Below are 54756 nucleotides of genomic sequence, written 5' to 3'. Positions count from 1 at the left end.
AGATGGACACCCCATGACCTTCCATTCCGCAATCAGCTATGCCCGACCCGAGGCACCGACCCGTTCGCTGCGGTCGGTCGAATACGACCTGCTCGCGCAGACCACACAGCGGCTGCGCACCGCCTGGACCAATCGCGCGACCGACTATCCCGCACTGGTGCGCGCCGTGACCGACAACGTCGCGCTCTGGTCGACGCTTGCCTCGGACGTGGCGCTGCCCGGCAACGGCCTGCCCGCCGCCTTGCGCGCCCGGCTTTTCTATCTTTACGAGTTCACCGCCCAGCACAGCCGGTCCGTCCTGGACGACAAGGCCAGCGTCGAGGTTCTGGCCGACATCAACATGGCGGTCATGCGCGGGCTTCGCGGCGACGGAGGTGGCAAATGAGCGGCCTTGTCCTGAAACTTGGGCCCCACGAGCGGGTGCTGATCAACGGCGCGGTGATCGAGAATGGCGACAAGCGCTCGCGCCTTGCGATCATGACGCCCAACGCCAATATCCTGCGCCTGCGCGATGCCATCCACCCCGAAGAGGTGAACACCCCCGTCCGCAGGGTCTGCTACATCGCGCAGCTGGTGCTGACTGGCGACGCCGACCCCGAGGACGCCAGGATGCAGCTCCTGCGCGGTATCGAGCAGCTTTCCCAGGTGCTGACCGACTATGACAGCCGCACGCAGCTGACCCTTGCCAGCCGCGCGGTGATGGAGGCGCAGCCCTACCAGGCGCTCAAGGCGCTACGGGCGCTACTTCCGCGAGAGGAGCGGCTCTTTGCAGCTGGCCGCGCATGAGTTTCCAGCCGGTCCTGCCGCTTTCCGGCTTCACCGGCTGGGGGTTTCTCAAGCGGACAATGGTGCGGCAGCAGGCCGTGCAGCAGGCGCTTCCGGTCCAGCAGCGCGACGAGGCCTATTTCCGCGACAAGATCGGCAAGGCCGACACCGCCGAGAAGCTGGTGAACGACAAGCGTCTTCTGCGCATCGCCCTTACCGCCTTCGGGCTTGAGGGCGATGTGAACAGCAAGGCCTTCATCCAGAAGGTTCTGGAAGGGGGCACGCTGAAGGAAGGGAGCCTTGCCAACAAGCTGGCCGACAAGCAGTACCAGAAATTCGCCGCGGCCTTCGGCTACGGCGATTTTTCGGTTCCGCGCACGAAGATATCGACCTTCCCGGACGAAATCCTGACCCAGTTCCGCGCCAGGACTTTCGAGTCAGCGGTGGGTCAGCAGAACAACACCTACCGCCTGGCGATGAACGCCGAACGCGAGATCCCGGCGCTGGCTTCCCGGACGATCAGCGAGACCGCCAAGTGGTACACGGTCCTTGGCAACGCGCCCCTGCGCGAGGTGATGCAGACTGCGCTGGGTTTGCCGAAAAGCTTTTCGTCCATTGACATCGACCAGCAGGTCTCGGTCCTGAAAAAGCGGACCGAGGCGGCGTTCGGCTCGGCTGACATCGGCCAGTTCAAGGACCCCAGGAAGCTGGAGGCGCTGACCCGCCGGTTCATCCTCCAATCCGAGATGCAGGGCCAGACGGCCGCGATCTCGCCGGCTGCCACAGCGCTGACGCTCCTGCGCCGCTAAGCCCCGGCGCTGTTTCAAGACAGGTTAAAACTTCCTTGATAAAAATCTACAGGTCTTTGATTCAAATAGACTTCCAGGCTTTGTCCACCGTGGACAGCCCACCCGAGCAAAGTCTTTTGCGGCCCCCGTCACCCCTTCAGGCTGGCCCTTAGTCGCTCGAAGCTCCCCATGATCCCGTTGGCCGGGGCGGTCTCGGCCAGGAATCCGTCAAGCTGCGGCCAGATCTTGATCGCCCGGTCGATCACCGGGTCCGACCCCGAGGCATAGAGCCCCGCCTGGATCATCATCTCGGCCCGATCATAGGCCCCCAGAAGCCGCCGGGCCTCGCCGATCATCTGGTTCTCTTCCTCCGATGCCGCCTCGGGGAGCGAGCGGGAGACCGAGCGGAGAAGGTCGATGGCCGGAAACCGCCCTCTCTCGGCGATCCGGCGGTCCATCACCACGTGCCCGTCCAGGACCCCGCGCAGGATATCGGCCACCGGCTCCTCCATGTCCGACCCGGCGACCAGGACCGAGAAGACGGCGGTAATGTCGCCCTTCCCCTCGGGTCCCGGCCCCGCTCGCTCTGCCAGACCCATGATCGCCTGGGTCAGCGAGGGCGGGAAGCCGCGCAATGACGCGTCCTCCCCCCCCGCCAGCGCCACCTCGCGGTGGGCCTCGGCAAAGCGGGTGACGCTGTCGACCAGAAGCAGCACATGTTTTCCCTGGTCTCGGAAATGCTCAGCCACCGCCATCGCCGTCAGCGCGCACATCCGCCGCATCAGGGGCGACTGGTCCGATGTTGCCGTCACCACCACGCTGCGGGCCATCCCGGTCGGACCCAGAACGCGTTCGGTGAACTCTCGCAGTTCTCGGCCCCGTTCCCCCACCAGGGCGATGACGACGACATCCGCCTCCACCCCGCGCGCGAACTTGGCCAGGAGCGAGGACTTGCCCACGCCCGAGCCCGCAAAAAGGCCGATCCGCTGCCCGCGCACCAGGGGAAGGAGCGTGTCGAAGACGGCCACCCCTGTCTCCAGCCGCCCGCCGAGACGACGGCGCGAGGCCGCCGGCGGCGCGGGGGCCCGCAGGGCGCGAGACACGCGGCCGCGCAACAAGGGTCGACCGTCCAGCGGCTGACCGCTCGCATCGATGATCCGCCCGATCCAGCTGTCATCCGGTGCGATCTCGGCCTTTCCCAGCAGCTCGACCCGGTTGCCGATTGCCATCCCGTCGCCCGAGGCATCCGGCAGGACAGAACAGCGCCCCGGCATCAGTCGCAGAACCTCGCCCCCCGCCACGCCATCTCGGCTGTGGATCAGCACCCGGTCGCCGATCGTGGCGGTGTCCAGCCCGGTCACCTCGGCCAGACCGCGTCGCGTCTCGACCACCCGCCCGACCCGCCGCAGCGGAGCGCTGACCGCTATTTCTGCCAGCAGCCCATCGAAAATTCCAGCCACGGGATTCTCCCTTTGTTCGCTCTCAACCGTTTCTAAAGGAATCACCCTTAAGCCTTGGTGAAGTTGGTCGTGGGAGAAGCCCCGATGTTTGAGAAACTCGAAATTACCCGAATGGCGCAGGCTTTGGCCGCGCAGTCCGGGTCACGCATGGCGGTCATCGCCGAGAACATCGCGAATGGCGACACTCCTGGCTACAAGGCCAAGGACGTCCCTGCCTTCGCCGATGTCTATGCAGCCGAAGGTCTGGAGATGCGTGCCACGCGCAGCGGGCACCTCAGCGCGCCAGCCACGGCGGCGGGGCCGATCCCCGACATTGTCCGCGGTCACGAATCGCCCAACGGCAACTCGGTTTCGCTTGAGGCCGAAATGGTGAAATCGGTCGAAGCGCGCCAAAGCCACGAGATGGCACTGGCGATCTATCGGGCGACGTCGGACGTGGTCCGCGCCAGCCTTGGCCGGCCAAGGTAAGGGGGTAGCACATGGGCAACGATCTCATTTCTTCCCTCTCCTTTTCGGCCTCCGGCATGGAGACGCAGGCAATGCGGCTGCGCCATGTTTCCGAGAACATCGCCAACGCCGACACACCCGGTTACCACCGCAAGGTGATGACCTTCGAACAGGCCATGGACAGTGGCCTGGTCAAGGCCGGTCCCGTGAAACTGGACCGGTCCGACCTGACGAAGATCTACGATCCCGGGCACCCGCTCGCGGATGAAACCGGTCACTATGACGGCTCGAATGTCGATCTGGTGATCGAAATCGCTGACGCGCGCGAAGCGCAGCGCAGCTACGAGGCGAACCTCAGGATGTTCGATCAGACGCGTCAGATGACGCAAAGCCTGTTCGACCTTCTGCGCCGATAGGGGAGATCCAGAATGGACGTGAAGACCTCTTTCGTTTCCCAGGCCTATGCGAATGCCCGGACCGCCGCCGCCCCCCAGCCAAAGGAGGGGGCGGCGGAACAGGGTTTCGCGAAACTGGCCGGAAACTTCATGGGCGCCTTGCAAGAGCACGAGGCGACGGCCCGGTCTGCCATGACGGGCGGTGCCGATCCGCATGCGCTGGTGCAGGCGCTGGCCTCCTCGCAAATGGCGGTCGAGACGGTAGCCACGGTCCGCGACCGCGTCGTCGAGGCCTACCAGGAAATCCTGAGGATGCCGGTATGACCGAGCCGATGATCTATGACCTGACCCGCCAGGCCTTGTGGATCTGCGTGGTCATCTCGGCACCCTTGCTGACGATTGCCCTTGTGGTTGGGGTTGTCATCGGCCTGTTCCAGGCGCTGACCTCGGTCCAGGAGATGACGCTGACGTTCGTTCCGAAGGCAGCCGTGATGCTGGGGGTGTTCTGGCTGTCGATGAGCTTCATGACCTCGACCCTGGTTTCGTTCTTCACCGAAACCATCATTCCGCAGATTGCGGGGGGCTAAGACATGGACGCCGCCGGATATGCGACGCTGAACCGCCAGTCGGGCCTGATGCGCGAAATGGGCGTGGTGGCCAACAACATCGCCAACGCCTCCACCATCGGGTTTCGGCGCGAAGGCGTGGTCTTTTCCGAATATGTCGCGGCTTTGGACCACGACCCGTCCTTGTCGATGGCCCATGCCAGCGGCCGCCATGTCGACCTGTCGCAGTCGACGCTTAGCCAGACCGGCGGGCAGTTCGACTTTGCAATCCAGGGCGAGGGGTTCTTCCTGATCGAGACGCCACAGGGCCAGCGCCTGACCCGGGCCGGCACCTTCACGCCGTCGGCCGAAGGGGAGCTGGTGACGCCCGACGGCTACCGACTGCTGGACTCGGGCGGCGCGCCGATCTTCGTGCCGCCGGACGCGAAGGGCGTGGCGATGGCCTCGGATGGCACCCTGTCGGCAGGCGGTCAGCCCATCGCCCAGGTCGGGCTCTGGCAGCCTGCGGACCCACTGTCGCTGCGCCATCAGGCGGGTACGATGTTCTCTGCCGATGCGGTGGAGCCAGCCGAGGCTGCGACGGTGCTGCAGGGGATGCTGGAGGACAGCAACGTCGAGCCGGTCTCCGAGATCGCCCGCATGATCACGGTGCAGCGTGCCTACGAGCTTGGTCAGAAATTCCTGGATTCCGAGGACGAACGTGTCCGCGGCGTGATCCAGGCGCTTGGTCGATAGGAGGCCGCAATGAAGGCTTTGCAGATCGCTGCAACGGGGATGTCGGCGCAGCAGATGAAGGTCGATGTTGTCTCGAACAACCTCGCGAACATGTCGACGACGGGCTACAACCCCCGCCGCGCCGACTTTGCCGACCTGACCTATCAGCAGATGGCCCGGCCCGGAAGCGTCACCGCGGCGGATGGGTCGATGTTGCCGACGGGGGTGCAGATCGGGTTGGGCGTGCGGCCTGCGGCGGTGTCGGTGGTGATCGGCCAGGGGACGCTGGAAGCGACGGGCGGGGATCTGGACGTCGCCATCGACGGCAACGGTTATATCGAGGTGCAGATGCCCTCGGGCCAGGTCGGCTATACCCGCGACGGGGCGCTGAAACGGTCGGCCGAGGGACTGATCGTGACCTCAGACGGCTACCCTGTCGTGCCGGGGATCACCGTTCCGGCGGATGCGCGAGGTCTGACGATCTCGCCCACGGGTGAAGTCTGGGCTGATTTCGCCGACCGGGTCGATCCCGAGCTGATCGGCCAGATGACGATTTCGTCCTTCCCGAACGAAAAGGGTCTGGAAGCGATCGGGTCCAACCTTTTCCTGGAAAGCCCGGCCTCGGGCGCGGCCTTCTCGGGCACGCCCGGGCAGGAGGGTCTGGGGACGCTGCGGCATGGCTACCTGGAGAGCAGCTCGGTCGACGCGGTGCGCGAAGTGACCGAGCTGATCAAGGCGCAGCGCGGATATGAGCTGAACGCCAAGGTGATCACGGCAGCCGACCAGATGCTGGCCGCCACGACGCAGGTGCGCTGATGCTGCGGGTTCTGCTTCTGGTTGCCCTTTCGGGTCCCGCTTCGGCGGAGAGTCTGGTCGCGACGCGGACCATCCGGGCGAAGACCCTGATCGCGCCCGAGGATCTGACCCTGGTCAGTGCCGAGCTTCCCGGCGCGCTCAGCGATCCGGCGCTGGCCGTTGGGCTGGAAGCGCGCGTCTCGATCTATGCCGGAAAACCCGTCCGGCCCGGAGACCTGGGTCCACCGACCCTGGTCGAGCGCAACCAGCTGGTCACACTGGTTTATCTGTCCGGCGGGCTGGCGATCTCGACCGAAGGCCGCGCCCTGGCCCGGGGGGCGGACGGCGATCAGATCCGGGTGATGAACCTGGGCTCACGGAACACGGTCATGGGTCGGATCGGCCCGGACGGAGCAGTCTATGTCGGATGGAATGGATAAGATGATGATACGATCCTGCATGATTTTGACGCTGGCTCTGGTCGGCTGCGGCAAACTGGAACAGGTCGGGCGTGCACCCGAGTTCTCGGGGCTGGAGGGAACGGACCAGCACTATGCGATGTATGCCTCGTCGCTGCCCGAGGATCAGCGGCCCGCCACGGTGTCGGACGGATCTTCACTCTGGAGCGGGGGCACGCAGTCGCTGTTCGGCGACCGTCGTGCGGCGCAACGGGGGGACATCCTGACCGTGGTGATCGAGATCAACGATAGCGCATCGATCTCGAATTCGACCGGCCGCAGTCGCAGCGGCCAACAAAGCGGCGGCATCCCCGACCTTCTCGGCATACCGCAGCGGCTGAACGAAAGCCTGCCTGAGGGCGCCAGCATGGGCGACGCCTTCGACATGGACTCGTCTTCGACCTTCAAGGGCCAAGGGTCGGTCGCGCGAAAGGAGAAGGTAACCCTGCGCATCGCGGTGACGGTGGTCGAAGAGCTGCCGAACGGCGTGCTGAAGATCGAGGGCCAGCAGGAAGTCCGGGTCAACTTCGAGATGCGCGAGCTGATCGTGACTGGCTACGTCCGTCCCGCCGACATCTCTCGGCAGAACGAGATCACCTACGACAAGATCGCGGGCGCCCGGATCGCCTATGGCGGCCGCGGTCAGATCACCGATATGCAGCAGCCGACCTATGGCCAGCAGGTCGCCGACATCGTGATGCCGTTCTGATCATGGGAAAACTCATTCCCGTCATTCTTGCACTGATCGGCCTGGGTGGGGGCGTGGGCGCCGGCATGTTCCTCCGCCCCGCGCCGCCCCCCGAGGACCAAGCCGCCCAGGCCGCCAGGAAGGCTGCGGAAGGCGCAGAACATGCCGAGGCAAGGGAAGGCGAAGTCGGCGAATCCAAGGAGGGTGCGCCTGAATATGTCAAGCTTAACAACCAGTTCGTAGTTCCTGTCGTCGAAAAGGGGCGAGTGGCGGCCTTGGTGGTCCTGTCTCTGTCCCTGGAAGTCAAACCTGGAAATACGGAGCCCGTCTATCTTCGTGAGCCGAAGCTAAGAGACGCTTTCCTGCAGGTGATGTTCGATCATGCCAACACCGGCGGATTCTCGGGCTCGTTCACCGACGGCTCGAACCTTGTCGTCCTACGCACCAGCCTGAAAGAGGCCGGCGCTAAGGTGCTTGGGCCGGTGATCACCGATGTTCTCATCACCGACATCGCGCGTCAGGACACCTAAGAGCTATCGACCGTGCTTCAGCCGCGTTGCCAGACCCTGCAGGGCCTGCATGCGGCCGAAAGCTGTCTGAGCCTCACTGCGGGACTCCATCCAGTCCACCGTCTGCCGCGCGATCACCAGGTTCAGCTCGGACCGGCGCTGGTCGGCCCAGCGGTTGTAGGTCAGCGCCACCTTTTCGGCTGTGACCGGCTCCAGATCGGTGGGCGCGGCCGACAGGTCCAGCGCGGCAATCTGCTGTCGGCTGCGCTCCAGCTCGGCCGCCGTGCTGCGCAACCGACCAAGGCGTTGGTCAAGCACAAGCTGTGCAAGGTCGACCAAGCGGGCAATGTCCGCGCCCCGGGTCATTTCCGTCGCGCCCTTTTGCGCATCGTCTCGGCAAAACGGATCGCCGCGGCGACCGCCCGATACTGTTCGACCCGGATTTCCTGGCCGACCTCGACGGTGGCATGGATCGCGCGGGCTGTCGGGGGGTCGCTGTGGATCGGCACGCCGTGTTCAGCGGCCCTTTCCCGGATCTTGTGCGCGATCTCGTCCACGCCCTTGGCCACGCAGACCGGAGCGCCGCCCTTGGCGCGGTCCCATCTCAGCGCCACGGCATAGTGGGTCGGGTTCACAACCACCACATTTGCCGTCGCCACGTCCGAGAGCATGTTGTTTGTTGCAACCTCTTGCGCGCGCTGACGGCGGGCGGCTTTCAGGTGGGGGTCGCCTTCGCTTTCCTTGTATTCGTCCATCATCTCCTTGCGCGACATGCGCTGCCGCTGGCGATGCTGGAAGTTCTGCCAGATGAAATCGACCCCACCCACAACCAGCTGAATGACAAAGACGATCGCCAGGAAATGCAGGGTCATCCGCGCCATCAGTGCCCCCGACATGGCCGGCGTGAGGTAGAGGCTGGCGAGGATCTCCTCCAGTCGCGCGGCGAGAAAGTAGTAGAGGATCAAAGACACGAAGCAGAGCTTGACCGCACTTTTTGCGAACTCCACCAGACCGTCGACGCCGAACTTTTGCCCCGCGGTTGCGATGGGCGATATCCGCGACAATTTGGGCGCAAGCTTGCTGGGCGCGACGACGAAGCCCCGTGTCGCGACGAGAAGGGTAAGCACCAGCACAGGTGCCAGCACCAGAAGCGCCAGTGGTGGTCCCGCAACGGCCAGCAGGATGCCTGCGACCGGGCCGCTTCCGCCCGCCATAACCAGCGACGACAAGCGGTCGGCCTGGTCCAGCAGGACCATCCCCGCACTTCCCGACCGCTGGACGGCCCAGGCTCCGAAGGTGAAAAGCGCCAGCAGGAAACCCCCGGTAGCAACGGCGGTCTGCAGGTCCACCGACTTTGGAATATCCCCGTCCTTGCGAGCCCGGTCGAGCTTCTGCTGCGAGGCCTCGTGTTCCTTGTCGGCTTCGTCTTCCTGGCCGCTCATGGCACCACCGCGAAGGGTTGCGCGAGGTGGGACATGAAAGCGTCCAGCCAGACCGCAAGCAGGACCGGGGTTGCGACGGCAAGCAGGGCAAGCCCGCCAAGGGTTAGCGCCGGGGCTCCGACCATCGACACCATCAGCGTCGGCATGGCGCGGTTGATGGCCCCCAGAGCCAGGTTGTAGATCAGCGACGCGATCACGAAGGGCGCCGCAAGCGAGAACGCCAGGCTGAAGGTGCGCCCGATCAGCGCAAGGCCCCAATCGGCTGCAGCAGCGGCGGAATGATGTACTCCGGCTGGCAGGACGTCGTAGGAGAGCAGGACAAGCTCGGCTGCCCGGACATGCAAACCAGCGGCCATTGCCAGGGCAAGTCCGGCGATGATCAGCAGGTTTCCGATCGCCGGTTGCGGTTCGGGGGCAACCCCGGAAAAGAGCTGTGACAGCGTGGTCGCCTGGGCGATCATTGCGGCGGCAGTCTGCAATGATGCAATGAAGAGCCGCATTCCGATTCCAAGGATCAGGCCGGCGACGGCCTCTCCGCCAAGGGCAAGGAGGGAGGGAGGGACCTCTGTGGCACTGATGCGTTCGGCGAGGAGGGGTGCGACCACCAGGGTCAGGCAGACGACAAGGGCAAGCTTGATGCGCTGCGGGACCGCAGGATCACCAAAGCCCGGCATCAGCGCGACCACCGCCCCGATCCTGACAAAGGCCAGCGCCGTCGCCCATGCCAGGCTTTCGGCCAGGCCCAGCAGAACGGAAAGGTCGGCAACGATCTGGTTCACGCCGGCACCTGGCCGATCAGCGCCGGTCGGGCATCGGTCCCGATCTCTTCGTAGGACAGCACGGGCATGTGCAGCCCCTTGGCGTGGACTACTGTCCGTAGAAAGCGCCGACGCCCGACCGAGGTGACGAGGGCTGGGTAGACCCCGCTCTCGGCCGCGCGATTGGCCCGTTCCGTAAGCCCATTGGCAAGCCGGGCGAAGATTTCCGGCGGCAGGGCCACGTCGCGTTGCCCGCGGTCGCTGTCAATCTGGTAGGTTGCGAAAGTCCGTTCCCAATCTGGAGCCAGCTGGATCAGGGGAACAGATCCATCGGCGCGTTTCAGTTCGGCGATGATCTGGAAGCCCAGGCGCTGGCGTACGTGTTCGCAGATCGCTTCGGGCGCTCCGAACTGTCGCGCCTCTGCTACCGATTCCAGGATCAGTGGCAGGTTGCGGATCGAGACCCTCTCGTCCAGCAGCAAGCGCAGAACCGCATGAAGCAGATCAATCGGCACCTTCTCCGGGATCAGCTCGTCCAGCAGCCGACGGTTCGCTTCGGCCCGGATCGGGTCCGAGAGCTTGACGAACTCGTCAAGGAGGCGCCGCAGTCCGCGCAAGGTGAGAAGCCGCGCGAGGTTCGATTTCAGCACTTCCAGGAGATGGGTCGCCAGAACCTCTGTCGGAGACACGACCGTCAGACCGGACAGTGCCGCATCCTCCTGCTGGTCGGGATTGATCCAGCGGGCAGGGGCGCCATAGACCGGCTCGCGGGCGTCCAGCCCGTCGGGCGCCGGAGCTCCATCGTTCAGCAGGACCAGAACCCGGTCGGGATAGAGCCGATCCGCGACGCGCTCGACTCCCTGAAGCCGGATGCGGTATTGACCCGGAGACAGGGCGCCCTCATCGGTCAGGCGGATCTCGGGCAGGATAAAGCCATATGAGGTCGCCACATGGTTGCGCATGTTGGCGATCCGGCTGTCGAGACCGGTAGCAGGGTCCAGCACCATCGACACCAGGTTCGGCGCGAATTCGATGTGGATGTCATCGAAGTCGAGCACATCGCCGATCGAGCGCGGTTTGGGCGCGTCCAGCGTTGGAGGGGGCGGGACCTCTGACTGCGACGCACGGCGGGATTGGGAAAAGGCCATCGCCCCCAGGCCAAGCGCTGCAAACATGAACGGGACGAATGGCATCCCTGGCACAAGCGCAAACAGGGCCATCAGCGCGCCCACTGTGCCAAGCGCGCCAGGATAGCGGCCGAGCTGGGCGAAGAACGAGATATCCGCCGCGCCTTTCTGGCTGCCCTTGGCCAGCAGAAGAGCCGCCGCGACCGAAATGATGACCGCCGGAATCTGGCTGACGAGACCGTCACCAACCGTCAGGATCGTGTAGGTCTGGAAGGCCGTGTCCGCGTCTAGGCCGTGGACGAAGATGCCGACGATCAGACCGACGACGATGTTCAGCATCGTGATCAGCAGCCCCGCGATCGCGTCGCCCTTCACGAACTTCGATGCGCCATCAAGCGAGCCGAAGAAGTTCGTCTCGGCCAGTTCCTGCTCCCGCCGCCGCTTTGCCTCGTCATGGTCGATCGCCCCGGCGGACAGGTCGGCGTCGATGGCAAGCTGACGACCCGGCATGCCGTCCAGCGCAAAACGCGCGCCCACCTCGGCCATACGTCCGGCGCCCTTGGTGATCACGATGAAGTTGACGATCAGAAGAACGATGAAGATGACGAGGCCCAGGATCAGGCTGCCGCCCATGATGAACTGGGCGAAACCCTCGATGACATGGCCGGCAGCATCCGTTCCAGTGTGGCCCTGTCCGATGATCAGCTTCGTCGACGACACGTTCAACGCAAGCCGCAGCAACAGCGACGCAAGGAGAATCGTCGGAAAGGCCGAGAAATCCAGTGGCCGGTCGATGAACAGCGTCACCGTCAGCATCAGGATCGCCAGAGCAAACGAGATAGCCAGTCCCAGGTCGAGCATCCAGGCTGGGACCGGCAGGATCATCATCACGATGACCGCCATGAGGCCGATGGCCAGCAGGATCGTCGGTCGGAAGACAGCGGCAGAAAAGCCCTTGATCATCTTACGGCGCCCCGATCAACCGAAGGCCCCCAGGACCGGCCGGGACAAGCGAGCCGCCCGACCCTGTCGATCCAGCGACCAGCAACGGAAACCGGTTCTCGCGTTCGGATAGATCGCGACCTGTGTCTTGGACGTCAGGGACGCTCCCTTCCAGCTTGGCGTAGGCGGCTTCGAATTTGGCCTGGTATGCGGTTGCGAACTCGGGGGTTGCCGAGTGATAGGCCGCTGCCGCAACTGCCCAATCCCCGGTCTGCGCGAAATGGTCCGCCAGGAATTCTGCAGCATAAAGGGCATTCTTCTCGGGATCGAGCATGTCGGAAACCGATGCGAACCCCTGGGCGTGCCAGCGATAGTTCAACTGGAAGCAGCCAAGATCAACATTGGTGGCTCCCTGTTCCAGTGCCGCCGCCGCCTCTTCCTCGGCCTCGACAGCACTGTCGAACCAGCGACCGTCGCCGCCGAAATTGACTGTCCAGGGCCAGGGGCGGCCCTCACGCCCCGTCTCGACCATGGAAATCGCGCGCAGGACGGAATATGGCACTCCTGTCCGTGCTGCTGCATCCGAGGCGGCCCGCAGGCAAAGATCCGAAGGATCCTCGCCTCCCAGGGCCAAGACGGCAGACAGAAGCAAAGCCAAGGCGGCGGTCGTCGTCGTCAGTGTCATTCGTCTTCGGGGCATTTCACGCTCCACCCCAGGCATTCTGCCGGGGTCGCTGATCAGACTACGGGACGAATCTTTCTGGCTGGTTACCGGGCTTAGTTGCCATCAGGTGGAGGTACATCGGCCAAGAGCGCGTCGATCGCGTCGCGTGCGGCGAGACTGGCTTCGACAGTCTGGTTGCCTCGGCCAAGAAGACCCGTTATCTGAGCACCCTCTAGCGGCTGGGCAAGATCGGCGGTTGCCTGCCACTGCCCAGCCGACTCGGGTGCCAGGCCGGACCAGTTGCCCTCCCAGAGTCCGACGCGAGATGCGGTTTCGCTGTCGCCTGCCCTGGAGAGTGCCGATTGTGCGGCCGATAGATCGCCCAACAGCAGCAATGCTTTGGCGCGTAACGCCTCTGCTTCAGCTCCTGCAAGGCCGTCCAGCAAGGCAAGGGCAGCACGCGCGTCACGCCGACCAAGCTGTGCCTTTGCCGCCGTCTCACGCAACTCGACCGGATCGGATGCGGCAACTGGTCCAAGCCAGACGAGCGCCGCATCCGGGAAACCCAGTGCGAGCAACCGGTCAGACAACGCCTGAGCGACCTCTGCGGCAACGTCTGGCCGAGGCGCCCCCGCCGTAAGCACGGCGTGGCGCAAGAAGTCGTCGTCGGCAGTGCGCGCCTCGACGACGCGCCAAAGATCCGAGAGTACGGAAGGCGCCGGATCGGCCTTGAAGGCCGCTTGGATCTGGTCCGAAAGGGCAAGCGCCAGGACGAGGGCGCGATCGACCTGCGCGCCAAACTGGCCCCCTCTTGTCTCGCCGCGAATTGCCATCAACGCGTCTGCAATCTGAGGATCCATCGGTTGCAGCTTGTGGAAATGCGTCTCGACAAGAGCCACGAGGTTTTCGGCACTGTCGCCGTCCAAAGCCACGGCCGTCTCGGCGTGAGCTTGCGCCGCGTCGGCATCTCCTTGCTGCAGGCTGGCCTTTGCATCGATGAGAGCCACAGTTCCCTGGTCGACATCCGGTGACCGCTCCATTGCGTCACGGATGATCCGCACCGCTTCGGAATCGTCGCGCGCAAGGAATTTCTCGGCCAGGGCCGGCCCAAGATGGCGCCGCAGATGCGCGGGCAGCGCTAGGAAAGCCTGAAGAATTGCGTCCCGGTTCACAGCAGGGCCGGGGGGAAAGCGATCCTGTGCCAGTGCCGCCCAAAGCGCGGGCGGTCCCTCGCACTCTAGCATGCTCGCGAAGGCAGACTGAGGATCGGTCTCGCCGTCGACCAGATGCGCCATCGACCGATAAAGCGACACGGTGTCGCCCGAGGACCCGTCAACCAGCATGGCGAGATGCTGACGCGTTTCGACGCCGAAGCCCAGATACAGCAGCTGACGTGATGACCGCAGGACAGAGTCTTCGTCAGGCAGGTCGAATTCACCGTAAAGGTCGGCACGCGCTGCCACGAGGAGTTCGTGCGGCAAGAGGTCATCGCCCCAGGTGGCAAGATCGACAAGCTTGGGGTCCACGCATGCGGATGGCAGCGCATCTTCGGCGATCAATGCTCCCGGCTTGGTCACTGTGACGCCCGGATTCTCGCCAATCCTGATGTGCGACCAGGGTAGCTCGGCATGGTCGAACGCGGGCTGTTTCGGGGGCTTTCCGGGCATCTCCATGTCCACCACGCCGTCGGCAGCACCCTTGGCGATCTGCTCCAGAAGCTCATCCCGAAGGGGTTCCAGCGACACGGTTCCCGTGTCAAGCGGCAGAGGCAGAGAAAAGTCTGTCGGAGAACTGGTCGAACGGCCATCCAGCCAGTCATAGGCCGGGATCGTATCGGGAATCGGAGGAGAGCCGGTCACCAAGGGAAGCGCCGCCTCGAAGGCCGAGCCTTTCGGGGCGGGACCCTCCTTGATGTCCAGCACGACAATGCCGCCCCGGTATTCGAACGGGAAGACGTGGCAGTCGCAACCCAGGACCATGGACAGGGCCCCGCTGGTCGGATCGACCGCTAGGTCCGCCAGCCTGGCGCGCGGTATTCTCTGCCAGACCGTTGAAAGGTCGTAGTCAGGCTGAGTTCCGGCCCGTGCCGCGAATGCGTAACCGGTCTTCGTTCGACCGACGGTCCACTCCATTCCTGCGGGCAGCTCGATTACCAGACGTGTGAAGTCGCCATGTTCCCCGGACAGCACCCGAGCGGTTTGAGCCTGCGCCTGGACAGTGAACGCCAGCAGCAGAAGCAGCGCCCGGATCATGCGGCTTCCTGCTTGAGATTGCGCATCGCCTCTTCCAGGTCGCTGAAGCCGGGGCGGAGATGGTGCGGAGTGTTCTGGCGGCCGACCTCGATGCAGATGTTGGCCGGATGGCGATGAAGGTTGGCGACCAGCACCTCACGGATCAGTTGATAGAAGTGGATGTCCTCTTCGACCACAGTCTTCACCCGTGCGGCGAAAGGCCCCATCAGACCGTAAGCCAGGAACACGCCCAGGAAGGTTCCGACCAGAGCGCCGCCGATCATCTTGCCCAGAACTTCGGGCGGCTGGTCGATCGAGCCCATCGTCTTGATCACGCCCAGCACGGCCGCGACGATCCCGAGGGCGGGAAGCCCGTCCGCCATCGTCTGCAACGCGTGGCTGGAGTGCATCGCGTGGTGCAGCGTCGCCTCCATCCGCTTGTCGAGCACCTCTTCGACCTGGTGGGGGTCATCATAGTTCATCGACGCCGCGCGCATCGTGTCGCAGATGATATCCATCGCCTCGTGGTCGTGCTGGATCCGCGGATACTTGCCGAAGATCGCCGAGGTGTCGGGCGACTCGATGTGTTCCTCCAGAGCGACTGGATTTGCGCGCGCCAAGCGGATCAGTTCGAACAAAAGGCACAACAGGTCGCGATAGTCGGCGGGCTTCCATCTTGGCCCCTTGAAGACCTTCCCCACGTCCTTCAGCGTGTGCTTCACCGCCGCCATGTCGTTCGAGATCAGGAAGGCCCCGACTGCAGCCCCGCCGATCATTATCATTTCGAAAGGCAGCGCCTTGAGGATGATGCCCATCTTGCCGCCGGCAAGGACATAGCCGCCGAAGACCATGATGAGAATGACGGCGATGCCGACGAAGCCGAGCATGTTGATGTCCTCTGTCGGGTTGCGTTCCGGGCAGTATCACGGGCGGGGGTTAAGACTCTCTGACCGCCGTCACTCTTTCGGCACTCCTGCGTTGCGTCCGGCGACGATGACGCTGACGCCGTAGGCTGCTTCGGCGGACATCCCCGACAGGATGGCCGCTGCCGCTTCGGGAGGCATCCGGCCCAGGAAGCCGGCAGCGAATTCGGGCGACATCGTCTCGAAGAGTGCCGCCGCATCCTTGGGCTTCATGGCCTGGTAGACGGCCGTCAGGTTCTGGATGTCCTGCTCGGCGGCGCCGTCGGCCAGTGCGAGTGTCGCCCTCAGCTCTTCCTCGACGGCCTTCATCTCTTCCAGACGCCGGGAGATTGCTGCCTCGGCGAGGGAGAGCGCGGCAAGACGGTCCTGCAAGGCAGCTTCCTGTGCAGCGACCCGATCTTCGCGCAGGCTAAGAGCTTCCGAGAGGGCGCTTGGCATTTCGCAGGTTGCCGGAAGCGCGTCTGCGGTAGCCGTTTCCTCTTCGGACTTCGCAAGTGCCGCACCGATGCCGGAGCCCAGCCGCAGGGCCCCCGATGAGGCAAACAGCATGGCCACAATGAAGAGTGCGCCATGTCCGGCGCGACGACGGCGGCTCATTCTGCGGCCTCAAGCTCATCGCGCGGAGCACGGCGGCGCACGAAGCGCAGGCGACGCTCGTCTTCCGACGGCTCTTCGGCCTCCGGGCGGGCAGGGGGCGCCTTGGGGTCGGGCAGGTCGTGGAGCGAGGCGACCAGCAGCTCCAGCTTCCGCGCCACCGCCTCGCCCCGCGCCGTCAGCGCCTCAAGGCTTTCGGCCGAGCCGTTCGCGGCCCCTCGGGCTTTTTCCAGTGCCACGGTCATGTCGTCGACCTGCGCCGACAGCACTGCAATGGCCCCGCCCATTCCGGTTTCCAGCGTGGTGAACTTCTTCAGCCGGGTCGAGAGCACGTAGCAATAAATCGCGGCTCCGAACGAGCCTGCCATCAGAAGGATATCGGCGATCAGGTCCATGTCTTGCGTCCTAGTTCAGCACAAATTCGGTGATCAGAAGGTCGCGCACCCGGCCGTCGCCCGTGACGACCTGGATCCGTCGCAGCATTTGGGCGCGTAGCCGCGCCATCGCTTGCGGATCTTCGATCGATGCTGTGTCGATGGCACGCAGGTAGCTGTTCACCACGTCAAGGATGCGAGGCGCCAGGGTCGTCACGTCCGCCGCAGCTGTGTCCACGACCTCCAGTTGCGCCGTGAAACGAAGATGCTCGCTGCCCGAATCGGGTCCCAGCGAGATCACGATGGTTTCAAGCGGAACGAAGGCGATGCCCGTCAGCGGACCGGGCACATGCTCTTTCTCGGCATGGTCTTCCCCGCTACCCAGGATCAGGCCTGAAAACGTGGCGTAGAAACCCCCGCCACCCAGCACCAGGGCCAGGATCAGACCAATCAGCAGCGGCTTCTTCGACCGCTTCTTCGGGGGCTCTTCCAGTGCGGCTTCAGCCGTTGCCATGTTCACGCTCCGTTTCTCGGGACAAGGCAACCATAAGCCAAAGGTCACTAACCGATTGTTAAGCCCGACCGGCGAAAGCTTGGCCCACGGCAGAACCGCCGGAGCCGGAGAATCGCCTTGCAGAACGTGATCGACATCTGGACCAAACTTGACCTGCGTCGCCGCGTCATCATCGTGGGGGCGACACTTGCCATGTTTGCGGCAGTGCTTGCCCTTAGCCGGATGGCCGGAAAGCCAGAAATGGGCCTGCTTTACGCAGGGTTGGAGCCTGGGGCCGCAGGTGAGGTCGTGGCCGCACTGGACCAGCGCGGCGTGGCTTACGAAATCCAGGGCGACTCGATCCTGGTCGATGTCGGCCAGCGTGACGCCCTGCGCATGGCCCTTGCGTCCGAGGGTCTGCCGGTTGCGGGCGGCGGCGGCTACGAACTACTTGATTCGCTGTCGGGGTTTGGCACCACCTCGCAGATGTTCGATGCCGCCTACTGGCGCGCAAAAGAGGGCGAGATTGCGCGGACGCTTCTCGCCATGCCTGAGGTCAAGGCCGCCCGCGTCCATATCGCCAGCGCCCCGACCCGTGCCTTCCAGCCCGAGTCGCAGGCGACGGCCTCGGTGACTCTGACCACAGCCTCGGGCAGCCTCAGCGAGGCGCAGGCCCGCGCGATCCGCCACCTGGTGGCCAGCGCGGTTGCGGGGATGGTGCCGGATTCGGTGCAGATCATCGACACGGTCGCGGGCCTGATCGGCGGGCAGGAGAGCGAAGGCTTCCAGACCGGTGATGCGGCCGACCGTGCCGCGGCGATCAAGGGGAATGTCGAGCGTTTGCTGGCCGCCCGCGTGGGCGCGGGCAAGGCGGTTGTCGAGGTTTCCATCGACCTTATCTCGGAACGCGAAGCGATCACCGAGCGCAAGTTCGATCCTCAGGGCCGGGTCGCGATCTCCTCCGAGACGGAAGAGCGCAGCGGTTCCAGCACCGAGCCGGGTGGTGGGGTGACGGTGGCCTCGAACCTGCCCGAAGGTGATGCGGCTGCGGGCGGTCAGGGCCAGAGCCAGACCTCTGAAACGCGCGAGCGGGTGAATTACGAGGTCTCGGAAACCCAGCGCGAAATCCTGCGGAGCCCGGGCGGGGTGCGGCGGATGACGGTGGCCGTAATGGTCGATGGCGTGGCGTCAGTGGCCGAAGACGGCACCCGGACCTGGGTTCCGCGGCCCGAAGAAGAATTGGCGACCCTGCGCGAGCTTGTCGCTTCGGCCGTGGGGCTGGATGAGGCGCGCGGCGATGTGCTGACACTGAAATCACTTGAGTTCCAGGGGCTTCCGTTGCCCGCCGGGACCGAAGCGACCACCAGCTTGCTGCCGCCTCTTGGCCAGATCGACGTGATGTCGATGATCCAGACGGCGGTTCTTGCCCTGGTGGCGCTGGTTCTTGGCCTTTTCGTGATCCGGCCGGTCCTGACCTCTGCAAATCGGGCTGCCATGCCAGCACCCGAGTCGCAACTGGCGCTTCCGCCGGCGCTGGGGTCCGGGGCCATCGCCTTGAACGGCGAAGTGGATGATGGCTTCGACTATGGTGCCTTTGCCAGCAGTCGGCGCGAAACCGGCGAGGGTGACGAGCCCGAGGAGGATCCGGCGACACGCCTCCGCCGCCTGATCGAGCAGCGCCAGACCGAGTCGATCGAGATCCTGCGTGGCTGGATGGAATCCGAAGAGGAGCATGCCTGATGTCGGCCTTGCGTCTTGAGGTTTTCGACACTGCATCGGCGGCTGACGGCTCGGTGCAGCCCCTGGTCGAGGCGGCTGCCGTCGAGGAAGCCAAGGTCGCTTCGTTCGAGCAGGGCTATTCCGCCGGCTGGGATGACGCTGTGGCCGCGCAGCAGGGGGACCAGGGCCGGATCCGCGCCGACCTTGCGCGGAATCTGCAAAGTCTCTCGTTCACTTTCCAGGACGCCCGCAGCCATGTCCTGCACTCCATCAAGCCCCTGATCCTTGAAATGGTGAACCGCCTGCTCCCCGAGGTTGCACGCGAATCCCTGGCGCCGACGGTGCTGGAGGCAGTGATGCCGATGGCCGAAGAACTGGCGGACGCGCCGATGATCCTGGTTTTGAACCCCGCAGTCCGCGGCCAGATCGAGGACCTCCTGAGCCAGGCGACCGGCCTGCCGATGGTGGTCGAGGAGGAACCGACGATGCCGGACGGCCAAGTCTACATCCGCTTCGGCGCGTCCGAAACCAAGGTCGACCTCGGTCAGGTCACCACCGACATCGCCATCGCCGTCCGCGCCTTCTTCAACCTCAACAGCTGAGGATACCCAATGGAAGACATTGCCGATACCAACCCGTTCTCCCAGGTCCCGATCGAGGTCACGATCTCGGTCGGCCGTGCGCGCCCGCTGGTGCGCGACCTGCTGCGGCTTTCGAAGGACGCGGTCCTGCAACTGGATCGCCGGGTGGACGATCCGGTCGAGCTTTACGTCGGTGACCGCTTGATCGCGCGGGGGGAACTGACAGAGCTTGAAGGGGAAAATGCCGGACAGCTTGCCGTCCGGCTGACCGAGGTTGCCAATCTGCGGGGCGGGCTGTGAGGCTTTCCCTTGGCCTGTCCCTGGCGCTGATCCTGCTGGCAGGCCCGGCGCTGGCGCAGGAGATGACGCTGGATTTCGGCGGCGAGGGGCAGTCGCTGTCGCTGCGGTCGGTGCAGTTGCTGCTTCTGATCACAGTCCTGTCGATCGTACCGGGATTGGCGGTGATGGTGACCTGCTTCCCTTTCATCGTCACGGTGCTGTCGATCCTGCGTCAGGCGCTGGGGCTGCAGCAGGCGCCACCGAACATGCTGATCATCAGCCTGGCGCTTTTCCTGACCTGGTTCGTGATGGACCCGGTCTTTACCGAGGCCTGGGTGAAGGGGATCGAGCCGCTGACCAACGGGGAGATCGAGGTCGGGCCAGGGTTGCAGGCGGCGATTGCGCCATTCCGGGTCTTCATGGCCGCAAGGGTCGACCTCGAGACACTGCAGACGCTGCAGGACCTGCGGTCGACCGCGACGATCACGCCGACGGACGCGCCGCTGTCGCTGCTGGTGCCGTCGTTCCTTTTGTCCGAGATCCAGCGGGCCTTCGAGATCGGCTTCATGATCTTCCTGCCGTTCCTGATCATCGACCTTGTCGTCGCGGCGATTCTGATGTCGATGGGGATGATGATGGTCCCTCCGGCCATCGTCTCATTGCCGTTCAAGCTGGTCTTCTTCGTCGTGGCTGACGGCTGGGCGCTGATCTCCGGGGCGCTGGTCCGAAGCTATTTCTGAACGGGCGGTGGGCGGATCGTCCACCCTACTCCCTCTCTTCGCAACCGGGCGTCAGTCCAGAATCCGTCCGGTCTCGATCCACCAGAAGGGATGGGCAGCCCGCAGGGTCATTGCGGCGGTCCGGGCGGCTTCGGAACTTGAGAAAAGCGCGAAATGCGTGCCGCCAGAGCCGGACATCCGGGCAAGAAGACAACCGGGCGTGGCCTCCAGCGCGGCCTGCACGTCGACAAGGATCGGGGCGACCTCGCGAGCGGGAGCGACCAGATCGTTGCGGCTGTGGGTGGCAAGCCACCCGGCGAAGGCTTCGGCGGTGGCAAGTGCCGCGGCTGGAAGGTCCGGCAGCGGCGGGTTCTGGCGCTCGGTCAGCGTGGCGAAGACCTGGGGCGTCGGGACCGGCAGCCGCGGGTTCACCAGGACACAGGCAAGGTGCGGCAGCGCTGGAAGCGGGTGGACCTGCTCGCCGATCCCGGTCATCCGCGCCGGACGTCCCGAGAGGCAGACCGGGACGTCGGCGCCAAGCTGCAGGACCTCGAAATCCGAGGGAAGGGGCAGCCCGGTCAGCCGCGCCAGCGCCCGCAGGGCTGCCGCTGCGTCCGCCGAGCCGCCACCGATGCCCGAAGCCACGGGCAAGCGCTTGTCCAGAACCAATGCTGCGTCCTCGACACCCATGAGACGGGCGGCGCGCAGGACCAGATTGTCGGGTTCCGCCTGCAGCCCCGCCCCTTCCGGCCCGGCCACGACCAGCGAAAGTCCATGCGCCGGGCTGGCAAAGACCCGGTCGGCCACATCAGCAAAGACAACCAGGCTGTCCAGGAGATGATAGCCGTCCAGCCGTCTGCCGGTTACATGCAGGCAGAGGTTGACCTTGGCCGGCGCGGTCTCGGCGACCGCCTCAGTTGTCATTCTCGGCGGCCTTGACCGGGGCCGGGGCGGTGCCCTCCTCGGCCATCACCACATCAAGGCCGACCTCCAGCTTGCGCAGGATGCGGGCCTTGTCCGTCTCGGTCGGCTCGAAGGAGAGGGCGCGGCGCCACTGAAAGCGGGCCTCGAGCTTGCGGTCGTTCATCCAGTAGACGTCGCCCAGGTGGTCGGTGACGATGGGATCGACAGGTTCCAGCAGCGATGCCTTTTCCATCGGCTTCAGCGCATCACCATAGCGGCCGAGCTTGAAATAGGCCCAGGCGAGACTGTCGATGATGTAGCCCTGATCGGGATCACCTGCGACGGCTTTCTCGATCATCCCCAGCGCCTCGTCCAGCTTTTCGCCGCGATCGACAAGGCCGTACCCCAGGTAGTTCAGCACCTGCGGCTGGGTCGGGTTCAGTTCCAGCGCGCGGCGGAAATCGGCCTCGGCGGGGGCCCAGTCCTTCGACTGTTCGTGGCAGATGCCCCGGTAGAAGAACAGCACCCAGTCCTCGGCCTTGGCCGGATTGGCAAGGTCGATCGCCGCCGTATATGCGACCTCGGCCTCGTCGAAGCGGTCTTCGCTGCGCAACAGGTCACCCAGGGCGAAATGCACACGCCGGATGTCGCCATTGCTGCGCGACAGGGCCTGCAGCGCCTCGATTGCGGCGTCGGAGCGGCCCAGCGACCTTAGCGCCCCCGCGCGGCCGATCTCGGCAGTGACGAAAGCGGGGTCCGATGTCGGGAAAACGGCATAGGCGTCGGCGGCAAGCTGGTGCTGGTCCAGTTCCTCCAACACGTCGGCGGTAAGCAGCAGGGCGTCGGTGTGGTTAGGGCGCAGATAGCTCGCGATGCGCAGATGAAGGAGAGTATAGACCGGGTCCGCCTCGCCATTCAAAGCGGTCGAGATCGAAAAGAACACCTCGGCAATCCCGTCGCGGGCCGTGGTCACCGTGTCGAAGGGAACCGGCTCGCCAGCCGCAAGCCGCTTGCGGATTGCATCGACAATCGGGTCGGGATCACTGCTGAAAGAGCGGTCCAGAAGCGTCACGGCCTCGGCGTTGCGTTCCAGCTGGCTGAGGATCTGCGCATGGGCAAAAACGCCACGGCGCATGACGTAGATCGGTCCGGCCGCGCGGCCGGAAAGGATTTCGTCCGCGCCCTCGAAGTCGCCGACCGAGGCAAGGGCAAGCGCCTTGTGGTAATAGCCGAAGGCCTCGAACCCCTTCTGTTTGGTCACGGCATCGAAGGCCTCGACCGCTTCGGACATCTTGCCTTCGCCAACCTTGGCCCAGGCCGCGACGAGGGCGTTCGTCAGCTGACCGACATCGCGCCCGGCGTCGGCAGCGGTCAGGATCGCGGCATAATCCTCGCGCTGGGCCTCGTCGGCGAGAAGCGCCATTTCGGCAAGCTGGCTGGCTTCGCCTTCGATCCCCTGGCGAAGCTTCGCGGCGTCGATCGCTAGGGCGATGTCGCCGATGCCGATTTCGGCCAGGATCGCGCCGTCCAGCAACTGCGGGTTCGACGAATCGGCGATGATGGCTTTGCCGTACCAGGTCGCGGCGGCCCGGAAGTCGTTTTCGGATTCGGCAATGCGGGCGGCAAGATAGGCACCACTGTCAATCTTGTCGTCGGCCCGCAAGGGTGTGCTTATCGCAGCGGCGAGGAGCAGGGCGGTCAGGGTGCGGGACGTGATCTGGCGCATCGGCCACTCCTGTTGTGTCAAGCGACGGTAGCCCGACGCCGGGGCGCACGCAATGCAGCGGGGCCCGACCTTGCGGCCGGGCCCCGAGGATTGGGACAAGCTTTCGTGAGTCACGTCACATATTGGGGTAGTTCGGTCCGCCACCGCCCATCGGCGTGGTCCAGACGATGTTCTGCGACGGGTCCTTGATGTCGCAGGTCTTGCAGTGGACGCAGTTCTGGAAGTTGATGCGGAAGGTTGCGTCCTGACCTTCGCCCAGCACCTCGTAGACGCCGGCCGGGCAATAGCGCTGCGCGGGTTCGGCGTATTTCGGCAGATTGACGGCGATCGGGACTGATGGGTCCTTCAGCACCAGGTGGGCGGGCTGCGCTTCATCGTGGTTGGTGAACGAAAAGGCGACGTTGGTCAGCCGGTCGAACGAGAGCCTGCCGTCGGGCTTGGGATAGTCGATCGGCTTGTGGTCCTTGGCCAGGCCGGTGGCTGCGGCGTCGGACTTGCCGTGGCGTAGCGTACCGAAAGCGGTCAGGCCGATGGTGTTCAGCCACATGTCCACGCCCCCGCCCATCAGGCTGGCGACCAGACCGTACTTCGACCACAGGGGTTTGACGTTGCGGACCTTCTTCAGGTCGCGGCCGATGGCGCCTTGGCGGACCTCGGTCTCATAGGAGGCCAGTTCGTCCCCGGCGCGGCCAGCGATGATGGCGGAGTGGGCGGCCTCGGCAGCAGCCTTGCCTGACAGCATGGCGTTGTGGTTCCCCTTGATGCGCGGGACGTTGACAAGGCCCGCCGAACAGCCCAGCAGCGCCACGCCCGGCGCCACCATCTTCGGGATCGACTGCCAGCCGCCTTCGCTGATCGCACGCGCGCCGTAGGCGATGCGCTTGCCGCCTTTCAGGAGTTCCGCCACCATCGGGTGATGCTTGAAGCGCTGGAACTCCATATAGGGGTAAAGGTGGGGGTTCTCGTAGTTCAGGTGGACGACGAAGCCGACATAGACCTGATTGTTCTCAAGGTGATAGATGAAGCTGCCGCCCCCGGCATTCTTGCCCAGAGGCCAGCCCATCGTATGCGTTACCGTGCCCTCACGGTGCTTGGCGGGGTCGATCTCCCAGATTTCCTTCATCCCCAGGCCGAACTTCTGCGGGCAGTGGCCTTTGGACAGGTCGTACTTGGCGATCACTTGCTTCGCGAGGCTGCCGCGGACGCCTTCGGACAGGAACACGTACTTGCCGCGGAGCTCCATCCCCGGCTCGTAGGACGGACCGGGCTCACGGGTTTCCGGGTCGCGGCCGAACTCGCCCGCGACGACGCCGACCACGGCATCGCCTTCATATACCAGTTCAGAACAGGCCATGCCGGGGAAGATCTCGACGCCCAGCCCTTCGGCGACACCTGCCATCCAGCGGCAGACATTGGCCATCGAGACGATATAGTTGCCGTGGTTGGACATCAGCGGCGGCATCGGCCAGTTCGGGATACGGATCTGACCGGCAGGGCCGAGAAAGTAGAAGTTGTCCTCGTGCACCGGCGTCTTGATCGGCGCATCCATCGACCGCCAGTCGGGCAGCAGCGCGTCCAGACCGCAAGGGTCAAGAACCGCCCCCGACAGGATATGCGCGCCGACTTCCGAGCCTTTCTCCAGCACGACAACCGACCGTTCCGGGTCAAGCTGCTTCAGGCGGATCGCAGCCGACAGACCCGCAGGCCCTGCGCCGACGATCACGACATCATAGTCCATCTTCTCGCGCTGAATGGCGGTCATCGCTTGTCCTTCCCCGGGCGGCCATCCCCGGCCTTCAAACACTGGCTTATCGCGGCTTCCCTGTTGCCGCAGCGGCGCCGCAAGGTCAACCGTGACGCAACATCACGCCACAGGCGCATCCCGCCGCGAAACTTTCTGTCTTCCTGGCGACCGCCTGTTGCGCAGGCGCGGCATGACCCCTTGCATTTAGGCACTTCATCGGGTGAGGTGAAGGGGAGTTGTCCGAAGTCATGGGTCGCACCCCGGCCCGTGGCTTCTTCTTTTACTGTGGAATACCGATGGAAAAGATCCCGATGACCCGGCGCGGCTTTGACGCACTGGATGCCGAGTTGAAGCAGCTGAAGACGGTGGACCGTCCGGCGATCATCCGGGACATCGCCGAGGCCCGCGAACACGGCGACCTTTCGGAAAACGCCGAATACCATGCGGCCCGCGAAAAACAGGGCTTCATCGAGGGCCGGATCAAAGAGCTTGAGGGCGTCCTGTCGCTGGCCGACGTCATCGACCCGAGCAAATTCTCCGGTTCGATCAAGTTCGGCGCGACCGTCACCCTGGTCGACGAGGACAACGACGAGGAAAAGACCTACCAGATCGTCGGTGAAGTCGAGGCCGATATCGAGAACGGGCTTCTCAACCTGCGCTCTCCCCTGGCGCGCGCACTGATCGGCAAGGAAGAAGGCGACAGCGTGGACGTGAAGACGCCAGGCGGGACCCGGTCCTACGAAGTCCTGTCGATCCGCTATCTCTGATCAGGGGATGCCCTGGTGAAACCGCCGGTTAAGGATCTGCCAAAAGGGGACGCTGGCCTGGGCCAGGGTCCTTTGGCGCAGCTGAACGATCCACCCCGCCGCGGGATGGAGATCGCCGGCGTGGGCCTGAGCCTGGTCTGGGTCCTCTTGATCCTGGTCTATGTCCTGGTCACCCCCCCGGGCAGCGAGACGCGCACGCTGGGCCTGGTAATGACCCTCTTGATGGTCTTCCTGCCCATCGCGCTGATCTGGGCCGTTGTCATCACTCTGCGGTCGATCCGCGAGCTGCGGGCCGAGGCCGCCCGGTTGCAGGCGACGGTCGACGCGATGCGGTCAAGCTATGTTCAGGCGCAGGGCAACGGATTGAAGACCTCGGTGGAACGGAAGATCGACGAGATCGCCGCGTCTACCAAGCAGGCCGAGACGGTGCTGGCGACGTTCACCTCGCGGCGGGATGTGTCTCTGACAGTCCCCTCGGTGGACCGGAAGGCCGCACTCGTCTCGCCCCGGCCCGAGCCGACAGTGGAAGAGCCGACTTTGGCGCTGGGTACCCCGGCCGAGGATTTCCGACCGCCTCTTATGGTCACCGACTTCATCCGCGCGCTGCAGTTTCCCGAGACGCCCGAGGACAAGGTGGGGTTCCGCGCCCTGCGGCTGGCGCTGGAGGACCGGACCTCCTCCAAGCTGATCCGCGCGGCGCAAGATGTGCTGACGCTCCTCAGTCAGGACGGCATCTACATGGACGACCTTCAGCCCGATCTGTGCCACCCCGAGCTGTGGCGGCGGTTTGCGGGCGGCGAGCGCGGGCGGTCGATCGCGGCGCTGGGGGGCATCCGCGACCGAACCTCGCTGGCGCTGACGGCCTCACGGATGAAGACGGACCCGGTCTTCCGCGACGCGGCGCACCATTTCCTTCGGACCTTCGACAAGACCTTCGCGGCCTTTGAACCGAATGCGACCGACGCGGAACTTGCTGACCTTGCCAACACGCGCACGGCACGCGCCTTCATGTTGTTCGGGCGGGTGACGGGGACATTCGACTAGCCCTTGCGCAGAACGTTCGGGCTGCCTTTCCGGCTTGAGGCGGAACGGCTTTCCTTTTTGGCCCGTGAATGATGCAGGGGGATGAAACTCTGTTCCGATGGGCATATGTTTGCCGCCAGACAGGATTCCAACCGCAAGAGGTTACACATGGCCGTCCGCATCAACGACACCGCCCCCGACTTCACTGCCGAATCCACGGCCGGGACGATCCACTTTCACGACTGGCTGGGCGACAGCTACGGCATCATCTTCAGCCACCCGCGCGATTTTACCCCGGTCTGCACCACGGAATTCGCCGCCGTCGCCCAACTGGCGGCGGAATGGGCCAAGCGCAAGACCAAGGTCATCGGCGTATCGGTCGACGGCGTGTCCGACCACGAAAAATGGAAGCGCGACATCGAGGACTTTGGCGGTGCCCCGGCCGATTTCCCGATCATCGACGATACCTCGCTGACCGTAGCCAAAGCCTATGACATGCTGCCGGCCGAGTTCTACCTTCCGACCGAAGGGCGGACTCCGGCCCATTCGGCGACGGTGCGGACGGTCTACATCATCGGGCCGGACAAGAAAGTGCGCCTGACGATGACCTATCCGATGTCGGTGGGCCGCAACTTCGCCGAAATCCTGCGCGCGCTGGATGCGGTGCAGAAGACCGACGGCGTGCCGTTGGCGACGCCCGCAAACTGGGTGCCTGGCCAGGATGTGATCGTGGCGCTGGCCCTGACCAACGACCAGGCAAAGGAGCGCTTCGGCGATCTGGACATCAAGCTGCCCTATCTGCGCTTCGCCAAGGTCTGATCCGCCGGATAGCACTGACCCCAGACCCTCGCCGCTTCGCGCGCGAGGGTCTTTTGTTCTGCGCGAGCCAGCCGATCACGGGCGACCCTGGTGCAGCCGCTTTCCGTCAGCGCCTTCTGCCAAAGTCGAAGGACCGAGGCCGCGCTCCAGGGAAGCGCGGCCTCGGCCAGCCATGCCCGCAGGTCGGGGGGAAGCCGGTCGTAGGCGGACATGGGGTCGGTTGCGCGCCAGCGCACGCGGGGCGAGGTGAGGTTGCTCATGCCGCCTTGCGCCGCCATTCGGGGAAGGGGTCGGAAAGGCCGGTCCAGGCTTCAGGGGTGAATTTCGTCGCCGGGATCAGGGCGGCGTCGAGGCGGGCGCGGAGGGTGGATTCGTCCATGTCGGTGCCGATGAAGACGATTTCCTGCCGCCGGTCGCCCCAGGGCTCTTGCCATTTCGACGCGACCTCCTTCAGCGCATCGGGGTGGGTGGGCCAGCGTTCCTGGGGGACCGAAGCCCACCAGCCGCCTAGGGGGGTGACGGAAGAGACCGCCCCGGCAAGCGAGAATTCGGCGACCCAGTTGGGACGGGTGGCCAGCCAGAAATGTCCCTTGGCGCGGATCACTCCTGGCAGATTGCCGTTCAGAACGGCGTGGATGCGGGCAGGGTGGAAGGGTTGGCGCGCGCGGTAGACGAACGAAGCGATGCCATATTCTTCGGTCTCGGGGGTGTGGTGGGCAAAGCCGTACAGTTCCTTTGCCCAAAGCGGATGCTCTGCTGCGCGGTCAAAGTCGAAGAGGCCGGTGTCAAAGATCGCCGCGGGGTTGACGATGGAGTGATCGGTCTCGATCAGCCGGGCGTCGGAGTTCAGCGCCTTGATGATCCTGCGGGCCGCGTTGGCGCGTTCAGCGCCGGCGTCGCGGACCTTGTTCAGGATCACCACATTTGAAAATTCGATTTGGTCGGTCAGTAGGTTGACCAGCGTCCGCTCGTCCCCCTCGCCCATGCTTTCCCCCCGGTCGGCCAGGAAATCGTGGCTGGCGAAATCGCGCAAGAGGTTGATCGCATCGACCACCGTCACCATCGTGTCCAGACGCGCGACATCCGACAGACTGTGCCCCTCGGCGTCGCGAAAGTCGAAGGTCGCGGCCACGGGCATGGGTTCAGCGATGCCGGTGCTTTCGATCAGCAGATAGTCGAAACGGCCCTCGGCGGCCAGGCGGCGGACCTCGGTCAGAAGGTCATCGCGCAGGGTGCAGCAGATGCAGCCGTTGGTCATCTCGACCAGCCTTTCCTCGGCCCGCGACAGTTGGGTCCCTTCGCGGATCAGGTCGGCGTCAATGTTCACCTCTGACATGTCATTGACGATCACCGCGACCCTGCGGCCGTCGCGGTTGTTCAGGACATGGTTCAGCAACGTGGTCTTCCCGGCCCCAAGGAAGCCGGACGGTAACGGGCAGGCGGGTATCGGACATGGAAACCTCCGGGTTGGTGGAGGTTCTATTATGTTATACTATAACGCGCAATCCCATCATGCGCTCTCCAGCCGCGGCAGAAGCAGGATCGGGGCCCCAAGCTCGGCGGCGTCGTAAAGTGCGACGATATCCTCGTTGGCCAGCCGGACGCAGCCGTTCGAGACGGCCGACCCGATGGTCCAGGGTTCGGGCGTCCCGTGAATACGCAGGAAAGTGTCGCCGCCGGCGTCGTCGAACAGATACAGCGCCCGCGCCCCAAGCGGGTTCTTCGGGCCACCGGGCATGCCCGCCGCATACTGCGCATATCGGTCGGGGTCGCGGGCGATCATGTCCTTGGTCGGCGTCCACGAGGGCCACTCCTTCTTCGCTCCCAATGTAAACCAGCCCGATTCGTAAAGGTTTCCCCGACCGACCCCGACCGAGTATTGCATCCCTCGCCGTGCGGTCAGGACGTGGTAAAGCGCGAAGTAATCAGGATCGACGATGATGGTGCCCGGCTCCTGCGGTTCGGCAAAGCGGACCGGGCGCGGCAGGAACTCTTCGGGAATGACCCAGTCCTCGGCCGAGCGTTCGGTATGGGCGACGGCAGGATACGGCAGGGCGGCGGCCAGGCCAGTGACGATCAGGTGGCGGCGGGTCAGTTGGGTCATGCGCTTGTCCTCTGCTTTGATCCTTGCGGGAACCCGGTTCACGCGCACCACAAGAAGCTGTGAGACAAGACGGAAAAGGCCCCGAGGTTTCCCCCGGGGCCATCACATTCACGCCAGACGAGGGGTTCAGCCCTCGGCGGATTCTTCTTTCTTCTCGGTGATTTCCTCACCGGTTTCCTGGTCGACCATCTTCATGCCAAGGCGCACCTTGCCACGGTCGTCGAAGCCCAGAAGCTTGACCTTGACCTCCTGGCCTTCCTTCAGCAGCTCGTTCGGGTGGTTCAGGCGCTTGTTGGCGATCTGGGACACGTGGACCAGACCGTCGCGCTTGCCGAAGAAGTTCACGAAGGCACCGAAGTCGACCAGTTTTACCACCTTGCCGGTGTAGACCTGGCCCTCTTCCGGCTCGGCGACGATCGACCAGATCATCTCGTAAGCCTTCTTGATGGCCTTCTGGTCGTTCGAGGCGATCTTGATCATGCCGTCGTCGTTGATGTCGACCTTGGCGCCCGAAAGCTCCACGATTTCGCGGATGACCTTGCCGCCACTGCCAATGACTTCCCGGATCTTGTCGGTCGGGATCTGCATCGTCTCGATCTTCGGGGCGTATTCGCTGAAGCCCTGCGGGGCCGACAGCGCCTTGGACATCTCGTCCAGGATGTGCAGACGACCGTCCTTGGCTTGCGCCAAGGCCTGCTTCATGATGTCCGGCGTGATCCCGGCAATCTTGATGTCCATCTGCAGCGAGGTGATGCCCGCAGCGGTTCCGGCGACCTTGAAGTCCATGTCGCCAAGGTGATCCTCGTCGCCAAGGATGTCGGTCAGAACGGCCCACTGGCCATCGTCTTCCAGGATAAGCCCCATCGCCACACCGGCGACAGGGGCCTTCAGCGGCACGCCCGCATCCATCATGGACAAGGAGCCACCGCAGACCGACGCCATCGAGGAGGAGCCGTTCGATTCGGTGATCTCGGAGACGACGCGAACGGTGTACGGGAAATCGGTCGGGGCCGGCAGCACCGCCTGCAGCGCACGCCAGGCCAGCTTGCCGTGGCCGATCTCGCGGCGGCCGGGCGAACCCACGCGGCCCACTTCGCCGACCGAATAGGGCGGGAAGTTGTAATGCAGCAGGAAGTTCGACCGATAATTGCCGTTCAGCGCGTCGATGATCTGTTCATCCTCGCCCGTCCCCAGCGTGGTGACGACAAGACCCTGGGTTTCACCCCGGGTGAACAGCGCCGAGCCATGCGCGCGAGGCAGGACGCCAGTTTCCGCGATGATCGGACGGACAGTCTTGGTGTCGCGGCCGTCAATGCGGCGACCGTGCTTGACGACGTCGCCACGCAGAACCGCCGATTCCAGTTGCTTGATCGCCGGATAAAGGTTCGAGTCGGCCTGATCTTCCTCGGTCATAGCGGCCTTGATCGCCTGAACGGCGGCCTCGATGGCGCCAGTGCGTTCCTGCTTGTCGCGGATCGCGAAGGCAGCGCGCATCTGCTCTTCACCGGCGGCTTTCACCTTGGCATAGAGGTCCGAATAGTCCGGCGGCGAGAAGTCGAACGGCTCTTTCGCCGAGGTTTCGGCGAAGTCGATGATCAGGTCGATGACGGGCTGCATCTGCTCGTGGCCGAAGACCACGGCGCCCAGCATTTCCTCTTCCGTCAGCTCGTAAGCCTCGGATTCGACCATCATAACGGCGTCTTTGGTGCCGGCGATGACCAGGTCAAGCCGCTGCTCGGGCTTCAGACGCAGCTGCGTCATGTCGTCCATCGCGGGGTTCAGCACATACTTGCCGTCGACAAAGCCGACGCGCGCGGCACCGATCGGGCCCATGAACGGGACACCCGACACGGTCAACGCAGCCGAGGTCGCGATCATCGCCACGACGTCCGGGTCGTTGACCAGGTCGCACGACAGCACGGTGGCCATGACCAGCACTTCGTTGCGGAAGCCGTCGACAAACAGCGGGCGGATCGGACGGTCGATCAGACGCGAGGTCAGCGTCTCTTTTTCCGACGGGCGCGCTTCACGCTTGAAGAAGCCGCCGGGGATCTTGCCGGCTGCGTAGTATTTTTCCTGATAGTGAACCGTCAGGGGAAAGAAGTCCTGGCCCGGCTTCGCATTGCGCGCGAAGGTCACGTTGGCCATCACCTGCGTTTCACCAAGCGTCGCGATCACCGACCCATCGGCCTGGCGCGCAACTTTTCCGGTTTCCAGTGTGAGCGTTTCATTGCCCCACTGGATCGATTTCTTCGTCACATTGAACATGTATCGTTTCCTCTGAGGACCCGGCCCCTGCCGGTGCCCCCGATATATCTGGCGGCCCCATTGCCGCCGTCCCCCCGATCCTTCGCACGGGCCCCGGGGGCGGGCCTCACGTCTCAGATGGCGCGGGCCATACAGGAAAAATGTCGAGAATGAAAGGACAGCGTTCAGCGCCGGTCAGAAGATCGCGTGCGCCCCGCGGTCGTCAGCGACTTCGCCCCGCAGCATGGCGGCGTAGTGGTCTTCAAGCCGGTCGGTGCCGAACTCGGGGGTGAGGTCGGCGTCGTAGCGGTTGGCGGCGGCATCCCAGACCAGCATCGACTGGGTGGCATAGTAGCGGCCGATGCGCGCAAGTCCGGCCCGCACGGCAAAGCGGGGAGAGACGGTGCCCAGGGCGGCAAGGCCCGCGATGATCGTTGACATCAACGCGACCGGGACACGGCGGATCGGGACCGGGCGGTCGAAGAGACGCTCCAGCATCGCGGCCTGGTCGAGTGGGGTGATGGCAGGCCCGGGGCCGCCGATGGGAAGGACGCGGTTCCGTTTCTCGGGATCGGTCAGGGTGAGCGCAAGGAAGCGGCCAAGGTCGGCGTCCGAGATCGGCTTGCAGGCGGTCAGTTTGCCGTCGCCGAAGACGAGGAAGGCCCGGTTCTCCTGGACGCGGGCGACCTGGCCGGAGAGGGATTTGAAATAGGCGGTGGGGCGGACGATGGTCCAGGACAGGGGGGCGGCCTGCAGTTCGGCCTCGAACGCCAGCTTGGCCTTCTGGAACTCCAACAGCGGCTTTTGCACGCAGATTGCGGAGAGGAGGGTGAAGTGGCGGACCCCCGCGGCCACGGCGGCCTTCAGCGCGGCGGAGTTGGCGGCGTGGTCGACGGCCCAGGCGTCCTTTGGTGCCCCGGTGCGGGAGGCGAGGCAGGAGACCACGGCCTCGATCCCGGACATGGCTTGGGACAGGGTGTCGGGTGACAACTCACCCCGGATCACGGTGCAACCGGGAAGGAGGTCGGCATTGGCGGCGGGCCGGATCAGGGCGGTGACTTGGTGCCCCTCGGCCCGCAAGGCCTGCGCCGTCGCCCGACCGATTGTGCCAGTGCCGCCGAGGAGGAGGATGGAAAGCTGGGCCATGCTGTCAGTCTAGCAGGGCGGAAGCGCCAAGCCAGCCGTCATTCCGCAGCGGGAAGCATCTGGATGCCATCCACATCGGCGTAGCTGGAACGAGGCAACCATTTTTCCATTGTCCGCACCAGAAGCACCTCGCCCGTTGCGAACAGCCGCCCGGCTTCGATCTCGCGCGCGACCGTGGAACGACCGTAAAAGATCGCATTCCACGAGATTTTGGACGTCTCGATGTAAAGGTCGACATCGACATCAGGGATCTCGACGCAGATCTCCGGCGAGGTGCCGGGATCGGCCACCAACCACCAGGTCGGGTAGGGTCCGGTCTCGTCTGCGAAGTTCAGGCGGATCACCACCCGACGCGCGGGAAAGTGCGAGGTCCGCACCGACCTCGCGAAATAGTCCATCATGCTGCCAATATCGCTGTCAGAGAGGGCCACCTCGGCATCGATGTGGCGTTGCGCCCAGATCGCAAGGGCATCCATTGCAGGCTCCAGGTCGATGGCCATCTGCGTGCGGATGTAGTCGACCGTGCCCTTGGCCCGATCTTCGATGCGTTCGACGAGGCCGGCCTTTTCCAACTCGGTCAGCCGCTTGGAAAGGATGCCGGGAGAAATGTTGCCCACCGCGCGACGGATATCGCTGAAGCGGGTGTAGCCGGACCATATCTCGTTGAGGATGAGCAAGGTCCAGCGCGGCTCGATGATTTCGCAGGCCTTGGATAGGGCGCAGATCATTCCATAGGGCTTGGACGGCATGGCATCGCCTCCTGTCCGAGCATCATAGAATCGGGATGAGAGGCGGGGCTAGTTCGAAAACCGTACCGCCCCGCTCTGATCGCTGCACTGGTCGGAAGGGGACGGGCCGAATGAGGATCGGGACACCACAACCAGACACGATGAGGTGCAGGATGGACCGGAGAAACACAATGGGGCTGGAGGGACGCGGAGTGCTCGTCGCACCTATGGCGCAGGCGATGTTCCAGCTTGCGGAATGGGGCCGACGCAGGCAGATCCGCCAGGCTTTCGGGCTTACGTCGGACGTGCTTCTGCGCGACATCGGCCTGACGCCAGATGATCTGGCTGAGGCTTTGGCAGAGCCGCTGGAGAACGACGCGTCGGATGCGTTGCTCAGGGCAACGATTGCCCGGGCGGAAAACTGGTAGGCGCCAGAACGAGAACGCCCGACCCTCGATCTGGGGGCCGGGCGCGCAATCATCGGCAGGTCAGGCGATCAGATCGCCGACTTGATCCAGTTTTCAAGCGCGGCCTTCGGGGCGGCGCCGACCTTGTTCGACACGACCTGGCCGTCCTTGAACATGAAAAGCGCCGGGATGCCGCGCACACCCAGGACAGCGGGGCTGTCGGGGTTCTCGTCCACGTTGACCTTCACGATCTTGACCTGGCCGGCGTACTGCGTTGCCAGTTCCTCCAGCGCCGGGCCGATCTGGCGGCAGGGGCCGCACCATTCGGCCCAGAAGTCCACGACGACCGGAATCGGCGACTTGCGGACTTCGGCATCGAAGGTGGCGTCGGTGACTGCGACGGTGGCAGCGCCCATGATCGTTCTCCTACGGGATTTGTCGGGTATGGAAGGTAAGAAGCTGCGCGGGCAACGTCAAGGTATCGTGGCGCGGGTCAGGGCCGCCCTCACGATGTCGGGATCGACAGACATCAGGCGCGGTACGCGGGTCCAAAGGACGGCCGTCTCGATCCGGCGGTCCGGGTAGATGGCAGCCAGCATGTGCGCATAAGCGCCCAACTGGCGCAGGATGCCTTCGGGGATCTCTGCCTGCGTCGTGGGGACGACGGCGTTCGATTTGTAATCGATGATCAGAATGTGGTCGGGGGCGATGACCAACCGGTCGATGTTGCCCGCAAGGATGCGGTCGCCCCAGGGGGCCGAGACGGCAACCTCGGCCAGCGTGTCGGGGCCGAAAAGCGGCACGAGGTCAGGGTGCGACAGCACAAGCTGCGCCTCGGCAAGAGCTTCGGCCCGATGGACTTCGTCCAGTAGCGCAGCGGCCAGGTCGGGCCAGTCGGCGGTCGGGCGACTCGGCAGTCGTTCCAGAAGCAGGTGCAGCGCGGTGCCCCTGGCCTTCGCCTCGGCATCGGACTCGCCAGGAAGCGCCTTGACCCCGCCAAGGTCGGAGGGCGACACGACCTGCGACGGTCGGATCACCTCGGGCGCCGGCTGCAAGGTCCAGGCAGGCGGGGCAAGGCTGGGTTCTGACGTCTCGATGCGGGGCGTGGGCAAGGGCCAGTCCCCGACCTGATGGCGCAGGATGCCATTCGCGATGGTCTTGCCCCCGGCGGCCTGAACCCCCTCGCGGATCAGGTTCATCCAGCACTCGGCCTGCGAGGTCTTGCCCGCCCCCGCCACCACCAGCCAGGTGCGCGCCCGGGTCATGGCGACATACAGGAGCCGCAGCCGCTCTGCCGCGTCCCGCGCCTGCCGGGCGGCACGTTCGCTGGCAATCACCGGAGGGCTTTCCTCCTTGGCGACCTTCCACACCGGCGGGCCATTGGGGATGCGGTAGATCTGGTCGCGCTCCTGCGGGGTGCGGTCGCAGGTGTCGGGGAGGACCACAATCTCGGCCTCCAGCCCCTTGGCGCCGTGGACGGTCATCACCCGGATGCGGTGCCCCTCGCCGTCAAGCTGGCGCTTTACCTCGACCTCATCCGTCTCCATCCAGGTGAGAAAGCCGGTCAGGCTGGGCACCTCGGACGTCTCGTAGGACAGGGCCTGGCCCAAGAGTTCGTCGATCCCGTCCTCGGCTTCTGGCCCCAGGCGGCCGATCAGCTTGCGTCGGCCGTCGTGGCGGTGAAGGACCCGCTCGATCAGGTCATAGGGGCGCAGGAAATCGGCCTGGCCGCGCATGTCGTTCAGGAAGGCCAGCGTCTCTGCATGGCCGGGATGGTCGCGCAGCGCCTCCCAGATATAGCCCTTGCGGGGGTGAGCCAGGCGGAAGAGCTCCGTTTCCGACCAACCGCAAAGCGGAGAGCGCAGGACAGCGGCCAGCGACAGGTCGTCCTCGGGCGTGTCAAGGAAGGACAGAAGCGCGGTCAGGTCCTTGACCGCCAGCTCGCCCCCCAGTTTCAGCCGGTCGGCCCCGGCAATGGGCAGTTCCAGCCCTTTGCAGGCCCGGATGATCTCGTGGAACAGATCGGACCGTCGTTGAACCAGGATCAGGAAATCGCCGTAGTGGATCGGGCGCGGGCCATTCTTGGCTTGCGGGATCTGCTCGCCGCTCTCGACCCGGTACTGGATCCATTTCGCGATATCTGCGGCAAGAACGACGTTCGGGTCCTCGGGGTGGGGGGTGTCGATGGGCTGGAACCAGGGGCCGGGTTCAGCCTTCTCTTCCTTCTCGATCACTGGCCAGATGTCGACGCGGCCAGGAAGGCCTTCGTTGAAGGCAAGGTGATGCGACCCCCCGCCCAGCGCCTGGGCCTGAGCTTCGGTGAAGGTCCGGTCCACGACATCCAGGATCGCGGAAGACGAGCGGAAGGAATGTTCCAGGGCGCTGTCCGCAAGGCCCGGCCCGCCCGCAAGGCGCAAGGCGAAATGGTCTCGCATCCGGTCGAAGGCGGCGACATCGGCCCCCTGGAAAGAATAGATCGACTGCTTCTTGTCGCCCACGACGAACAGCGTCCGGGGCCGGGTGGTGGCGCCTTCGCCCGCTATCAGTTCCGCGGCAAGCGCCTCGATCAGTTCCCACTGTTCGGGACTGGTGTCCTGCGCCTCGTCGACAAGGATGTGGTCAAGACCCCCGTCCAGCCGGTACAGCACCCAGGCCGCCAGCGCCGGGTCCTTGAGCAGGCCCTTGGCGCGGCTGATAAGGTCGTCAAAGTCCAGCAAGCCCCGCGCAGCCTTGCGGGCGGCATAGTCTGGCAGGAAGCGGGCGGCAAAGTCGTGCATGGCCAGGGTCTTTTCGGCGGCGGCACGGGCCTTTTCCGCGTCCAGCGCATCGCAGACGCGCTGCATGAGGTCATCGAAGTCGTGGACCAGATTGCCCATCGCGGTCCGAACCTTGGTGGTCGGCACCTTGGCGAAGTTCGGCTGGCCGTCCTTTTTCAGCAGCAGGTCATAAAGCAGGTCAAGGTCGGCACGCCCCGGGTTCTGTGCGTCGACCCCGGCCAGACCGGCGGCAAGGTCCTGCATGGTCGCCGACCCGGCGCGCATCAGCGGCAGGCACTGCGCGATCAGCCAGTCCTCGCCGCCGCGAAAGGCGATCTTCACGAAATGGTCGTCGGTGACGTCCGGGGGCAGACCGAAAAGCGGCCAGATCTCGGCGGCGGTCAGCGGCTTGTCAAAGCCGGCACGGTGGCTTGCGATCTGTTCGACAAGCGTGCCGAAATCCTCGACGTTCTGCACTTCGGTCAGGCGGCGGACGACGGAGGCATGGGGGCCATCGGCCAGTTCCTCGACGATCTCGGCCCGCATGTGCCGGGCGGCGCGGTCGTCCATCTCGGCAAAGCCGGGGGGCACGCCAGCCTCAAGCGGAAAGCGGCGCAGAAGGCTGCCGCAGAAACTGTGGATCGTCTGGATGCGCAAACCACCCGGAGTTTCGATGGCGCGGGCGAAAAGCTGCCGCGCACGTTGCAGGCGGCGGGGGGACAGGTCGACCTCCCCCAGTTCCGCCAGTGCTACGCGCAGGTCGGTGTCGGGCTTCATCGCCCATTCGCCAAGCCGGCGGAACAGACGGTTCTGCATCTCGGACGCGGCGGCCTTGGTGTAGGTCAGGCACAGGATGTGCTGCGGCTCCACCCCCGACAGCAAGAGCCGCGCCACGCGGTCGGTCAGGACCCGGGTCTTGCCGGACCCTGCGTTGGCGGAAAGCCAGGTGTTGCGGGCGGGATCGGCGGCCTCGATCTGGCGCAGGGCGGCGGAGGTCATGTCAGATCCTCCGGCACCGGTTCGGCGGTCAGGTCCCATTCGCCAAAGCGCGACAGATGGTCGTAGTCGCTGGCATCGCGCACCGACTCCAGCGCGCGGCGGGCGGTGTAGCCCTGGCCGGAACGGGCATAGGCGGCAATGAGGCGGGCGAATTCGGCCCAGACCTCGGCCACCTGGCCCGGGTCCAGCGTGACCTCCTGCGTCTTGAGTTGCGCCTTCAGGCCCACGTAGACCACTCTGGCAACCTCCTCGGGGTCCAGGCCCTTGAACGCCCCCGCTTCGGCCATCGCGGCCAGAAGCAGCAGCTGCTTGTCAAAATGCATCTGCTGTTTGGGAGAGGGGGGGTCTCCCGTCTTGTAGTCGATCAGCAGAAGCCGTCCATCCGCAAGCCGGTCGATGCGGTCGGGCTTGCCGGTCAAGGTGAAGTCCAGGCCGGCAAGCTGGACCGCGCCCTTTTCCTCCATCAGCACCGGCATCCCGCCTGTTGAGGCCGAGAAAGCAAGGAAGGCATCGGCGGCCTTGGCGATGCGGGACAGCCAGATGGTCCGGGCCAAGGGCCAGGCGACCTTTTCGGAGATGACCGTTCTGGCGATGGCCATCAGGGCCTCCCGATCTCCGCCGCCCTGGCGCAGGAAAACCTCCAGGATTTCGTGCAGCACGACGCCACGCAGGCGCGGGTCCGGCTCGGGGCGCAGGGGGTCGAGCGGTTTCAGTTTCAGCACATGGCGGGCGTAGATCGCGAAAGGGTCGCGGATCAGGGTCTTGATTTCGGTGACAGAAAGGCGCTTGGGGCGCGCCTCAAGGGGCGGGCGGGGCGAGGGGCGCTTCGCGGGCGGGATCTCGGGCGCACGGTCGAAAGCGGCGGCCATCTGCAACCAGTGATCGCCGCGCGCCTGCATCGCTTTCAGCGCCTCATGCCCCTGCCGTTCGGGCAGGCCCGCCATCAGGTTCACCAGCCGGTTCAGCCAGCGCGAGGGCACGGTTTCCGACTCGGCTCCACGTTTCGACCGCGACAGGACCACGCGCCGCGCCGTGACCGCCTGCTGGTAGTCATGCGCCGACAGCCCGATCCGCCGCTCGGGCAGCAGAAGCCCCGCCTCTTTCCGCATGGCGCGGTTCAGCCAGGGGTCGGGCGCAGGCTGAGCCGGCCAGGTTCCGTCATTGAGCCCGCCCAGGATCACCAGGTCGGCCCCCTGGACCCGGGCCTCCAGCGTGCCCCAGATCATGATGCCGGGATGCACGCTTTCCGTCTCGCGCACCTCGTGGCGCTGCAGGACGCCTTGGAAGACGCCGATGTAGTCCAGCGGCGACATCTCGCCCCCGGCATCGGCCTCGGCCTGCAATTCGGCCAAGGCCTTTGCGGCTTCTTCCCCCGCCGCCTTGTCCCAGAGCCCGCCCGCCCCCGTCTCGGCAAAGCCGCGGGCAACGGCCTGGGTCAGCGACAGGTGGAGCGTGACGAAATCGGCCAGCGGCATCCGGCCCATCGCCTCGTGCCCGCAGATGGTATCGCCGACGATTCGCGCCCAGTCGGAAGCGTGCTCCAGCCGCTGTTTCCCGGCCCAGCCGCGAATACTTTCCGCTGTGGGAAATGCCGGTCCGTGGCGACGCAGGTGCAACTCGAACTCGCGCGTCAGGATCAGGTGGGGGCCGCGTCCCGGCCCGGAAAAGGCTAGCGGGTGTTTCAGGATCGACAGCAGCGCGTCGCCGGTCAGCTTCTGGCCGAACAGCGCCGCGACCTGTCGCATCAGGCGGCCAGGAGCCGACAGGGCCAACGGGCGGCCCGCAGAATCGTCGGGACGGATGCCCCAACGGTCCAGCGCGGCAGTGACGCGACGGGTCAGGTTGCGGTCGGGGGTGACCAGCGCGGCCCTGGTTCCCTTCTCCGCGGCCTCGCGCAGGATCAAGGCGATGGCCAGCGCCTCGGTGCGCTCGCTCGGGGCCTCCAGCAGCGTCAGGCCCTGGGTCGCGGGGATCAGGTCAGGCAGGTCCGGCCCCTCGGTCAGCCACTGGTCGGTGATCGGGGCGGGTCGAAGCGACAGCGAGATCAGGCGGTTGCGGTCCGGTGCGGGGGCAGTGGCGGCGGTCCAGGGCCGGATGTCGGAGCGGTCACGGCCCAGCAGGTCCATCAGCCTGCGGTAGCGAAACTGCGGGTGGTCCTCGGCGGTCAGGGCGTCGTCCATGCCATCCCAGACTTGGACAGGCATGTCGAAATCGAAGCCCGGCAGGACCACGGCACCGTTCGGCAAACTGCTTATCGCCTGCATCAGCAGTGCCGTCGTCCCGCGCGACCCGGTCGAGCCCGCAAGGATCACCGGATGCTGCGGCGGCGCCTGGGTCCAGCTTTCCCCGACCGAGATTACCGCCCGGCGCAGGACGGCCTCGGCATCCGCGGCCTCGCCTGCCAGCACCTCCGAGACGATCCCCAGGAAGGCCTGCATCCGTGCCCAGTGTGCCGAATGGTTGGCGACGTCCAGCGCGGCGACGCGGTCGGGGGTCACACCCTCGCCCTGCATCTCCTCCATCAGCGCGGCAAGGCTGTCAGACAGATCGTAAAGCGCGGTGCGGGGAAAATGGGTGGTCCCCGTTGCCAGCAGCCGGTCGAGAAGGACCGAAAGCTGCAGCCGCCGCCGCAGGGGCGAGATCGGGCGGGGCAGGGTCAGGTTCGCCAACGCCGCGACCTCGGTCACCAGCAGGATGCGGGGCAGAAGCAGTGCGCCGCGTGACTGGAAGCACTCCGTCACCCGCCGCCGCATCCGCTGGGTGTTGACGATCAGCGTCAGCCGCGCCAGCGCCTCGGGCGGCTGGCCGTCCATCCGCTGCATCAGGCCCGCGACCAGTTCGGCCGGGAAGTCGACGCCGGGGGGAAGGGCGAAAATCGTGTCAGCCATGCCGGGCAGACTGGATCAGGCGTTCGGCCGCGGCAATCCCTTCCGGGTGGCCCACGTCGCACCAGTCGCCGTCGTGGACCAAGCCAAAGGCCGTGCCCTCGGCGATCATCTCGGTCCAGGGCTTGTTCAGCGAGAAGACGGCGTCGGGCGTGGCGGCGATGCGCGGGGTCTGCAGGATCTGCGCACCGATATAAAGGTGGTTCTCGCCCCCCTGTCCCCGGCTGATCCGGCCGTCCGGGGCCAGGTGGAAGTCGGCCTTCGGTCCGTGGGCAAGGGTGCGATCCAGCGGCAGAAGGAGAAGCAGCGCCTCCATCCGTGCCGGGTCCCAGGCCTGCGCCAGCTGGGTCAGCGGGTTCGTCCCCGTCCAGATGCCGTCGCTGTTCAGGATCGCCACGGGACCGCCACCCAGAAGCGGCAGGGCGGCCTTCAGGCCCCCGCCGGTTTCAAGGATGGCCCCGGCCTCATGGCTGATCGCGACATCGCGCCCCGCAAGATGCTCGGTCATCTGGTCGGCAAGGTAATGCGTGTTGACCACGGTGCGGGTCACACCCGCCTGCAAGCCGATCTCTAGCGCATGGTCGATCAGCGGCTTGCCCGCGACGGGGATCAGCGGCTTGGGCCGATCTTGCGTCAGCGCGCCCATCCGGGTGCCGAAGCCGGCCGCAAAGATCATCAGCGGGAGGGGGAAGCCGGGCATTGCTGTTCGATCTTCTGCAGGATTTCCGGGGTGGGCACGGGAAGCGTGGCGTCGCAGATCGCGCGCAGGTCGGCAAGGGCGGGATGGGCCAGGTTTCTCTGCAACTGGCTCCAGACGCGGGGGACCAGGCGAAGATAGTGCGGCTTGCCGGCGACAAGGCAAAGCCGGGCAAAGACGCCCAGGATGCGCAGGGCGCGCTGAGCGCCAAGCGTGGCATACTGGGCGGCGAAGGTCTCTGGATCTTCGCCGCGCGTGGCGACAAAACGCGCGATCATCGCGGCCTCGGTCTCTGGAGCGACATCGCGGCGAGCGTCCTGGAGGAGCGAGACGAGATCATATCCCGGCTGGCCCAGCTGTCCCAGCTGGAAGTCCAGGACCCCGACGCGCTTCAGGCCCTCGCGCCCCGGAAGCCAGAGCAGGTTTTCGGCATGGTAGTCTCGCAGGATCAGGACCCGCGGGCCGTCGGCATGGGCCTGCAGTGCAGCTGTCAGGATGGCAACGAAGGGCTTCGCATCGGATTTCTGCCCGGTGGCGGCGCAGGCATACCAGTCCAGCGCGAAACCCGCGGCACCGGCCCAGTCCGCGGCGGACAGGTTCGGCAGCCCTGGCGGTGTGGCGGCGCGTTGCAGGTGAAGCAGGACATCAACGGCAGGTGCGCACAGGTCGGCCTCGCGGGTGGGGTCGGTCTGCAGAAGGCGGGCGAAGAGGTCGTCGCCAAGATCCTCCAGCAAGAGAAGGCCGTGGCCAAGATCTTCGGCCAGGATGGCCGGAGCCGACAGATCAAGGCCACGCAGATGGCGGGCCATATTTGCGAAGGCCGCCGGATCGTCCACGCCGCCGGGTGGGTTGTCCATCAGGACCGCCGTAGCTGCGCCCAGGCGCAGGCGCTCGTAGCGGCGGTCGGAGGCATCGCCCGCCAGGTGGCGGCGCTGGGCCTGGCCCCATCCTGCGGCGGTCAGGAACGCTGAAATCTCGGCGGCGCGATCCGTCATTGACCAGCGCCGGGGATCAGCGCCAGGGCAAGGCCGTCGCGTCCGCCTGTAAGGACAGCCCGACGTCCCTCACCCGCAGCCTCCAGCCGCAGTCGCAGCGCATCGGGCGGCACATGGGCGCCCAGACGGTCGGGCCATTCGACAAGGCAGATCGCCGACGTGAAGGCATCGTCGAGGCCAAGCTCCCAGACTTCGTCGGGGTGGGTCAGGCGGTAAAGGTCGGCGTGCCAGATCTCGACCCCATCGGCTTCGTAGACCTGGACCAGGGTAAAGGTGGGCGAGGGGACATCTTCCTCGCGGCCCAGCCTGGAGCGGATGAAGGCGCGGGCGAGGCAGCTTTTACCGGCCCCGATCGGCCCTTCCAGCAGGATGACATCGCCGGGTTTCGCCAGGACTGCAAGGCGGTGACCCAGAGCCTCGGTATCGGCGGCAGTCGGCAGGTGCAGGATAACGTCACTTGGCATGGAGCGACTGTAGCGGTGCAGCCCACCGCTGCAAGCCTCAGCCCACCGCTGCAAGCCCCAGCCCTCGGTCGCAATCCTCAGGCCGAGAGGAGCCCGACCCCGCCGGTCTCACGCACCGAGCTGAAGCTTACCGACGCCTGGACGCGAAACGTGATCAGCGTCGCCCCGCCGGTCAGCGGGCGGAAGCGGCACATCACAAGGCGGCCGTCCAGCAGGCGCACTTCGCCCTCCCACGGCGTGCGATCACCCGAGCTGGTCACAAAATCCACGGCGTCATCCCACAGAAGCGTCGGCGCCGCGTGGTCCCGCCACCAGGCGCAAAGGGTGGAGACGCTGGCCTCGGACAGAAGGACCTGCGGGTCGTGCTGCCAAAGCTGGGCATAGGCATGGTTTGACATGACCAGCTGCCCGCCCTGCGAAAAGACGGCAACCGCATCTTCCACCGCGTCGATCACCGACTGGCCAAGTTCCACATCGGCGCGGTAGCGGCGGGTGCGTGACATTTCGTTCGAGATGTCCTCGAACATGAAGGCCAGCGCGCCATTGGGATGCGGGCGACCGATCACCCGGTAGGTCTGGCCGCCCGGCAGGCTCCAGGTTTCCTCGAAGATTCCCATCGTTGCCTCTTCCTCAAGCCGGGCCAACTGCTTGCGCCAGCTGCGGTAGTCACGCGGTTCCGGGATCATCGCCTTGGCGCGCATCGCGTCGAGAAAGGCGTTCAGCGTGGGCCGCGAGATCAACAGCTCGGGCGCAAGCGTGGTCAGGTCGGTCAGCGCCGGGTTGAACATCTGCAAGCAGCGCGAACGGTCGAAGATCGCCAGGCCGATGGGCAGGTCGGCGAAGGTCTTGGTCAGGGTCTGCATGAACTCGCGCAGCGCCGTCTCTGCCTGCACCGCCTTGTCGGCGGCCAGCGCATAGCACAGAGAGTCTTCGCCCGAGGCCATCCGAACCAGGTCGAACCATTCCGCCCCGCTGGGCATCTGCAGCTTCAGCCGTGGGACGCGACCCTTGGCTGGATCGTGGGCAAAAAGCCTGGGCAGGGGCCAGGACAGGTCTTCGCCCTCGGGCAAAAGCTCGACCGCACGGATGAGATAGGCGTGATTCGCCCAGATTACTGCGCCGTCCGGCGCTTCCTTCCACATCAGCACCGGCGCACGGGACAGGACAGCGCGTTGCGACATCACTTCCTGCTGCAGGGCCGCCGCAGTGGCCGCATCGCCGCGATCCGCGCGGTCTTCCTGCCCGCTTTCGACCGTCAGCCGGGTCAGACCCGAGACCAGCTCGGCGGTCAGGATCAGCGCCGGAGACACGCCAGCCTGCGAGGTGATCCGCAGCTGGCCGACCCGAGGCAGAACTTCCAGCTGATTGGAAAGATTTGGAAAATCTGATCCGAAGCGGGCGATCAGCCGGGTCCAGGCGCGACTGTCCTCCCCCTCGGGCAAGAGGGCGCGACCGGCGGGCGAGGCATCTATCAGACGCTCACCGTCAAAAAGATAGGCCACGCGAGAGGGGGATTGATCGAAGATACTGGGAGAAAGGGCGGGACGCCGCGATTGCCATGCCGCCAGCAGCAGCAGCCCCGCCATCGCCGCCATGAAGGCGCTCAGCATCATTCCCAACGCCATCGACCATTCGACTGCCATCTTCACCCTCGGAGATTCACCCGTAGTGTCAGGCTAGGCTGCAATCGGTTAATTGGCCGTTAACTGCGCTTCATCCTTCGATCCGGGTGTTCTCGCCCAAGCCCCCTTGGGTCGGCGGGGCGATCAGGTCGTTGGCGTCCCAGACCGCCTCGACCACCGCGCCCGAACGTTCGGGGCGTTCCTTCGGGGCCAGGAACGGATCTGTCGCATTGGCGAATGACAGATCCGCGCCTGACCGTTCCAGCAGAGTCTTGGCGATGAAAAGACCCAGGCCCATGCCCTCATAGCCGGGGCGCTTTTCGACGTCGGGATCGGACCGGCGGGCACGCACGAAGGGGTCGCCGATGCGGCCGATCAGGCCGGGGGGAAAGCCGTCGCCGTCGTCAGTGATCCGCACGATGATGCGGCGGGCGGTCCATTCGCCCTCGACCCAGACGCTGGACCGGGCGAAATCGACGGCGTTCTGCACCAGGTTCCGCAGCCCGTGGATCACCTCGGGTCGGCGAAGGATCGACGGTTGCTCCTCCGCTCCGTCCTGGATCGGCGCAAAGGCAAAGTCGACCTGCTTGCCACGGGAAAGATGCGGCTCGGCGGCCTCACGCAGGACCGCCGAGAGCGGCGCCTGACGCAGGTGAAGGTCGTCCTTCCCTGCTCGCCCCATGTCGCGCAGGATGTCCCGGCAGCGGTCGGCCTGCTCGCGGATCAGGCGGGCATCCTCTTGCAACTCGGGCTGGGCGTCCAGCTCTGCGATCAGTTCGGCGCTGACCAGCTTGATCGTGGCAAGCGGCGTCCCAAGCTCATGCGCGGCGGCGGCGACGACCCCGGCCAGGTCGGTCAGCTTCTGTTCCCGCGCCAGTGCCATCTGAGTTGCCAGCAGTGCCTCGGACATAGACCGCATCTCGGTCGCCACCCGGCGGGAGTAAAGGCCAAGGAACAGGATGCCGATCACGATCGACAGCCAGAAGCCGAAGGCAAAGATGCCGGGGATCACCAGCGCCGTTCCGTCGGCAAAGCGCAGGGGCAGGTACCAGACCGTTGCGGTCGAGACGGCAAGAATCGCCAACGCCCCAAGCACAACGGTGGACCGAAGCCGCAAGACGCTGGCCGATATCGTGACGGGCGCCAGCACAAGGATCGCAAAGGGGTTGGTCAGGCCGCCGGTCAGGAACAGAAGGAAAGACAACTGGCCAAGGTCGAAAAGCAGGGTCAAGAACGCCTCGGCTTCGCTAAGCCGCCGGGTCTCGGGGAAGAGCATGATCAGGACAAGATTCGCCACCACCGACAGCCCCACGGCCAGCGCGCAGAGGCCCAGCGGCAGTTGCAGTCCGTAGACCTGGCTTGCCACCAGAATTGCCGCGACCTGCCCGGCAATCGCCATCCAGCGCAACAGGATCAGCGTGCGCTGGCGGACCATGTTGGCACCGATGTCGGCGCTCTGAAAGCCGGGGAATGTCGTGGTCATGCTGTGACCGGTTGTCCTTTCCGGGGGTTTGCCATTGTTAAGGGTCGCCACTTCGTAGATCAATGCGACCCGTCAGCCCAAGGAGCGCCACCATGAGCAAGCTTTACGCCGGAGCCGCCGCCGCTGCGGTCGCGGCCCTGTTGGGGGGATCGTACCTTTACATCAAGATGCAGCGCGGCGGGGACCAGTTTGCCCAATGCCGCCAGGGTGTCGCAGGCGGCGACATCGGCGGGCCCTTCACCCTGGTCAATACGGCGGGACAGACCGTGACCGAGAAAGAGGTGCTGACCAAACCCTCTCTGGTCTATTTCGGTTACACCTTCTGCCCGGATGTCTGCCCGCTGGACATGGCTCGCAATGTCGAGGCCGTGGACTTGCTGGACGAACGCGGAATGGATGTGACTCCGGTCTTCATTTCGGTCGACCCCGAGCGCGACACCCCCGATGCACTTGCCGATTATGCCTCGAACATGCACCCCAAGCTGATTGCCCTGACCGGATCGGCCGACCAGGTGCGGGCGGCCGCTCAGACCTACAAGACAGTCTACAAGAAGCGAGAGACAGGCGACGAATACTATCTGATGGACCACATGACCTTCACCTATCTGATGCTTCCAGGCGAAGGCTTTGTGGATTTCTTCCGCCGCGACATTACCTCTGAGCAGTTGGCGGAAAGCGTTGCTTGTTTTGTTCAGGCAAGCAAAGCTGTGCCTTAAGCCTTTAAGGAAAGAGCATGACGGAAGAGCCTATCGATCTTGGACCGGACCCGACTCTGCTGTTGGTTGACGATGACGAGCCCTTTTTGAAGCGGCTTGCCAAGGCGATGGAAAAGCGGGGTTTCGTGACCGAGACGGCCCAAAGCGTGGCCGAGGGCCGGGCCAAGGCCTTTGCGCGGCCTCCGGCCTACGCGGTGGTTGACTTGCGGCTTGAAGACGGCAATGGGCTTGAGGTGATCGAGACGCTGCGCGAAAAGCGGCCCTCGTGCCGGATCGTGGTTCTCACTGGCTATGGGGCCATTGCGACGGCAGTGGCGGCGGTGAAGATCGGGGCGGTCGATTACCTGTCGAAGCCTGCCGACGCCAATGATGTCACCAATGCATTGCTTGCGCGCGGCGGCAATCTGCCGGAAGTGTCGGAAAATCCGATGTCCGCAGACCGCGTTCGTTGGGAACATATCCAGCGTGTCTATGAGATGTGCGACCGCAATGTTTCCGAAACTGCGCGCCGCCTGTCGATGCATCGGCGGACCTTGCAGCGGATTCTGGCGAAAAGAAGCCCGAAGTAGACATCAATTCTTGCGCATATACAGTTTCAGGCCTATTGATACCCCGTCTTTATCCGAGGGGGATCAGACATTGAACCTGGACTTGAATAGCTTGTCTCTGAAAGAGCTGAAGGATCTGCAATCGCAGGTGGCAAAGGCGATTTCGGGATATGAAGATCGCCGCAAGCGCGAGGCGCTGGCGGAACTGGAAGAAAAGGCGAAGGCAATGGGCTTTTCGCTGGCCGAGTTGACGGGGGTCACGGCCGGACGGAAGCGCTCGCCTTCGGTGGCCAAATACGCCAATCCGGCGAACAGGGCCGATACCTGGTCGGGCCGCGGGCGCAAGCCGCGTTGGTTCTCGGAAGCGATGGCCAAGGGCAGGAAACCGGAAGATCTGGCGCTCTGACCTCAGCCTTGCGCTTTCAGCCATTTAAGAAATGCCCGGGCCGCAGCCCGCTTTGGCCCGGGTAGACTGACAATGAAATAGGCCGGCAGCTTTTCCCTGCTTTCATGCACGATGCGCAGCCGACCTTCGGCCACGTCGGATTCGATCAGCGCCACGCTTTCCACCACCAATCCCAGTCCCTGCCGCGCTGCTGCCAGCGCCAATTCCTCATTGTTGATATCGGTGCTGCCAAGATCTGAAGGCTCTAGTCCCAATTGCCGGAGATAGGCGTCCTGTTCTGCCCAGGTAGGAGACAGGATCCAATCCATACCTGCCATGTCTTCAACCGTCGGATTTGTCTCGCCGATCAGCGACGGCGCCCCGGCAATCACCAGTCGGGCCGAGGTCAGGTAGCTTGTCTCGACCCCCGGCCAATCGCCGTTGCCATAGCGGATGCCCAGGTCCATGCGCTCGCGGTGCAGGTCGACCACCTTGCTGTCCGGGTGCAGCGACAGGCCGATGTCAGGGTGCTGCTGCCAGAAATCCTTGAGCCGCGGCATCAGCCATTGCGCTGCGAAACTGGCCGTCAGGGTCACGCGGACGGGGCGATCCGCCTCGCCCGCGCGCAAGGCCTCCAGCCCGCGCTGGATCGCGCCGAAGCCATCGCCCAGCGCCTCGGCCAACTGCTCGCCATCGGTGGTCAGGCTGACCCCGCGCCCTTCACGCTGGACCAGAGGACGGCCAAGCTGTTCCTCCAGCGCGCGGACCTGCTGGGCAACGGCGGCATGGGTGACGTTCAGCACCCGGGCCGCCTGACTGAAATTCCGCAACTCGGCGGTGGCCGCGAAAGCCCGCAGCGAGGTCAGCGAGGGTAGGCTGCGCCAGTCGATCATCTGTTAGACTGCCTTACATTTCGTAAGTCTTCCTGAATCGTATCACGCCATGTTTCATGGCAAAAGAGATCATCGAAAACCTGAAAGGAGAAAGGTCATGTTGAATATCTTCGCCGATGCCCTGCTGATCGCTACCCGGTTCAAGCACGCGTCCGAGGACTACCTGCCGCGCCACTATCCGCGCCGGTCCCCGCGTGAGTTCCAGGACGACGAAGGCCTGCGCGCCGCCGATCACCTGCGGCATATGGGTCGCTGATGCCGGGTGGATGTCAGCACGCCTCCAGCAGTCTCGCCACTGTCGAGACATAGTCCGCCCGCACCTCTGCGGGCGGACGAAGCCTGATCTCCAGCCGATGCACAAGCTCTGGCACAGGTCGCCCGAACAGCTTGTCGGCCTCCACCTCCCGAAATCCAGCGATCCGCACCGCCTCCAGCCAGGCTGAAACCTTGTCCGCCGCCTTGATCGCTTTCTTGATCGGCGCGGGCAGCACCGCAGGCAGGCCGAAACGCAGATGCACGGCCGCTGTCAGCCGCTGGTCCAACTCGCCATATCCAGGTCCCACGGCGGCCTTCACCGGGCTGATCATGTCGCCGATCACATATTCCGGCGCGTCATGCAGCACCGCCGCCAGCCGCCACTTGGCAGCAATTCCGGGATTGGCCCGCACGAAGATTTCCTCCACCAGCAGCGAATGTTCCGCCACCGAATAGGGCCAGTCCCCCCGGGTCTGCCCGTTCCAGCGCGCGACAAAGGCCAGGCCATGCGCGATATCCTCGATCTCGATGTCCATCGGAGTGGGGTCCAGAAGGTCCAGCCTGCGGCCCGAAAGCATCCGTTGCCAGGCGCGGGGAACTTTGGTCACGGCAAGCGCACCGTCGTTTCGGTCGGAAATCGATCAAGGTATCGAAGAAGGCTGCGGCGGCGCAACACATGACGCAAACCGACGAGTAACCACCACCACCCCTTGCGCATTCGTTCCGGAGCGTGCTGCGGCACGCGGTGAACCTCGGGGAAAAAGGCTGCCAAGAATGAGGCATACGCCTTTCGATACACCAAGGACATACAAGCACGGCCAGGTTCTTGCCAAGGCTTAACCGGACCAATCATATGTACGATGTTCGGCGCGGCAAGTGCTTCGAAGAACGGCGCCTTCACATACCACTGCCAGTTCCAAACTGGGCTCAACTCTGCCCACGCTCGGTAAAGGCAAACATTTAGAAGTGACTGATCATGTGACTTGAGCAAATGTCCCTTTTCGGCCCCGAGTTGCAGCGCTTTTCGGGTGACCTCAGCTTTCCTGTAAGCCGGCACATCAATAAGCAGAACTCCCGAGTTAAAGTAGGGCGCCGGCGGCAAGCCGAGAGCAGAGAATTCGTGCCGCTGCCGGTCCGGTGAACCCCACTGTGTCACGACCCGGACTGCGCCAAGGCAGAGGCCGCCGAGGTCCACGTCGAAGAGCGTGTTCAAGTCACCGCCGTGTACGAAAATATCAGAGTCAAGATAAAGTACCCGGTCGTAGTCGTCCTTCATCAGGTCTGGTATTGCGAGCCGAAGATAGGCGGCATCTCCGTGCCGTGTCGCGGTATCTTGCTCCGCGAGCATGGACCCAACGTCAATTTGAAGCACACGGAAACCAAGATTCTTCAAGCTTTCCGGAAGGGTCAGATGTTCTGTCGAGGCAATGCAGATGTCGAAGTTTTGCTGCCCAGGCAATAACGCGATCTGTCGTGCTGCAAAGGCTGCGAAGGGCAGCCACGCCGGGTTGAGACAGAAATCAACTGCTCGTCGGTGTCCTGCGGGGCTACTTTCGGCGATGATCCGCACAGTCGATCTCCTTTCGTCGTCTTAGCGGGCAAAGTTGCCTCCGGCACCTTCACGTGCTACCTGCGCGCCGAGTAACAACCGTGTCAAGGAGTAGGCTGGATGCCGAACGACTACATCGTCAAGGACATCGCACTGGCTGACTTCGGCCGCAAGGAACTGACCATCGCCGAGACCGAGATGCCGGGCCTGATGGCCTGCCGCGAGGAATTCGGGGCTGCAAAGCCGCTGAAAGGCGCGCGCATCGTCGGTTCGCTGCACATGACGATCCAGACCGCCGCTCTGATCGAAACGCTGGTCGCCCTTGGCGCCGATGTCCGCTGGGCCTCGTGCAACATCTTCTCGACCCAGGATCACGCCGCCGCGGCCATCGCCGCTGCGGGCATCCCGGTCTTTGCCGTCAAGGGCCAGACCCTGACCGAGCATTGGGATTACCTCGACAAGTCCTTCATGTTCCCCGAAGGCGCGAACATGATCCTGGATGATGGTGGCGATGCGACGCTTTACGTCCTTCTGGGCGCGCGGGCCGAAGCGGGCGAGGACATCATTCCCGTGCCGCAATCCGAGGAAGAGGAAGTCATCAAGCTTCAGATCATGAAGCGGATGAAGGAAACCCCCGGCTTCTTCACCAGGACCAAGGCCGCGATCAAAGGCGTGTCGGAAGAAACCACCACGGGCGTCCACCGCCTGTATGATCTGCACAAGCAGGGACAGCTTCCGTTCCCGGCGATCAACGTCAACGACAGCGTCACCAAGTCCAAGTTCGACAACAAGTACGGCTGCAAGGAATCACTGGTCGACGGCATCCGCCGCGCCACCGACACGATGATGGCCGGCAAGGTCGCTGTCGTCTGCGGCTACGGCGATGTGGGCAAAGGTTCTGCCGCGTCCCTGCGCGGCGCGGGTGCGCGGGTGAAGGTCACCGAGGTCGACCCGATCTGCGCCCTGCAGGCCGCGATGGACGGGTTTGAGGTCACGCTGCTGGAAGACGAAGTGTCGTCAGCCGACATCTTCATCACCACGACCGGCAACCGCGACGTGATCCGCATCGAGCATCTGCGCGCGATGAAGGACATGGCGATCGTCGGCAACATCGGCCACTTCGACAACGAGATCCAGGTCGCCGCCCTGCGCAATCACAAGTGGACCAACATCAAGGACCAGGTCGACATGATCGAGATGCCCTCGGGCAACCGGATCATCCTCTTGTCCGAAGGCCGCCTGTTGAACCTGGGCAATGCCACCGGCCACCCGTCCTTCGTGATGTCGGCCAGCTTTACCAACCAGGTCCTCGCGCAGATCGAGCTTTGGACCAAGGGCCAGGACTATGCGCCGGGCGTCTACATCCTGCCCAAGGCGCTGGATGAAAAGGTCGCCCGACTGCACCTGAAGAAGATCGGCGTGAAGCTGACCGAGCTGCGCAAGGACCAGGCCGACTACATCGGCGTCAAGGTCGACGGCCCGTTCAAGTCGGACCACTACCGCTATTGATCCCTTCGACCGGCCCGGCTTGTCCGGGCCGGGCCGCCGTCAGGCTTCCTGAGCGGTCTCTCCGGCCGGACCCTCGACCGTCGTCTGCGCCGGTGACTTCTGGGTCATCAGGCCCCACAGGAAGCCCCCGGTAAAGGACTGCAATCCCAGCGCCGACAGCACCGCGACCAGCGAGGCGGCGCGGGTGATCGTGCCGGGGTCAATCGGCCCGAAGCCGTTCGCCGCCCAGTGCCCGACCGAAGCGATGGTCGCGACCAGCGCCAGGCCCATGAAGATGGCACCGCCCTGACAGGCGCTTTCGACCGACAGGCGGGCGCGCAGCCGCTCGAAACGGGGAGAGGTCGGCAGAAGGTTCATCCGCACCGCGAACTGCCGCGCCAAAGCGTGAAACCACATCAGCTGAAAGCCGATGATGATGAAGGTGGCGGCAAAGATCATCGCACCGGTGTCCAGCGTCAGCGCGCCCAGGTCCAGCGGTCCGAAAAGCAGCGGCAGGAACAGCACCGACCCCAGCGCAAAGAGTATCGCACCCGGATAAAGAAACAGGCTGAAGGGCGCGAAGGTCAGCAGCAGCTTCAGATGCCGCCAGCCGTCGTGCCAGGTCCGCAAATGCGGCTTGCGCGACCGGCCATCGGGTTTCAGCGTCGTCGGAACCTCGACGATCTTCAGCCCCGCCATCGCGGCGCGCATCACCATCTCGGGGCAGAATTCCAGTTGCTCGGTAATCAGGTTCAACGCCAGGATCTTGTCGCGTGAGAACCCGCGCAGTCCGCACTGGAAATCGCCGACAGGAGCGCCGTACAGCACCCGGCCGATGAAGGACAGGACCGGATTGCCAAGGTAGCGGTGCAGGACCGGCATTGCGCCAGGCTCGATCCCGCCGCGAAAGCGGTTGCCCATCACCAGGTCCGCACCACCGCGCAACGCCTCGACAAATGCATCAAGGCGCGAAAAGTCATAGCTGTCGTCGCTGTCGCCCATGATGACGAAACGGCCCTTCGCCGCCGCGATCCCGGTGGACAGCGCGATCCCGTTGCCCTTGCGCGGTGCCAGCACGACCCGGGCGCCATGTGCCTCGGCAATCTCGCGGCTGCCGTCGGTGGATCCGTTGTCGGAAATCAGCACCTCACCCTTGATGCCGGTGCGCGTCAGAAAGCCCTTGGCCTTCTCGATGCAGGTGGCCAGTGTTTCCGCCTCGTTCAGGCAGGGCATCAGGATGGTCAGTTCCAGCATTGCCGAATCCTTGTCGCGCCAATTCAACCGACTGGCAGCCATTGAAGCAGAATTGACTGTGCAACTGTGCCAGAAATGCGGCGAGATCCGACAGGAAACGGGGTTTTGTCGGCCCAATGTCTTGGAAGCGAAGGATTTCCGCCATAGGGATGACTGTTTCCGGCGGCAAGGCTATGTCTGGCTGCGATCTTCTTTCGCCGCCAGATGCGAAACAGCCAATCCGTGAGTTTCCCGTGACGCCCCCGACCGAATCGCGCCCTCTGCTCATCTGGTGGATCTGCCTCGGCGCCATCGCCCTGATCGTGCTGAACGCCGTGCGGGCCTGGCCCGAGGTCGACCGTCTGCTCTTCCTTTCGGACAACGATGACCTCATGCGGCTGGTCCAGGTCCGCGATTGGCTGGGCGGGCAGGACTGGTTCGACACCCGGCAGTACCGCGTCTTGCCGCCCGAGGGCATCTCGATGCATTGGTCGCGCTACGTCGACGCCGGGATTGCCGCCGTGCTGGTCCCGGCATCGTGGCTGCTGCCGATGCCCCAGGCTGAACTTCTGACGGTCGTGGTCTGGCCCAGCCTTCTGGCCTGCCTCATGGTGCTGCTGATCGGTCTGGGGACCAACCGCCTCTTCGGCGCGCTGGCGGCCCTTGGCGCGCTGGTGGTGTTCCTGACCTGGGGCAAGCTGAGGGGAGAGTTCACCCCGCCCCGGATCGACCATCACAATATCCAGATGCTGAGCGCCACAGCGGTATTCTACCTTGCGGCCCTGCCGGGGCGGTTCAGGCTCTTCGGAGCCTTGGCGGGTGTAGCCACGGCGATGTCGCTTGCCGTGGGGCTTGAGATGCTGCCGGTTCTGGCGCTGATCCCGGGCTACATGGCCTTGCGCCACGCCTTCGATAAGCCTGGCGCTGGGTCCTGGCTTCTGGGCTATGGCATCGCGTTGGCAGTGACCGCTCCGCTGCTGATGGCGGGACAGACACCGCTTGCCGCCTGGGGCACGAAGCACTGCGACGCGCTGGCCCCTCCCGTTCTGGCCCTGGCCGCGACGGGGATCGTGGCGACTCTGGTGCCCGTCGTTGCCTCTGGTGTCCTGAAAGGCCCCCTCCTTCGCATCCTGACGATGGCGGTCCTTGTCGCAGTCGGCCTCTGGCTCTCCGCACCCTTGCTGACCCCCTGCCTGGGTGGCCCCTACGCCGATGTCCCACCCGAGGTCCGCACCCTGATCGAAAGCCGCATGATCGAGGCGCTCTCGGCCGTCGAGCTGATCGGGCTTCTGCCCGACATGCTGGGCCGGTCGCTCTTGCCGCCGGTGATCCTCCTGTTCCTGGCGCTTGTCGCTGCCCTCGTGCTCTGGTCGCGCCTTGACGGCGCGCAGAGATCCGCCCTGACCCTGGCCTGCCTTGTCGCGCTGGCGGGCCTGACCGTGGCCCTCTTGCAGATCCGGGCGACGACCCTGATGGTCCCCGCCCTGCCGCTTCTGGGTGGTTTCCTGGTCCACGCCTTTCTGCGGATCCCGCGCAGCAGCCCCTGGCGGTTGCCCGCCGTTCTGGTCCTGGCGGCTGCAACGCCCACCGCAGTGGAAGAGGCGGTCTCCTCTGTCCTTGGTCGCGCTGCAGGTACGGCCCCGGTGATCGCCGAGGCACAATCCGCACCCGCGCGCTCCACAGCGACCTGCCGCACCGCCGCCGCGATGGCCGAACTTGCCACCCTGCCGCCCTCGACGCTGT

The 54756-nt window shown here is 64.9% G+C and carries 58 protein-coding genes (1 of these 58 only partly in view); 26 read left to right on the top strand and 32 right to left on the bottom strand.

Annotated features, from left to right (window positions below; all coding sequences use genetic code 11):
- Window positions 1-13 precede the first annotated feature (13 nt).
- The 3 genes from flaF to Q8M85_RS01930 are packed head-to-tail and all read left to right on the top strand — an operon-like array spanning window position 14 to window position 1574.
- Window positions 14-385, top strand: a complete 372-nt coding sequence (gene flaF, locus Q8M85_RS01940; protein ID WP_305539534.1) for a flagellar biosynthesis regulator FlaF — start codon at window positions 14-16, stop codon at window positions 383-385.
- Window positions 382-786: a flagellar biosynthesis repressor FlbT gene (gene flbT, locus Q8M85_RS01935; protein WP_305539531.1), complete on the top strand. Its 405-nt coding sequence runs from the start codon at window positions 382-384 to the stop codon at window positions 784-786. The genes flaF and flbT overlap by 4 nt, the downstream gene beginning before the upstream one ends.
- Entirely contained in the window at window positions 783-1574 is a 792-nt protein-coding gene (locus Q8M85_RS01930; RefSeq protein WP_305539529.1) for a DUF1217 domain-containing protein, read from the top strand. The genes flbT and Q8M85_RS01930 overlap by 4 nt, the downstream gene beginning before the upstream one ends.
- Window positions 1575-1702: 128 nt before the next feature.
- On the opposite strand, the gene Q8M85_RS01925 is transcribed toward Q8M85_RS01930, so the two are convergent.
- Entirely contained in the window at window positions 1703-3013 is a 1311-nt protein-coding gene (locus Q8M85_RS01925; RefSeq protein ID WP_305539527.1) for a FliI/YscN family ATPase, read from the bottom strand.
- Between the two features lie 84 nt (window positions 3014-3097).
- Here Q8M85_RS01925 and Q8M85_RS01920 point away from each other — a divergent pair, with 84 nt between their 5' ends.
- From Q8M85_RS01920 to Q8M85_RS01880, 9 genes are read left to right on the top strand one after another with little or no spacing between them, the layout of a single operon-like run.
- Window positions 3098-3481, top strand: coding sequence for a FlgB family protein (locus tag Q8M85_RS01920; RefSeq protein WP_305539524.1), 384 nt, complete (start codon window positions 3098-3100; stop codon window positions 3479-3481).
- Window positions 3482-3492: 11 nt separating this feature from the next.
- Complete coding sequence (flgC, locus tag Q8M85_RS01915) at window positions 3493-3876, top strand: flagellar basal body rod protein FlgC (protein WP_305539521.1); 384 nt, start codon at window positions 3493-3495, stop codon at window positions 3874-3876.
- A gap of 12 nt (window positions 3877-3888) precedes the next feature.
- Window positions 3889-4179 (top strand): flagellar hook-basal body complex protein FliE, encoded by a 291-nt coding sequence (gene fliE / locus Q8M85_RS01910; RefSeq protein ID WP_305539519.1) that lies wholly within the window; start codon window positions 3889-3891, stop codon window positions 4177-4179.
- Complete coding sequence (locus Q8M85_RS01905; protein WP_305539516.1) at window positions 4176-4442, top strand: flagellar biosynthetic protein FliQ; 267 nt, start codon at window positions 4176-4178, stop codon at window positions 4440-4442. The genes fliE and Q8M85_RS01905 overlap by 4 nt, the downstream gene beginning before the upstream one ends.
- Before the next feature lie 3 nt (window positions 4443-4445).
- Entirely contained in the window at window positions 4446-5156 is a 711-nt protein-coding gene (locus Q8M85_RS01900) for a flagellar hook-basal body complex protein (RefSeq protein ID WP_305539513.1), read from the top strand.
- Window positions 5157-5165: 9 nt separating this feature from the next.
- Entirely contained in the window at window positions 5166-5951 is a 786-nt protein-coding gene (flgG, locus tag Q8M85_RS01895) for a flagellar basal-body rod protein FlgG (protein ID WP_305539510.1), read from the top strand.
- The gene (gene flgA, locus Q8M85_RS01890) at window positions 5951-6370 is read left to right on the top strand and encodes a flagellar basal body P-ring formation chaperone FlgA (RefSeq protein ID WP_305539507.1); all 420 of its coding nucleotides are present in this window, start codon (window positions 5951-5953) and stop codon (window positions 6368-6370) included. The genes flgG and flgA overlap by 1 nt, the downstream gene beginning before the upstream one ends.
- Window position 6371: 1 nt before the next feature.
- Entirely contained in the window at window positions 6372-7097 is a 726-nt protein-coding gene (gene flgH / locus Q8M85_RS01885; RefSeq protein WP_371135171.1) for a flagellar basal body L-ring protein FlgH, read from the top strand.
- A complete protein-coding gene (locus Q8M85_RS01880; RefSeq protein WP_305539836.1) occupies window positions 7097-7606 on the top strand; it encodes a flagellar basal body-associated FliL family protein in 510 nt (169 codons plus the stop codon). Before flgH ends, Q8M85_RS01880 begins: the two co-directional genes overlap by 1 nt.
- Before the next feature lie 3 nt (window positions 7607-7609).
- Here Q8M85_RS01880 and Q8M85_RS01875 read toward each other — a convergent pair whose 3' ends face one another.
- The 10 genes from Q8M85_RS01875 to fliL form a co-directional block, all read right to left on the bottom strand.
- On the bottom strand, window positions 7610-7951 hold the full coding sequence (locus Q8M85_RS01875; protein ID WP_305539503.1) for a hypothetical protein: 342 nt from the start codon (window positions 7949-7951) through the stop codon (window positions 7610-7612).
- Window positions 7948-9027 carry a flagellar biosynthesis protein FlhB gene (locus Q8M85_RS01870; RefSeq protein ID WP_305539500.1) on the bottom strand — a complete coding sequence of 360 codons (1080 nt, stop codon included), beginning with the start codon at window positions 9025-9027 and terminating at the stop codon, window positions 7948-7950. The genes Q8M85_RS01875 and Q8M85_RS01870 overlap by 4 nt, the downstream gene beginning before the upstream one ends.
- A complete protein-coding gene (locus Q8M85_RS01865) occupies window positions 9024-9806 on the bottom strand; it encodes a flagellar biosynthetic protein FliR (protein ID WP_305539497.1) in 783 nt (260 codons plus the stop codon). The genes Q8M85_RS01870 and Q8M85_RS01865 overlap by 4 nt, the downstream gene beginning before the upstream one ends.
- The gene (gene flhA, locus Q8M85_RS01860) at window positions 9803-11875 is read right to left on the bottom strand and encodes a flagellar biosynthesis protein FlhA (RefSeq protein ID WP_305539494.1); all 2073 of its coding nucleotides are present in this window, start codon (window positions 11873-11875) and stop codon (window positions 9803-9805) included. Before flhA ends, Q8M85_RS01865 begins: the two co-directional genes overlap by 4 nt.
- A gap of 1 nt (window position 11876) precedes the next feature.
- Entirely contained in the window at window positions 11877-12554 is a 678-nt protein-coding gene (locus tag Q8M85_RS01855; protein WP_305539493.1) for a transglycosylase SLT domain-containing protein, read from the bottom strand.
- Between the two features lie 77 nt (window positions 12555-12631).
- The gene (locus Q8M85_RS01850; RefSeq protein ID WP_305539490.1) at window positions 12632-14770 is read right to left on the bottom strand and encodes a lipopolysaccharide assembly protein LapB; all 2139 of its coding nucleotides are present in this window, start codon (window positions 14768-14770) and stop codon (window positions 12632-12634) included.
- Window positions 14767-15636 carry a flagellar motor stator protein MotA gene (gene motA, locus Q8M85_RS01845; RefSeq protein ID WP_305539487.1) on the bottom strand — a complete coding sequence of 290 codons (870 nt, stop codon included), beginning with the start codon at window positions 15634-15636 and terminating at the stop codon, window positions 14767-14769. The genes Q8M85_RS01850 and motA overlap by 4 nt, the downstream gene beginning before the upstream one ends.
- A gap of 69 nt (window positions 15637-15705) precedes the next feature.
- A complete protein-coding gene (locus Q8M85_RS01840) occupies window positions 15706-16269 on the bottom strand; it encodes a MotE family protein (RefSeq protein WP_305539485.1) in 564 nt (187 codons plus the stop codon).
- Window positions 16266-16661, bottom strand: coding sequence for a hypothetical protein (locus Q8M85_RS01835; protein WP_305539482.1), 396 nt, complete (start codon window positions 16659-16661; stop codon window positions 16266-16268). Before Q8M85_RS01835 ends, Q8M85_RS01840 begins: the two co-directional genes overlap by 4 nt.
- A 10-nt stretch (window positions 16662-16671) precedes the next feature.
- Window positions 16672-17154, bottom strand: a complete 483-nt coding sequence (gene fliL, locus Q8M85_RS01830; protein ID WP_305539479.1) for a flagellar basal body-associated protein FliL — start codon at window positions 17152-17154, stop codon at window positions 16672-16674.
- Window positions 17155-17271: 117 nt separating this feature from the next.
- On the opposite strand from fliL, the gene fliF reads away from it, so the two are divergent.
- The 4 genes from fliF to fliP all read left to right on the top strand — a co-directional run bounded on the left by fliF (window position 17272) and on the right by fliP (window position 20452).
- Window positions 17272-18873 (top strand): flagellar basal-body MS-ring/collar protein FliF, encoded by a 1602-nt coding sequence (gene fliF, locus Q8M85_RS01825; protein WP_305539476.1) that lies wholly within the window; start codon window positions 17272-17274, stop codon window positions 18871-18873.
- The gene (locus Q8M85_RS01820) at window positions 18873-19454 is read left to right on the top strand and encodes a flagellar biosynthesis protein (RefSeq protein ID WP_305539475.1); all 582 of its coding nucleotides are present in this window, start codon (window positions 18873-18875) and stop codon (window positions 19452-19454) included. Before fliF ends, Q8M85_RS01820 begins: the two co-directional genes overlap by 1 nt.
- Before the next feature lie 9 nt (window positions 19455-19463).
- The gene (locus Q8M85_RS01815; protein WP_295017380.1) at window positions 19464-19733 is read left to right on the top strand and encodes a FliM/FliN family flagellar motor switch protein; all 270 of its coding nucleotides are present in this window, start codon (window positions 19464-19466) and stop codon (window positions 19731-19733) included.
- A gap of 62 nt (window positions 19734-19795) precedes the next feature.
- Entirely contained in the window at window positions 19796-20452 is a 657-nt protein-coding gene (gene fliP / locus Q8M85_RS01810; RefSeq protein WP_305539835.1) for a flagellar type III secretion system pore protein FliP, read from the top strand.
- 51 nt (window positions 20453-20503) lie between these two features.
- Here the strand turns inward: fliP and Q8M85_RS01805 are convergent, their stop codons facing one another.
- From Q8M85_RS01805 to Q8M85_RS01795, 3 genes are all read right to left on the bottom strand, one after another.
- Complete coding sequence (locus Q8M85_RS01805; protein WP_305539469.1) at window positions 20504-21355, bottom strand: 4-(cytidine 5'-diphospho)-2-C-methyl-D-erythritol kinase; 852 nt, start codon at window positions 21353-21355, stop codon at window positions 20504-20506.
- Window positions 21345-23060 carry a tetratricopeptide repeat protein gene (locus Q8M85_RS01800; protein ID WP_305539466.1) on the bottom strand — a complete coding sequence of 572 codons (1716 nt, stop codon included), beginning with the start codon at window positions 23058-23060 and terminating at the stop codon, window positions 21345-21347. Before Q8M85_RS01800 ends, Q8M85_RS01805 begins: the two co-directional genes overlap by 11 nt.
- A gap of 115 nt (window positions 23061-23175) precedes the next feature.
- Entirely contained in the window at window positions 23176-24822 is a 1647-nt protein-coding gene (locus tag Q8M85_RS01795; RefSeq protein WP_305539463.1) for an electron transfer flavoprotein-ubiquinone oxidoreductase, read from the bottom strand.
- A gap of 278 nt (window positions 24823-25100) precedes the next feature.
- Here Q8M85_RS01795 and greA point away from each other — a divergent pair, with 278 nt between their 5' ends.
- The 3 genes from greA (at window position 25101) to Q8M85_RS01780 (ending at window position 27413) form a co-directional block, all read left to right on the top strand.
- The gene (gene greA / locus Q8M85_RS01790) at window positions 25101-25571 is read left to right on the top strand and encodes a transcription elongation factor GreA (protein ID WP_305539460.1); all 471 of its coding nucleotides are present in this window, start codon (window positions 25101-25103) and stop codon (window positions 25569-25571) included.
- A 15-nt stretch (window positions 25572-25586) separates the two neighbouring features.
- Window positions 25587-26615, top strand: a complete 1029-nt coding sequence (locus Q8M85_RS01785) for a hypothetical protein (RefSeq protein ID WP_305539457.1) — start codon at window positions 25587-25589, stop codon at window positions 26613-26615.
- A 147-nt stretch (window positions 26616-26762) separates the two neighbouring features.
- Complete coding sequence (locus Q8M85_RS01780; protein ID WP_305539455.1) at window positions 26763-27413, top strand: peroxiredoxin; 651 nt, start codon at window positions 26763-26765, stop codon at window positions 27411-27413.
- Here the strand turns inward: Q8M85_RS01780 and Q8M85_RS01775 are convergent.
- The 6 genes from Q8M85_RS01775 to Q8M85_RS01750 all read right to left on the bottom strand — a co-directional run bounded on the left by Q8M85_RS01775 (window position 27389) and on the right by Q8M85_RS01750 (window position 33659).
- Window positions 27389-27673: a DUF6525 family protein gene (locus Q8M85_RS01775; protein ID WP_305539452.1), complete on the bottom strand. Its 285-nt coding sequence runs from the start codon at window positions 27671-27673 to the stop codon at window positions 27389-27391. The genes Q8M85_RS01780 and Q8M85_RS01775 overlap by 25 nt on opposite strands.
- The gene (locus Q8M85_RS01770; RefSeq protein WP_371135170.1) at window positions 27670-28809 is read right to left on the bottom strand and encodes a GTP-binding protein; all 1140 of its coding nucleotides are present in this window, start codon (window positions 28807-28809) and stop codon (window positions 27670-27672) included. Before Q8M85_RS01770 ends, Q8M85_RS01775 begins: the two co-directional genes overlap by 4 nt.
- 114 nt (window positions 28810-28923) lie before the next feature.
- Window positions 28924-29517 carry a L,D-transpeptidase gene (locus Q8M85_RS01765; protein WP_305539449.1) on the bottom strand — a complete coding sequence of 198 codons (594 nt, stop codon included), beginning with the start codon at window positions 29515-29517 and terminating at the stop codon, window positions 28924-28926.
- Between the two features lie 126 nt (window positions 29518-29643).
- Window positions 29644-31785, bottom strand: a complete 2142-nt coding sequence (gene pnp, locus Q8M85_RS01760; protein WP_305539447.1) for a polyribonucleotide nucleotidyltransferase — start codon at window positions 31783-31785, stop codon at window positions 29644-29646.
- Window positions 31786-31959: 174 nt separating this feature from the next.
- On the bottom strand, window positions 31960-32910 hold the full coding sequence (locus Q8M85_RS01755) for an NAD(P)H-binding protein (RefSeq protein WP_305539444.1): 951 nt from the start codon (window positions 32908-32910) through the stop codon (window positions 31960-31962).
- A 38-nt stretch (window positions 32911-32948) separates the two neighbouring features.
- A complete protein-coding gene (locus Q8M85_RS01750) occupies window positions 32949-33659 on the bottom strand; it encodes a helix-turn-helix domain-containing protein (RefSeq protein WP_305539442.1) in 711 nt (236 codons plus the stop codon).
- 152 nt (window positions 33660-33811) lie between these two features.
- On the opposite strand from Q8M85_RS01750, the gene Q8M85_RS01745 reads away from it, so the two are divergent.
- On the top strand, window positions 33812-34066 hold the full coding sequence (locus tag Q8M85_RS01745) for a hypothetical protein (protein WP_305539441.1): 255 nt from the start codon (window positions 33812-33814) through the stop codon (window positions 34064-34066).
- 68 nt (window positions 34067-34134) lie between these two features.
- On the opposite strand, the gene trxA is transcribed toward Q8M85_RS01745, so the two are convergent.
- The 8 genes from trxA to regB form a co-directional block, all read right to left on the bottom strand.
- Window positions 34135-34461: a thioredoxin gene (gene trxA, locus Q8M85_RS01740; protein WP_295078151.1), complete on the bottom strand. Its 327-nt coding sequence runs from the start codon at window positions 34459-34461 to the stop codon at window positions 34135-34137.
- Window positions 34462-34518: 57 nt separating this feature from the next.
- On the bottom strand, window positions 34519-37800 hold the full coding sequence (gene addA / locus Q8M85_RS01735) for a double-strand break repair helicase AddA (RefSeq protein ID WP_305539438.1): 3282 nt from the start codon (window positions 37798-37800) through the stop codon (window positions 34519-34521).
- Complete coding sequence (addB, locus tag Q8M85_RS01730; RefSeq protein WP_305539436.1) at window positions 37797-40688, bottom strand: double-strand break repair protein AddB; 2892 nt, start codon at window positions 40686-40688, stop codon at window positions 37797-37799. The genes addA and addB overlap by 4 nt, the downstream gene beginning before the upstream one ends.
- On the bottom strand, window positions 40681-41385 hold the full coding sequence (locus tag Q8M85_RS01725) for a nucleotidyltransferase family protein (RefSeq protein WP_305539434.1): 705 nt from the start codon (window positions 41383-41385) through the stop codon (window positions 40681-40683). Before Q8M85_RS01725 ends, addB begins: the two co-directional genes overlap by 8 nt.
- On the bottom strand, window positions 41361-42377 hold the full coding sequence (locus Q8M85_RS01720; RefSeq protein ID WP_305539432.1) for an aminoglycoside phosphotransferase family protein: 1017 nt from the start codon (window positions 42375-42377) through the stop codon (window positions 41361-41363). The genes Q8M85_RS01725 and Q8M85_RS01720 overlap by 25 nt, the downstream gene beginning before the upstream one ends.
- The gene (gene tsaE, locus Q8M85_RS01715; RefSeq protein ID WP_305539430.1) at window positions 42374-42841 is read right to left on the bottom strand and encodes a tRNA (adenosine(37)-N6)-threonylcarbamoyltransferase complex ATPase subunit type 1 TsaE; all 468 of its coding nucleotides are present in this window, start codon (window positions 42839-42841) and stop codon (window positions 42374-42376) included. Before tsaE ends, Q8M85_RS01720 begins: the two co-directional genes overlap by 4 nt.
- Before the next feature lie 77 nt (window positions 42842-42918).
- Complete coding sequence (locus tag Q8M85_RS01710) at window positions 42919-44484, bottom strand: PAS-domain containing protein (RefSeq protein ID WP_305539428.1); 1566 nt, start codon at window positions 44482-44484, stop codon at window positions 42919-42921.
- A gap of 70 nt (window positions 44485-44554) precedes the next feature.
- A complete protein-coding gene (gene regB, locus Q8M85_RS01705) occupies window positions 44555-45946 on the bottom strand; it encodes a sensor histidine kinase RegB (protein ID WP_305539426.1) in 1392 nt (463 codons plus the stop codon).
- Window positions 45947-46038: 92 nt separating this feature from the next.
- On the opposite strand from regB, the gene Q8M85_RS01700 reads away from it, so the two are divergent.
- The 3 genes from Q8M85_RS01700 (at window position 46039) to Q8M85_RS01690 (ending at window position 47616) form a co-directional block, all read left to right on the top strand.
- Complete coding sequence (locus Q8M85_RS01700) at window positions 46039-46662, top strand: SCO family protein (RefSeq protein ID WP_305539424.1); 624 nt, start codon at window positions 46039-46041, stop codon at window positions 46660-46662.
- A gap of 17 nt (window positions 46663-46679) precedes the next feature.
- A complete protein-coding gene (locus tag Q8M85_RS01695; RefSeq protein WP_305539422.1) occupies window positions 46680-47231 on the top strand; it encodes an ActR/PrrA/RegA family redox response regulator transcription factor in 552 nt (183 codons plus the stop codon).
- Between the two features lie 70 nt (window positions 47232-47301).
- A complete protein-coding gene (locus Q8M85_RS01690) occupies window positions 47302-47616 on the top strand; it encodes an H-NS histone family protein (RefSeq protein ID WP_305539421.1) in 315 nt (104 codons plus the stop codon).
- A gap of 2 nt (window positions 47617-47618) precedes the next feature.
- On the opposite strand, the gene Q8M85_RS01685 is transcribed toward Q8M85_RS01690, so the two are convergent.
- The gene (locus Q8M85_RS01685) at window positions 47619-48488 is read right to left on the bottom strand and encodes a LysR family transcriptional regulator (protein ID WP_305539419.1); all 870 of its coding nucleotides are present in this window, start codon (window positions 48486-48488) and stop codon (window positions 47619-47621) included.
- A 97-nt stretch (window positions 48489-48585) separates the two neighbouring features.
- Here Q8M85_RS01685 and Q8M85_RS01680 point away from each other — a divergent pair, with 97 nt between their 5' ends.
- The gene (locus tag Q8M85_RS01680) at window positions 48586-48744 is read left to right on the top strand and encodes a hypothetical protein (protein WP_305539417.1); all 159 of its coding nucleotides are present in this window, start codon (window positions 48586-48588) and stop codon (window positions 48742-48744) included.
- A gap of 13 nt (window positions 48745-48757) precedes the next feature.
- On the opposite strand, the gene Q8M85_RS01675 is transcribed toward Q8M85_RS01680, so the two are convergent.
- A complete protein-coding gene (locus Q8M85_RS01675) occupies window positions 48758-49321 on the bottom strand; it encodes an HD family hydrolase (RefSeq protein ID WP_305539833.1) in 564 nt (187 codons plus the stop codon).
- Window positions 49322-49347: 26 nt separating this feature from the next.
- Window positions 49348-50313: a glycosyltransferase family 8 protein gene (locus Q8M85_RS01670; protein WP_305539415.1), complete on the bottom strand. Its 966-nt coding sequence runs from the start codon at window positions 50311-50313 to the stop codon at window positions 49348-49350.
- A gap of 99 nt (window positions 50314-50412) precedes the next feature.
- Between Q8M85_RS01670 and ahcY the strand changes: the two genes are divergently transcribed.
- On the top strand, window positions 50413-51801 hold the full coding sequence (gene ahcY / locus Q8M85_RS01665) for an adenosylhomocysteinase (protein WP_305539413.1): 1389 nt from the start codon (window positions 50413-50415) through the stop codon (window positions 51799-51801).
- 39 nt (window positions 51802-51840) lie between these two features.
- Here the strand turns inward: ahcY and Q8M85_RS01660 are convergent, their stop codons facing one another.
- Entirely contained in the window at window positions 51841-53034 is a 1194-nt protein-coding gene (locus tag Q8M85_RS01660) for a glycosyltransferase family 2 protein (RefSeq protein ID WP_305539411.1), read from the bottom strand.
- Between the two features lie 233 nt (window positions 53035-53267).
- Here Q8M85_RS01660 and Q8M85_RS01655 point away from each other — a divergent pair, with 233 nt between their 5' ends.
- Window positions 53268-54756 carry the 5' portion of a hypothetical protein gene (locus tag Q8M85_RS01655; protein ID WP_305539409.1) on the top strand. Its footprint extends 314 nt past the window's final position, so the window shows 1489 of its 1803 coding nt (coding positions 1-1489); its start codon is at window positions 53268-53270; its stop codon lies beyond the right edge, outside the window.

The sequence above is a fragment of the Tabrizicola sp. genome (genome assembly GCF_030694085.1).
Classification (GTDB): Bacteria; Pseudomonadota; Alphaproteobacteria; order Rhodobacterales; family Rhodobacteraceae; genus Tabrizicola.
The sequence above is the reverse complement of the archived record's forward strand: the minus strand, read 5'-3'. Positions and strand labels throughout refer to the sequence as shown.

Bases quoted from the DNA above. Each gene is read 5' to 3' on its own strand.
- flaF (WP_305539534.1), top strand. From the start codon at position 14: ATGACCTTCCATTCCGCAATCAGCTATGCCCGACCCGAGGCACCGACC.
- flbT (WP_305539531.1), top strand. From the start codon at position 382: ATGAGCGGCCTTGTCCTGAAACTTGGGCCCCACGAGCGGGTGCTGATC.
- Q8M85_RS01930 (WP_305539529.1), top strand. From the start codon at position 783: ATGAGTTTCCAGCCGGTCCTGCCGCTTTCCGGCTTCACCGGCTGGGGG.
- Q8M85_RS01920 (WP_305539524.1), top strand. From the start codon at position 3,098: ATGTTTGAGAAACTCGAAATTACCCGAATGGCGCAGGCTTTGGCCGCG.
- flgC (WP_305539521.1), top strand. From the start codon at position 3,493: ATGGGCAACGATCTCATTTCTTCCCTCTCCTTTTCGGCCTCCGGCATG.
- fliE (WP_305539519.1), top strand. From the start codon at position 3,889: ATGGACGTGAAGACCTCTTTCGTTTCCCAGGCCTATGCGAATGCCCGG.
- Q8M85_RS01905 (WP_305539516.1), top strand. From the start codon at position 4,176: ATGACCGAGCCGATGATCTATGACCTGACCCGCCAGGCCTTGTGGATC.
- Q8M85_RS01900 (WP_305539513.1), top strand. From the start codon at position 4,446: ATGGACGCCGCCGGATATGCGACGCTGAACCGCCAGTCGGGCCTGATG.
- flgG (WP_305539510.1), top strand. From the start codon at position 5,166: ATGAAGGCTTTGCAGATCGCTGCAACGGGGATGTCGGCGCAGCAGATG.
- flgA (WP_305539507.1), top strand. From the start codon at position 5,951: ATGCTGCGGGTTCTGCTTCTGGTTGCCCTTTCGGGTCCCGCTTCGGCG.
- flgH (WP_371135171.1), top strand. From the start codon at position 6,372: ATGATGATACGATCCTGCATGATTTTGACGCTGGCTCTGGTCGGCTGC.
- Q8M85_RS01875 (WP_305539503.1), bottom strand. From the start codon at position 7,951: ATGACCCGGGGCGCGGACATTGCCCGCTTGGTCGACCTTGCACAGCTT.
- Q8M85_RS01870 (WP_305539500.1), bottom strand. From the start codon at position 9,027: ATGAGCGGCCAGGAAGACGAAGCCGACAAGGAACACGAGGCCTCGCAG.
- flhA (WP_305539494.1), bottom strand. From the start codon at position 11,875: ATGATCAAGGGCTTTTCTGCCGCTGTCTTCCGACCGACGATCCTGCTG.
- Q8M85_RS01855 (WP_305539493.1), bottom strand. From the start codon at position 12,554: ATGCCCCGAAGACGAATGACACTGACGACGACGACCGCCGCCTTGGCT.
- Q8M85_RS01850 (WP_305539490.1), bottom strand. From the start codon at position 14,770: ATGATCCGGGCGCTGCTTCTGCTGCTGGCGTTCACTGTCCAGGCGCAG.
- motA (WP_305539487.1), bottom strand. From the start codon at position 15,636: ATGCTCGGCTTCGTCGGCATCGCCGTCATTCTCATCATGGTCTTCGGC.
- Q8M85_RS01840 (WP_305539485.1), bottom strand. From the start codon at position 16,269: ATGAGCCGCCGTCGTCGCGCCGGACATGGCGCACTCTTCATTGTGGCC.
- Q8M85_RS01835 (WP_305539482.1), bottom strand. From the start codon at position 16,661: ATGGACCTGATCGCCGATATCCTTCTGATGGCAGGCTCGTTCGGAGCC.
- fliL (WP_305539479.1), bottom strand. From the start codon at position 17,154: ATGGCAACGGCTGAAGCCGCACTGGAAGAGCCCCCGAAGAAGCGGTCG.
- Q8M85_RS01820 (WP_305539475.1), top strand. From the start codon at position 18,873: ATGTCGGCCTTGCGTCTTGAGGTTTTCGACACTGCATCGGCGGCTGAC.
- Q8M85_RS01815 (WP_295017380.1), top strand. From the start codon at position 19,464: ATGGAAGACATTGCCGATACCAACCCGTTCTCCCAGGTCCCGATCGAG.
- fliP (WP_305539835.1), top strand. From the start codon at position 19,796: ATGACGCTGGATTTCGGCGGCGAGGGGCAGTCGCTGTCGCTGCGGTCG.
- Q8M85_RS01805 (WP_305539469.1), bottom strand. From the start codon at position 21,355: ATGACAACTGAGGCGGTCGCCGAGACCGCGCCGGCCAAGGTCAACCTC.
- Q8M85_RS01800 (WP_305539466.1), bottom strand. From the start codon at position 23,060: ATGCGCCAGATCACGTCCCGCACCCTGACCGCCCTGCTCCTCGCCGCT.
- Q8M85_RS01795 (WP_305539463.1), bottom strand. From the start codon at position 24,822: ATGACCGCCATTCAGCGCGAGAAGATGGACTATGATGTCGTGATCGTC.
- greA (WP_305539460.1), top strand. From the start codon at position 25,101: ATGGAAAAGATCCCGATGACCCGGCGCGGCTTTGACGCACTGGATGCC.
- Q8M85_RS01780 (WP_305539455.1), top strand. From the start codon at position 26,763: ATGGCCGTCCGCATCAACGACACCGCCCCCGACTTCACTGCCGAATCC.
- Q8M85_RS01775 (WP_305539452.1), bottom strand. From the start codon at position 27,673: ATGAGCAACCTCACCTCGCCCCGCGTGCGCTGGCGCGCAACCGACCCC.
- Q8M85_RS01765 (WP_305539449.1), bottom strand. From the start codon at position 29,517: ATGACCCAACTGACCCGCCGCCACCTGATCGTCACTGGCCTGGCCGCC.
- pnp (WP_305539447.1), bottom strand. From the start codon at position 31,785: ATGTTCAATGTGACGAAGAAATCGATCCAGTGGGGCAATGAAACGCTC.
- Q8M85_RS01755 (WP_305539444.1), bottom strand. From the start codon at position 32,910: ATGGCCCAGCTTTCCATCCTCCTCCTCGGCGGCACTGGCACAATCGGT.
- Q8M85_RS01750 (WP_305539442.1), bottom strand. From the start codon at position 33,659: ATGCCGTCCAAGCCCTATGGAATGATCTGCGCCCTATCCAAGGCCTGC.
- Q8M85_RS01745 (WP_305539441.1), top strand. From the start codon at position 33,812: ATGGACCGGAGAAACACAATGGGGCTGGAGGGACGCGGAGTGCTCGTC.
- trxA (WP_295078151.1), bottom strand. From the start codon at position 34,461: ATGGGCGCTGCCACCGTCGCAGTCACCGACGCCACCTTCGATGCCGAA.
- addA (WP_305539438.1), bottom strand. From the start codon at position 37,800: ATGACCTCCGCCGCCCTGCGCCAGATCGAGGCCGCCGATCCCGCCCGC.
- addB (WP_305539436.1), bottom strand. From the start codon at position 40,688: ATGGCTGACACGATTTTCGCCCTTCCCCCCGGCGTCGACTTCCCGGCC.
- Q8M85_RS01725 (WP_305539434.1), bottom strand. From the start codon at position 41,385: ATGCCCGGCTTCCCCCTCCCGCTGATGATCTTTGCGGCCGGCTTCGGC.
- Q8M85_RS01720 (WP_305539432.1), bottom strand. From the start codon at position 42,377: ATGACGGATCGCGCCGCCGAGATTTCAGCGTTCCTGACCGCCGCAGGA.
- tsaE (WP_305539430.1), bottom strand. From the start codon at position 42,841: ATGCCAAGTGACGTTATCCTGCACCTGCCGACTGCCGCCGATACCGAG.
- Q8M85_RS01710 (WP_305539428.1), bottom strand. From the start codon at position 44,484: ATGGCAGTCGAATGGTCGATGGCGTTGGGAATGATGCTGAGCGCCTTC.
- regB (WP_305539426.1), bottom strand. From the start codon at position 45,946: ATGACCACGACATTCCCCGGCTTTCAGAGCGCCGACATCGGTGCCAAC.
- Q8M85_RS01700 (WP_305539424.1), top strand. From the start codon at position 46,039: ATGAGCAAGCTTTACGCCGGAGCCGCCGCCGCTGCGGTCGCGGCCCTG.
- Q8M85_RS01695 (WP_305539422.1), top strand. From the start codon at position 46,680: ATGACGGAAGAGCCTATCGATCTTGGACCGGACCCGACTCTGCTGTTG.
- Q8M85_RS01685 (WP_305539419.1), bottom strand. From the start codon at position 48,488: ATGATCGACTGGCGCAGCCTACCCTCGCTGACCTCGCTGCGGGCTTTC.
- Q8M85_RS01680 (WP_305539417.1), top strand. From the start codon at position 48,586: ATGTTGAATATCTTCGCCGATGCCCTGCTGATCGCTACCCGGTTCAAG.
- Q8M85_RS01675 (WP_305539833.1), bottom strand. From the start codon at position 49,321: ATGCTTTCGGGCCGCAGGCTGGACCTTCTGGACCCCACTCCGATGGAC.
- ahcY (WP_305539413.1), top strand. From the start codon at position 50,413: ATGCCGAACGACTACATCGTCAAGGACATCGCACTGGCTGACTTCGGC.
- Q8M85_RS01660 (WP_305539411.1), bottom strand. From the start codon at position 53,034: ATGCTGGAACTGACCATCCTGATGCCCTGCCTGAACGAGGCGGAAACA.